This window comes from Caulobacter sp. GW822-FHT01G02 (assembly GCF_058802865.1).
The window spans coordinates 282,601-340,271 of the sequence record NZ_JBXAON010000001.1 but is presented as its reverse complement, the minus strand read 5'-3'; the positions used below and the strand labels follow the sequence as shown (position 1 = coordinate 340,271).

Here is a 57,671-nt window from a genome sequence, read left to right as displayed (position 1 = left end):
GAGCGCGCCAAGCTGGAGGCCGCCGCCGCCGAGGTCGGGTTCGACAATCTGGTCATCGACGGCGCGGTCGACGACGACACCCTGGACCGCCGCCTCGACGAGGCCGACATCATGGTCGCCCTGCGCAAGCCGGTGCTGGAAGGCGCCTCGGGCTCGGCCTGCGAGGGCATGCTCAGCGGCCGCCCGACCGTGGTCGCCCGCGCCGGCTTCTACGGCGAGCTACCCGACGACCTGGTCTTCAAGATCGACGGCGAGATCGTGGTCGAGGAGTTGCGCGACGTGCTCGAGCGTCTGGTCGCCGATGAGGCCCTGCGCCGCGAGACCGGCAAGGCCGCCCGCGCCTGGGCGCTGGCCAACCTCAACGCCGCCCGCTACGCCGAGGCCATCGAGGGCCTGGCCCAGGCCCAGGTCACCAGCCGCCCTCTGCTGGCCGTCGGCCGCCGCATCGGCGGCGAGCTGACCGCCATGGGCTTGACCGACACCGACCCGGCCGCCGCGCGGATCGGCGCGACGCTACAGAAGCTGTTCGCGCCGCTCCCGATCTAGGCGCTCTTGCTTACCGGAGGCGCGCAATAGCGGTCGAGGAAGGCCTGGTGCTGCGGCAGCCGGGCCACCATGCCGTCGATGTTGCGCTTGAGGTCCTCCAGCGCGCCCTTCAACTGCAGAGCCGGCATCAACCGACCCATGTGGTGATAGGTCTGAGGCTGGATCCGCTGGCCCAGCAGAACCTGTAGCCAGGAGTCGACCAGGAACAGCTCTCCAGGAGCCTGGTAGACCTGAGCGCTCTGGCGGAAGAGCTCGATGCGCTGGGCCAGGCTGTCGGGGATCTCCATCTCGCGCACGCGATCCCAGAACGGGCTGTCGGTCCGCTCGGTCGCCTTGTAGTGCAGGATGATGAAGTCGCGGATCTTCTCCAGCTCGTCGTTGGCCTGGCGGTTGTAGCGATCGACCGCCGCCTGGCTGATCCCGGCGAAGGGGAACAGCTGCATCAGCCGCGTCACGCCGATCATGATCAGGTGGATCGAGGTCGACTCCAGCGGCTCGACGAAGCCGCTGGCCAAGCCCAGGGCCACGACGTTCTTGTCCCAGGTCTTGCGGCGACGGCCCGTGCGATAGCGGATCAGTCGCGGCTCGATCAGGGTCTCGCCCTCGATCTCGCCCATCAACTTCGCGCGCGCATCGTCATCGGACATGAAGTCGCTGCAGTAGACGAGGCCATTGCCGACCCGGTGTTGGAGCGGGATCTTCCAGCGCCAACCCGCCTCGTGGGCGATCGCGCGGGTATAGGGGACGGCGGGCTCGGTCGAACGGGTCTGGACCGCCAGGGCGCTGTTGGTCGGCAGCCAATGGTCCCAGTCCTCGAAGCCGGCCTTCAGGGTCTGTTCGATCAGCAGGCCGCGGAAGCCGGTGCAGTCGACGAACAGGTCGCCCTCGACCACCTCGCCGCTCTGCATGACCAGGGCCTCGACGAAGCCGTCTTCCCCGCGCTGGCGGACGCTGGCGATCTTGCCCTCGACCCGGCGCACGCCGTCGGCCTCGGCCATGCCGCGCAGGAAACGGCCGTAGAGACCGGCGTCCAGGTGGTAGGCGTAGTTCAGCGGGCTCTCCTCGCCCGTATAGAACCTGTTCTGCTCGGCCGCCTTCAGCTCAAGGCAATAGTCGCCGAGATCACCGCCGAATCCCTGGTCGCGGGCCTGCATCCAGAAGTGATGGAAGCCGCCCATCCAGGTGGATTTGCCGACCTGACCGAACGAGTGGATGTAGCGGTCACCGATCTCGCCCCAATTCTCGAACGAGATGCCCAGTTTGAAGGTCGCCTGGGTGGCGCGCATGAACTCGGCCTCGTCGATGCCGAGCAGCGCGTTGAAGGTGCGGGCCGTGGGGATCGTCGATTCCCCCACCCCGACCGTGCCGATGTCTTCGGACTCGACCAGGGTGATGTCGAGCAGCGGGCCTAGCTGCTTGGCCAGGGCCGCGGCGGCCATCCAGCCGGCGGTGCCGCCGCCCGCGATCACCACCTTGCGGATCGTCTGCTGGGTCATGACGCCCCTCCCCTCGTTCTTGTTATCGGTTCAGGCGGTCGAGCAGATAAGCCCGCAGCCGCCTGGCCTTGATCTCGTCCATCGGTCCCAGCGGTCCGCGCGCGGCCTCGGGCAAATGCGCCCCGGCGCGATCGGCGGGGCCGAACAGGTAGTAGTCGAACAGGACCTTCCAGCCCTGCTTCTCGAAGTCGGGCCGATCGCGCAGGCTCAGCAGGCCGTGCAGCAGGGTGGTCATCGGCGTGTCGACGAAGCCCGGCGAGGCGTTCCACCAGTAGTTCACCAGCACGTTGAACGGCTCCAGCGCCTCGACCTGGTGCCACCACAGGGCCGGATAGACGAGGACATCGCCGGGCTCGAGCTCGGCCACCTGGGCGCTCGCGATCGCTTCGCGGAAAAGCGGATGCCGCTCGAAGTCGGGCGTTTCGAAATCGACCAGGCTGACCACCTGGCCGCCGGGCGTCGGCTCCAAGGGTCCGGGATACAGGTTGGCGACCTGGTCTGGCGGGAACAGGGTGAAGCGCCGCCGGCCCACGGCGCAGACGGCGATATTGTTGGACATGTCGTAGTGGGCGGCGGCCGTCGTGCGGTTGCCGATCCAGATCCCGGCCATCGGCGGCTGCGGGCCGAACACCTCGGGGCCCAGGCCCAGGTCGTTGGCGGCCTTCAGGCTGGGGAAATAGGCGTCGAGATCGGTCGAGCCGACATAGACCGACGGGGCGTCATTTCGGCCCTCGACCTCTTCGAGGCGGCGCAGAAAGGTCTCCAGCGGCGCGCGCTCGGCCTTGAAGTTCATGGCCGTCCGGGTCTCGTCGTAGAAGAACCGGCCCTTGATCGACGGCTCGCCGCTATAGCCCACCACCCGGCCGCCCTGGTCGTGAGCGCGGATGTAGTCGCGCGCCGCTTGGCTGGATTCGAGGCCTGCCAGCACAAGCGGCCAATCCCGCGCCAGGCCCTTGAAGATCATCGGCGTCTGGCCGGCCAGCACGGCGTCGAACGGGATCTGGGCCGGCGTCGCGACCGTGGTCTCCAGCGTCCGGCGGGCCGTCAGGGCGGTCACGTCAGGCCAATCCCGCGGAAGAGGCGCGCTTGCGGGTCTTACGGGCGATCAGGTCCTCGATATTGCCCATCGAGGCGATCAGGGCCCAGGCCGCGCGCAGCAGGCCCGACTGGTGCAGCCGCTCCAGGTCCGTCCCGGCGACGGCCGCCAGGCGATCGGGCGCCAGGGTGAAGACGTCCGGCACGTCATAGCTGGTCTGGTCGTCCAGCTTGATCTCGATGTCGATCGGCTCGATCAGGCCCAGTTCGTCGAAGGCCGCGAACATCGGGCCGGCCACCTCCAGACCTTCGTGGATGAGGCTCAGCGTGCGGTTGACGCTCTGCAGGTAGGGCGCGACGCCGCCGGCTGGCAGAAACAGGCGCTCGCCCGCGTCACGGCTGACACGCGGGTGGTCGAGGTCGACATGGATCATCGGCCGCGGCTCGGCGCCCAGCGCGTCGCGTTGCAGGGCGATCGAGAACGGGCCGCGCCGCTGGACGGCCGGGATGTAGCGGGCGTTCCAGCCGGTCTCGTCGAGGAACAGGTTCTCGTCGCGGTCCAGGCCCAGCAGCGCCACGGCTTGATAGGCGCCAGCGTCGTCCTTGCGGATCAGGATCGGATATTCGCGCTGAGCCGCTTCGAACTCGGTCGGCAGGAGCAGCGTCTGGTTCAGGCCGTCGCCGTACGCGACGCCGTGCTCGGCGATCACCCGCAGCTCGGCGTGATCGACGTTGTTGAGAAGCACTCGGTTCATGTCGGCCAACTCATGCTCGCGAATGGCTACTTCAAAGGAAGAAAGGGGCCGCCGCAAGCGGCGACCCCTTCATCCACTTCCAGGACTTCCGGTCTAGAAGCGGTAGCGAGCGCCGAGCAGGAAGCGGCGATCGATTTCCTGACCGAACCACAGCTCGTTTTCGTCACGAGCATAGGTGCGCAGGTGCTCCTTGGTCAGGTTGAGGCCTTCCAGCGAGATCGCCAGCTTCGGCGTCACGTCGTAGTTGACGCTGAAGTCCACTTGGCCGAACGGCGCGACATAAACCGGGTTGCGCGAACCACCGCGGTTGGTGGCTTGCAGGAACTTGTCACGCCAGTTGTAGATCAGACGGGCCGAGATCCCGTTCTTGTCGTAGATCAGCGTGGCGTTGGCCGTGTCCGACAGACCCAGCAGCGCGAACTGATCTTGCGACGGATCCACGCCGTTATCGAAGCCGACGTCGCCGCGCACCAGCGTGTAGGCCCCGGAGACGCCGAAGCCGGTGTCGCCGAAGAAGTGCTGGGCCGCGATTTCGAAGCCGTGGATCTTGCCGGTCTTGTTGTTGATCGGCTGCGAGATCTGGAAGTTGAACAGCGGGTCGCTGCTGTTGGCCGTGATGTCGGTGGCCGCCAGGATCTGATCGACGAAGGCCTGGTCCAGGTCGCCGCCGGAGATGCGGTTGGCCTGGAACTGCGTCGTCGCCGCCGCCACCGAGCCGGTCCGCTGGATCAGGGCCGTCATGGTGAACAGGTTCACGTCGGTCTGGTTGGCGCCGATGGCCGTCAGAGCGGTCTTGGCGTCGCCTGAACGGGTGCCCGCCGCGCCCGAACTCGGGTCACGCAGGCCGAACAGGTTGCCGTTCTTGGTGCCCGTACCGACAAAGTTGTTCACCCGCTTCTCGAAGAAGCCAGCCGATATGTAGCTGCTTGGCTTGTAGTACCACTCCACCGACACATCGAAGTTGTCCGAGATCAGCGGTTCCAAATCCGGGTTGCCCGAGGAGCCGAGCGGGATGGCCCCATTGGCGACCGGACGGTTCGGCGCGCCAGCCGACTGGGAGGCGAACAGGTTGCCGTATTCCGGACGCGCGACCGTGCGGCTGAACGAGAAGCGGGTGGTCAGGTTGTCCCGCAGGTCGACGCGGAAGTCCATCGAGGGCAGCAGGTTGTTGTATTTGCCCTTGCCGGAGATCGGTTGGTAGGTGCTCGAGGTCTGCACCGTGAAGTCGTTGTCGGCGGTCCACACGATGGCGCTGGGCGTGCGCACCAGCGACGTCGAGGTGACATCCGTCCGCTCGTAGCGAATGCCGGTAACCAACTCGGCCGGGAGACCGGCCAGTTCGGCCTTCCAGGTCACTTGGCCATAGACCGACGCTATGTTTTCCTTGACGCGGTTGTTGTCCTGGCCGGTGACCCCGACAGCGTTGCCCAGAGCCGCGTAGGGCTTGGACAAGGCGTTGTAGAGGTCGATCGCGTTGGCGCGGAAGGACACGAGGCCAGCGCCCGTCTGCTTCAGATCAAACGAGTTGAACTGGCAGGCCAGGCAGAATTGCTTCACCAGGCTGCCCGCGTACTGCTGGACGTCGCGGGGCGAGGAGATGCCCCAGCTGCCCAGGTCCTGCTGGGTGTTCAGGCTGGTCTGGATCATGGTCGAAGTGCGGTAGTCAGCCCCGAAGTCGAAGCGGCTGCCGTTGTCGTCCAAGTCCCAACGACCGTCGAGTCGGACTTCCTTGACCTTCTGCTGCTGGCGTTGGGCCGAGGTGCGGGCCACCTGGCTGCCCAGGTCACCGGCGTCCAGCACGCCGTTGCCATTGCCGCGCGGCGCCGCGTCGTTGATGCTGATGGTCTGCACCGGCACCGTGCCGCTGTAATCGACGCTGTGGGCGGAGACGACCGGCGCGCCGATCGAGACCGAGGTCATGCTGGTGCCGTTCGGGGCGTCCGGACGGCTGTCGGCCTTGGAGACGTGGCCGTCCAGGGTCAGGCTGAAGCGGTCATTGACCTTCCAGTCGCCGTTGAAGCCGACCGACTTCAGCGTGTCCTTGGTGGCGCGGTACTGCTGCTCGAAGCCCATGTCCTTGGTGCCCGAAAGCGTTTCGGACAGCAGGACGGCGGTGGCGACGACGGGGTTCTTGTCGAACGTCACCTTGTCGAACGGACGATTGAACCAGTTGGTGCTGTCGTTGCGGCGTTCGAACTGCTTGTTCTGGGCGTACAGCCCGTCCACGGTGAGGGTCAGGTTCTCGACGGGACGGTACTGGACCGACATCTGGCCGTTGATGCGCTCACGCTCGCCTTGCGAGAAGTGGTAACGGCTGTCGTTCGGGATCGCGACCAGGGTCGAGCCGCTGGCCGGCGCGTTGGTGATCTGGGTCGCGCCACCATTACGGACGAAACCGTTGGCGGGATTGATGAAATCCGAATAGGTCCGGATGTTCCAGTCGTTCGAGGTGGTGCTACGGCTGGTGAAGTCGCGCTTCTGATAGCTGCCGAACGCCGAGACGCCGAACTTCTCGCTGTCATCGGCCCAGTTCAGCAGGCCCGAGACTTCCGGCGTGAACTTGTGGCCGAAGTCGTCGACCTTCTTGTCCATGCTGGTGTCGTAGACGCCCTTGACGCCGATGCTGCCCGTCAAACCGGGCTTGCCATCCAGCGGACGACGGGTCTTGACGTTGATCGTGGCGCCGATGCCGCCCGTCGGAATGGCCGCGCGGCCGGTCTTGTAGACCTCCAGCGTGGTCACACCTTCCGAAGCCAGGTTCGAGAAGTCGAATGAGCGGCTGGTGCCCGACGCGAAGTCGGCCGACTGGTCGCCACCGACCGTGGCGACCTTGGCGGTGGGCATCGAGCGGCCGTTCAGAGTCACCAGGTTGAAGCTGGGACCAAAGCCGCGGACCGTGACCTGCGAGCCTTCGCCGTTGGTGCGGTCGATGGACACGCCGGTGATCCGCTGCAGGGATTCGGCGAGGTTGGTGTCCGGGAACTTGCCGATATCCTCGGCGGAGATGGCGTCGACGACGCCGCTGTTGTTGCGCTTGATCGCGATCGACCGTTCGAGCGAAGCGCGGATGCCGGTGACGACGATTTCGTCGACGGCGGTGTTTTCTTGGGTCTGCTGAGCCAGCGCTGAGCTGGCGAACATGGCCGCCGTGATGGCGACGCAAGAGGCAGACGCGTGCAAGCGACGAAGCCGCTTCATAGGCCGTTCCCCCTAATTAGCCCCTGTGGGGCGCTGTTTTTGTTACGCGCCGGAAGCATTTCCGACTGCTCTTCCCGTCCCGCGAGCCCTGGAGAAACAACCAACGCACGAGGTACTAGTTAGCGGTAACATCGGTCGCGGACCGTCGCAATGGCAAAATGACAGCGCTGGCAAGATTTTTTCAAGCCCGTTTGAGCCGGTTTTTATGACCACTGAATTGGACAATTCCCGCCGTTTCGGAAGGCTGGCGACACGACGGATCCTGGCCTTCGCGCCCTGGTTGCTCACTATTTCAGGATGGTAACCGGTGTCCCGCGGACAAATCGGCGGCTGGAGCGTGGCGGCAGAAAGTGTGAGCGGTTTCGGCGCCCGCCACGCTCTAAATGTTTGAGGCAGAGCCGGTTTTTCCGTTTCCGATGGTCCACCGGAGACGGACAGGCTCTACAGCCGCATGCGGATTCCGAAACCGAACGAGCGCCCCGAGCGGCCGATCTGCAGCGGACGGTCGCGCTGGCCCTCGTAGGCGGCCTCGACCGTGTCGGTCAGGTTGCTGGCCTCGACGTACAGCGAGACGCGGGGGCTCAGGTCGTAGGAACCGGCCGCGTCGAGATAGCCGGCGCTGGCGACCACGAAGCTGGACACCCCTCCCCCCTGCATGTCGGCCTCGGAGCCGAACGGCGAGCGCCAGGTCCAAGAGAGGTGGGCGTGCAAGGGGCCGCGCTCGACGAAGGGACTGATCGACCAGGACAGGCGCGAGACGCCGTTCAGCCGGCCGCGCCGGCCCTGGTCGTCGCGGCTGGCGGCGTCGACCCAGGTGGCGCTGGTCCAGACCCCGATCCCGTGGGCGAAGCGCCGGCTGAAGGCGGCCTCGAGGCCGGTCACCTTGGCCTTGCCCGCGTTGCGCGGCCTGGACATTGTCACCGTGGCCACGACCGGCGGCCCCGCGCGGGTGGCGAAGGTCAGGCGCTCGGGCCGGGCCGAGACGACGATGAAGTCGTCGATGGTCTTGTGGAACAGCGCCAGGCTGACACCGCCGAAGTCCTCGAACTCTCGCTCCAATGAGAGGTCGTAGTTGGTGGCCAGGTACGGCTTCAGCTCCGGATTGCCGCCGATGCCGGAGAACAGGGTCCCCGGCGAAGGATGGTCGATCTCCGCCTGGCCGCGCTGGTAGAGGATCGAGACGAGGCTGCTGGCGGGGACCGTGGCCGAGCGCAGGTCCGCCAGGGACGGCCGGGTGATGCTGCGCGAGGCCGCCAGACGCAGCCGCCAGTGCTCGTCGAGCGCGATCGCGAGGTTGGCGCTGGGCAGGGCAACGGCGTGGGCGCCCGTATAGCGGACCGGCTTGACGTCCATGGAGCCCGTCGTGGAGACGCCCAGCAGCGTGCCGGTCACCTCCGTTCGGGTCCGGGCGGTCCGCAAGCCGACATTGCCCGTGGCCGGGAGGCCCAGGACGCTCGTGGCGAAGTCCAGGCGACCGTAGGCGGCCTTGATGCGCTCGCCGACCTTGTAGGAACCCTGCAGATCCGCGCCGGTCGGGACCAGATCCTCGGCGTCGACGATCACCCGGTCGGCCTCGCCCGGCAGCACGAAGCCGGCGCGGAAGGCGGTGAAGTCGGCCGACGTCCAGGCCGGCGGTCGCGCGGCGATCAGCCGGTCGAAGGCCTCGCCGGGCGTGCCGATATCGAAGAAGCCGGCGTCGACGACCGTCCCGGCCCGCGGCGCGGCCTCGCGGTCGCGGCGCTGGAAGTCGCGCCCCCGATCGGTGATCTGCCCGCCCAGGCGCAGGCGCTCGAACCGCAGGGGTCCCAGCGTCCAGTCGACCGACCGCTCGGCGGCCACCAGTCCGGTGACGTCGTGGTCCTCCACGTGGGTGGCGCGGACGCCGTAGCGCGAGAAGGTCAGTTGGGCGGGATCGGTCAGGTCGAACGACGTCGACAACAGCGGCGTCTCGCGGCGCGCGATCAGGTCGGGCCCCAGGTCGAAGCCGTAGGAGACGCCCAACGGGCTGACCGCGCCGATCCTCTGCAGCGGCGTGTCGAGGTTGGAACGGGCGCTGGACAGGCTGAGGCGTGGCTCCAGGGTCCACCCGCCGGCGTCGGCCTTCATGGCCAGGCTCAAGGAGACGTTCTCGTGAACCTGGTCGGAGACTTCCAGGTTGTTGCCGATCTCGCCGGCGGCGATGCGGCCGCCGAGCAGGGTGCGGCCCTCGATCCGCGCGTCGCCCGCCGCCAGGGCCTGGGCCGCGTAGTCGCCGATCCCATAGACGATGCGGTCCTCGCGGATGCTGTTGTCGAAACGCGAGGCCAGGGTGTCGAGATAGAGCGTGACGCTCGGCGCGACCCGCCACTCGGCCCCGGCGAAGGCCGTGGTCCGCGCGCGCTGCTCCTGCTCGATCGTGGTTCGGATATCCTCGGGAACGGTCAGCGACGCGCCGTTGATTACAAGGTCGCGATAGCGCGAGATCTGAAAGCGGTCGTACTGGACCTCGCGCCGCTCGGTGGAGACGCCGGCGACCACGCCCAGCCGACCGTCGGCCCGCCGCCAGCGGCCGGAGATGGCGACGTCCGGCGACACGGCGTCCGAACGCAGCTCGGCGTGGGCGTCGGCGCGGATCGACAGGTACGACGCCCCCTCCAGCCCGCGCACCGTGCGGATGTCGATGTTCGAGCCGATGCCGCCGTCCACCAGATCCGCCGTCGCCGACTTGGCCACCACCGCACCCGCCAGCAGGTCGGCCGAGAGGGCGCGGAACCGGAACTGCCGGCCGCTCTGGGTGGAGTTGCGGATGTTCTCGTTGAACGCCACCGGCGCGCCGTTCAGGGTCACCGACTGGAACAGCGGCCCCAGGCCCCGGACGCTGACGAACTGGCCCTCGCCCACCTCGCGCTCGATGGCCACGCCGGGCACCCGCTGCAGGGCCTCGGCGAGGTTGGCTGCCGGCAGTTCGCCGATGCGGCCGGCCGAGACGGCGTCGACGATGGCGTCGGCGCGCCGCTTCTGGAGCAGGGAGTCCTCGATGCCGGCCACGAAGGCGGCGGTGATCGTGACCGCGTCCAGGTCCACCGGCGCTTCGGGAGCCGGCGCGACGCGAGGCGGCGCGGGCGTCGCCTCGGCCCAGACCCGCACCGAGGCGTGGTCGGCGATCTCATAGCGCAGGCCCGTGCCCGCCAGCAGGCGTTTCAGCGCCTCGCGCCATGACATGGTCCCGGAGACGGCGTTGGCGCGGTACGCGCGTCCCGGCTCGGTCGACAGAGCGAAGGCGCAGCCGGCCTTCAGGCACAGGGTCATCAGGGCGGCGCGGGCGTCCTGGGCGGGGATGTCGAAGCGCGGCGCGGGCCCTTGCGCGAACGCCGGCGCGGCCGCGGCCAGCGCCGCGATCGTCAGGGCGGGCACGCGACGGAAGGACATGCGGCGACTGGTGAAAACCCCCGGCGCTGCTGGGCGCCCAGGGTCTGGTACCGCCGCTTCGTGACAGACTTGCGAAGAGCCTGCCCTGATCGGCTTGTTCAAGCCGAGCAGGATAAGCAGGCTCGCCCAAAAGAACCGGCCTGCTCGCGAGAAGGCCCTATCTCGCGGTGGCGACAACCTCGTCCGGACCGGTGCGCTTCAGCATCACCGGCAGCACCTTGGCGGCGCGGTCGATCACCGTCCCGCGGCCGTCCAGCGGCAGCATGGCGGTGACACGCTGGCGACCCAGGGCCGGGTCGGCCAGGCGGATCCTGGCGTCGGTGTAGCGGTCCAGTTCGGCCAGCACCTCGGACAGCGCCGCGTCCTGGAACACCAGCCGGCGCTGGCGCCAGGCGACGGCGGTCGCCGGGTCGATCCGGGCCTCGCGCCGCACCGCGCCGCCGGCCTGGTAGGTGACCTGGTCGCCGGGGACGAGACGGACGGGCTCGGCCGAGAGTCGGGGCTGCGAAACCTCGACCGAGCCCTCCAGCAGCTCCACCCGGGCACGGCCGTCGCGGAGGCTCGTGGCGAAGTGGGTGCCGGTGACGATGACTTGCCGGTCGACCAGGGCCACCTGGAACGGGTGGACCTTGTCGTGGGCGACCGCGAAATAGGCCGCGCCCCTGTCCAGGGCGAGGCGACGGACCTTGCCGTCGACCTTGGCGCGCAGGGTGGTGGCGGTATCCAGCGTGACGACCGAGCCGTCGGCCAGGGTCACGTCGCGGATCTCGCCGACGGCGGTCGTGTAGGTCGCGGCGCCGGCCAGCGGATCCCGCAGGCGCGTGACCAGCGTCGGCGCGATCGCCACGGCCAGCACGGTGGCGACGAGACCGCCAGCCAGGGCGACGGGCGTCCAGCCGGGCTTTTTCGGACGACGCGCGACCATCGGCGCCGGTGGGATCAGGTTCAGCTCGCCGACGAGTTCGGCCCGCAGGTCGCGCGTGTCGCGCAGCAGACCCTTGGCGTCCTGATAGTCGGCGAGGTTCTTCGGATCGACCGCCAGCCAGCGCTCGAAGGCCGCCAAGGTCGAGCGCGGCGCATCGGGACGGCCCAGGCGCACGACCCAGTCCTCCGCGGTGCGCGGCTTGGCTTCGAACAGGCTGGCGAGACAATCGAGCATCTTGGCGGTTAGGCCTTCCCAATGAGCAGCGTGGACCGGTCTTGCCCGGGGCCCATCTTCACAACGATCCACAAGCGCGACACCTCAGGTCCCCCGCGCGGCTTTCAGCCGACGTAGCGCCTCGGCCAGGTGCTTTTCCACCATGCTGACCGAGACGCCGAGGCGGTCGGCGATCTGGCGGTAGCTGAGGTCCTCGAAGCGATGCAGCAGGAAGGCGTCGCGGCAGCGGGGCGGCAGCTCGCGGATGGCGGCGGCGACGCCGGCCAGGTCCTGGCGGGCGATCGAGCGGCGGTCGGCGGCCGGGTCCTCGCTGGGCGCGTTCTCCCAGGCCGCGGTCGTGTCGTCGGTATCGAGCCACAAGGTGCGGGCCCGCTCGCGGCCGGCCTGCTTCCAGTGGTCCTTCAGAAGGTTCTTGGCGATGGCGAACAGCAGCGGCCGGCTGTCGGCCTGGCCGATCGCGTGGCCGGCGCGATGGAAGCGGGCGAAGGTCTCCTGGACGATATCCTCGGCGTCTTCCAGCGACTGGCCGCGCCGCTGGAGAAACAGCACCAGTTCGGCGCGCAGCCCCGTCATGCCGCTTCCCCAATCACGCCCCTTGGGCGGACGCGCCGAAGCGCTCCCCCCGGCGAAGGGGGGAGCGCGCCCGGTGATGGCGTCCAGCGGGCTCAGAAGTTCATCCGCAGGCCGAGCGAGAAGCGCCGTCCCGACTTCTCGTACATGGTCGGGAACGACGGATCCATGGTGTAGCCCTTGGTGACCTCGTCGGTGACGTTGATCCCCTCCAGGCTCAGTTGGATGCGCTCGTTGACGTTGTAGCTGACCGAGATGTCGGTCTGGCCGTAGCCCGAACGCCAGATCGGATACATCTCGTAGCCGATGCCTTCGACGTACTTGCCCTTGTAGTTATAGGACACGCGGGCCTGGAACTTGTCGTTCTCGTAGTAGAGCGTGAGGTTGTAGGCCTTGTCGGCCAGGCCCACCGGCGGGGTCGGGACGCCGATGATCGACTGGCCGCTCAGCGAGCTGTCCAGGATCGTGTAGTTGGCGTTGACGCCGAAGCCCTTGGCCGGCTCCCACAGCAGGCCGAACGGCACGATGGCCACCAGTTCGACGCCGTCGACATTGTACGAGCCCGCGGCGTTGATCGGCTGGTAGACATCGAAGTCGTAGACGCCGTCGACCGTGCCGTTGGCGTTGTACTTGGTGACGCCCTTGACCGTGCCCGTCAGGGCCTGGCGGACGACACCCTCGATCTTCTTCTTGAAGTACGAGACGGCCAGCAGGCCGCCTTCCGGCAGGTACTTCTCGAGGCCGACTTCATATTGCTCGGCGAAGGTCGGTTTCAGGTTCGGGTTGCCGTCGGTGAAGCGGAACGAGTTCCAGCTGGCCGTGCGCTTGTAGGCCAGATCCGTCAGGGCCGGACGCATCAGGGTCTTCGACGCCGCGCCGCGCAGCACGATGCTGTCGGTGATGTCGGCGGTGAAGTTCACGCTGGGCAGCAGCTTGTTGTAGCTGCCGTCGCTGGACACCGGCGCGGGGGTATAGGTCGTGCCGCCGGTCGAGGTCTGAACCTGGTGGTAACCCGACGAGGTGATCGAGGTGTCGACGTAGCGAACGCCGCCGTTCACCGCCACCGGCACGGGGCCGACGTCGAAGCCCAGGTCGGCCATGGCGTACAGGCTCGTGACCTTCTCATCGACCTTGTAGTAGTCGCCCGGCGTGAACGGCGTGGTGAAGCCGGCGTAGCGGAAGGTCTTGCGCGCGTAGTCGTTGGAGATCTGGCTCCAGGTGATGTCGCGGACCGTGTAGTCGCCGCCCGGCACCAGATCGCCGATCGGGGTCAGCGTGCTGTCGGCCATGGTGCGGGTGTTGAGCCAGGCGGTGCTGCCCGGACCCGGTCCCTGGATGTTCAGCGCGCCGTAGCGGCGCTCCTTGGACTTGTCGGTGTAGCGGGCGCCGACCTGGATGGTCTTCAGCGCCGGGAAGAAGCCGATCGAGAACTCTTTCGTGTAGTCGGCCTGGGCCGCGTACTTGTCGTCGGTGATCTTCTCGAGAGACGTCTCATAGGCCTCGAACAGGTACTTCGACGGCGAATTGTACATGTCGATCGAGGCCGGATTGGCGCTCTTGATCGTCTCGCCGCCGGTGGCCGTCCAGCGGGTGCGCGACGGGGCGTAGGCCACGTGCTTCAGGTTCGAATAGTCGAGCGTCTTCTTGGCGCCCGAATAGCCGGCCAGGGCGTGCAGCTTCCAGGTCTCGCCGCGCCAGTTCAGGTCCGTGCCGAACTGGGCGTAGTCGGTCTTGTTGATCTGCTCCTTGCTGAGCATCTCGTGCTGGGTCGCGGTGTACGAGACGTCGCGCAGCACGACCATGTTGTAGTCGGCCAGGGTGGTCTTGTCGTAGCTGTGGATGGTCTCCAGCGTGCTCTTGCTCGAGGCCGAATAGGCGGCCGCGTCGTACTGGTCCTCGGTGGCGTCATAGCCGCCCAGCATCAGGTCGAAGGCGATGTCGAAATTCGCCGAGGGCTTGTACTGCAGCGAAGCGGTGCCGCCCCACTGGTCCTGGGTGTTCAGGTAGGCGCGGTCGCCGACCTTGTCCTGGAAGATGATGCGGCCGGTCTCGTTGCGATTGGTGTTGCTCTTGACGACGACGCCGGCGTCGCGGGCCAGGACGGCGGCGGCCTGCGAGGCGCGCGTGCCGCCGGCTTCCAGGAAGCGGAACATCGGGCGGAAGTTGATGCCCGAGTTGGAGTCGGTGCGGTTCGTGCGGCGCGCGGCCGAGAACGACACCAGGCCGCCCCAGTTCCCCCACGTATCGCTGGCCAGGAAGGCGACCTTCGGGTCGGTCTTCTTGGAGATCGAGTTGTAGGCGCCTTCGGTCGAGGCGATCAGCTTGCGGCCGCTGTAGTCGAACGGGCGGGCCGTCGAGATGTAGATCGAACCGGCGATGCCGCCTTCCTCGTCCGAGGCGCGCGGCGACTTCTGCACGGTCACCTGCTGGATGACTTCCGAGGCGAAGATGTCGAACTCGACGTCGCGGCCGCCGCTGCCCGAGGCCGTGGCCAGGTTGTTGATGGTGACGAAGGTGAACTCGCTGGGCAGGCCACGGACGCTGACCCGGCCGCCGAGGCCCTTGTTGCGCTCGATGGTCACGCCAGGCATGCGCTGCAGCGCCTCGGCCAGGTTCTGCTCGGGGAAGTTGGCGACATCGGTGGCCACGATCGAGTCCGAGAAGCCGATCGTCTCGCGCTTCATGTCCACGGCCTTTTCCAGGCTGCGGCGATAGCTGCCGGTGACGACGATCTCTTCGACCTGTGCGTTCTCGGCGGTCGCGGCGGCCACGGCCTGGGCTTGGGCGCCCGTCGCCGAGAACAGGCCGATGGCGGCGCAGCTGGTCATCAGCCAGGCCAGGTGGCGCGCACGGCCGCCGTTCGTGTTCAGTCCGATCATCCGCTCAATCCCCGAGGTGTTGTTGCGACGGCGGGAGGACCGAACACACTGGTTCGGCCCACGCCCCCGACGGCTTCAACGACGGCCCCGGACGCCCCCTCAGCGGCGAGATGTTGATTTCATCAAAACTTCACGGCCGGGCGGGTGAGGCGCTCTTCGCCCCGCCTTGGGAGAGGATCGCGTCCAGCTCGGCGCGGGCCGCTTCCATGTCGCGGCGGAAGTACGGCGAGACGTGTTCCGCGCCGTAGATCGTCGCCCCCGACTGCATGCCGGCCTCCGTGGCGCTGACGCTGTGCGAGCCACAGATCCAGCGGCTTTCGGCGTAGTCGCGGCCCCGGGCGTACAGCGCGTCGGCGCGGCTGGGGGCGAGTTCGGCCAGGATCATCGCCACGTGCATGCCGAACGCCGAGTGGCCCGACGGATAGTCCGGATTGCCGGCCAGGTGATCGCTCTTGGCCTCGCAGATCGGCGCGTCGGTCTTGCCGATGTAGGGACGCTTGGTCCCCCAGTGGGTCTTGGCGACGCCAACCACCGAGCGGTCTTCGCCGGCGCGTTCCAGCAGAGCGGCGAGGATTGGGGCCTGGGTCGGGTCGATCGTGACGCCCAACGCCTCGGAGAAGTGCTTCCAGGTCGTGCCGTCGACATCGTCGGTGGCCCGCTTCCAGCGCGCGGAGCCCTTCAGGCTTCGGCTCTGGTCGAAGATCGCCGCGTCGGCGATGGCGCGGGGCGAGCCGGCGGCCGGCGGGGCGGCCAGGATCTTGGTCAGGTCCGGGCGCTGGGCGGGGTCCAGATAGCCCTGGACCGGCGCGCCGGCCACGCTCTCGAACGGCGCGGCGCAGCCCTTGGCCATGCGAACGGGGTTGCAGGTCGCCGCCTCGCCGCCGGTCAGGCGCACGGTGTAGCCGCCGGCGAAGCGCGGGTCGGCCCACAGGTAGTCCGTCGAGACATATTGCGCGCCGCTGGAGAACGCGGCGCTGCGCATCGCGACGTCGTTCTTGCGGGCCTGGACGGTGTCGGCGTCGGCGCGGGTGCGGACGATGAAGCCGGCCTTCACGGCGGCGGCGATGCGGGCCCGGTCGCCGACCGGATCGTTGAGGGTCAGATAGGCGGCGGCCGGCGAGGCTTCGTCGGTGTTGACGAACATCGCCCGGCCTTCCAGCGACTTGCGGGCTCCGCGATAGGCCGCGACCTTCTCCGGGCCCTCGTCGAGGGCGAAGAACACCTTGCCGCGCGCCGCGCTCAGCGCCGGCCAGCCGTCGGCCAGCACCGCCTCGCGCAGGGTGGCGCGCTTGCCTTGGACCTGGTCTGGGGTGATCAGTTCGGCGTCGGCGAACACCGACCGGATCTCGGCGTCGAGGGCGTCGAAGGCTTTCTCGTCATACGGCAGGGCCGCGACGCCGCCGGGGAAGCTGGACGGGCCGTCCTTGGCGTTCAGCAGGATCAGGATCGGCGCGTGATCCGGGTGGGCCTTCGACCAGGCGCGGACCTCCGTCAGGCACACGACGAAGGTCGGACAGGTCGTGCGGAAATCGACGTCCTGCATGTGCAGGACCTTGTAGCCCGGCTTGGCCATGGCCGCCGCCCAGGCCGGAGCCGGGACGACGCCCTTGCCGAAGGCGGTAGCCGGCTTGGCGAAGCGACCGCCGTCGGGATCGCGCACCACGTCCAGCTCCAGCTGACGGGCGCCGGCGTCCAGTTCCTCCGCCAGCGGACGATGGCTGTAGTCGAGCCCCAAGGCCCCCTGCCCGGCCGCCGCCAGCATGGCCGTCATCTCGTCGGCCGGAATCGCGGCCTTGTAGGAATTGTGCGTGCCGACCGCGAGGATATCGTTCATCCGCGCCGCCTGGGCGCTGGGTTCGGCGGCCATCAGGGCCAGCAGCAGGCTCAGCATCGTCATCTCCCGGTACAGGTCGAAGCGGAGCCGTAATGCGGTTTTGTGACAGTCGTGCGCGAGCGGCCAGGTCCAGGCCCGATCTTCAGTCGCCGAGTTTCAGGCGGGTTCGTTCAAAAGGCGACACGACCCGCCGAGCCGTCGAACGCGTCGCTCCGTAGCCTGAGCACGCCTAATTCGTCGCGGCGGACGATAGCGTTTTTGGAAACGGTGACTTTCCACCATTTCCATTTATGCGGCGATGCGTCGCGGCCAGAGTGAGCTTGTCAGAACAACGGGGCGGCCGGGAACGGTCCTCCACCCAACGCAAAAGGACATCCATGACCCTCATCGCCACGCCCACCGCCGGCCCGCAACTGCTGACCCCGACCGACCACACCCTGATCATGATCGACTACCAGTCGCAGATGGCCTTCGCGACCCACTCGATCTCGGCCACCGAGCTGCGCACCAACGCCGCCCTGGTCGCCCGCGCCGCCGCCGGCTTCGGCGCCTCGACCATCCTGACCACGGTCGCCGAGAAGAGCTTCTCGGGTCCGATGTTCGACGAGATCAAGGACGCCTTCCCGGGCGTCGCCGCGCTCGACCGCACGTCGATGAACACCTGGGAAGACGCAGCCGTCATCGCCAAGGTCAATGAGATCGGCAAGCCGCGCATCGTGCTGGCCGGCCTGTGGACCAGCGTCTGCATCGTCGGCCCGGCTCTGTCGGCCATCGCCCAGGGCTTCGAGGTCTATGTCATCGCCGACGCCTGCGGCGACGTCTCGGCCGAGGCTCACGACCGCGCGATGGACCGCATGGTCCAGGCCGGCGCCCGCCCGATGACCTCGCTGCAGTACCTGCTGGAGCTGCAACGCGACTGGGCCCGCTCGGAAACCTACGACCTGACCACCGGCATCGCCCGCACCTACGGCGGCGCGTATGGCCTGGGCATCATCTACGCCAGGGCCATGTTCGGCGCGTCGGAAGGCCACGCCACCGCCGCCTGACGCCTCTCCTCGGGGCGGGATCCCAAGGTCCCGCCCCACTTCAGTTCACGGAGCGTCGGCGATGAAGCCCTACCTGCTGTCCCTCGGCGCCGGCTTGCTCGTCGGCGTGATCTACTCGCTGCTCGGGGTGCGCTCGCCGGCCCCGCCGGCCATCGCCCTGCTGGGCCTGATGGGCATGCTGCTGGGCGAACAGGCGGTCCCGATCGCCAAGCGCCTGATGACCAAGGCTCCCGTCGTGGCCTACCTGAAGACCCCCGAATGCGCCGGCCAGGTGCTGGGCCCTCAGGCCATCGCCAGTGATGGCCCCGATCCGCAAAAGGATCAGGCATGACCCTCGCCTCTCGCCCCCTCGATCGTCGTCAAGCCGTCGCCCTGGGCGCGGCCTTCCTGTCCAGTTCCGCTTTCGCCCAGCCTCGGAGGCCCGGCCCCATGACCGATCTGCTGCTCATCAACGGCAAGTTCACGACCCTGGATCGTAACAATCCGCGCGCTGACGCCGCCCTGGTCCGCGACGGCAAGTTCGCCGCCGTCGGCGAGGAGGGCGAGGTCCGCGCCGCCGCCGGTCCGAACCCGACGATCATCGACCTGAAAGGCCGTCGGGTGATCCCGGGCCTGATCGACAGCCACATGCACATCATCCGCGGCGGGCTGAACTACAACATGGAGCTGCGCTGGGACGGCGTGCCGACCCTGGCCGACGCCATGGCCATGCTGAAGAAGCAGGCCGCCAACACCCCGCCGCCGCAATGGGTGCGGGTGGTCGGCGGCTTCACCGAGCATCAGTTCGTCGAGAAGCGCCTGCCGACCCTGGACGAGATCAACGCCGCCGCGCCCGAGACGCCGGTGTTCATCCTGCACCTCTACGACCGCGCCCTGCTCAACCGCGCCGCCCTGCGCGCCGTCGGCTACACCAAGGACACGCCCAACCCGCCGGGCGGCGAGATCCAGCGCGACGCCTCGGGCGAGCCGACGGGCCTGCTGCTGGCCCAGCCCAACGCCACGATCCTCTACGCCACCCTGGCGAAAGGCCCGAAGCTGCCGCCCGAATACCAGCTGAACTCCACGCGCCACTTTATGCGCGAGATGAACCGCCTGGGCGTGACCGGGGTGATCGACGCCGGCGGCGGCTTCCAGAACTATCCCGACGACTATGAGATCATCGAGAAGCTGCACGCCGACGACCAGCTGACCCTGCGCATCAGCTACAACCTGTTCACCCAGAAGCCCAAGGCCGAGCTGTCGGACTTCCAGTCGTGGTCCAAGCAGGTCAGACCGGGCCAGGGCGACGACACGTACCGCCACAACGGCGCGGGCGAGATGCTGGTCTACAGCGCCGCCGACTTCGAGGACTTCCGCGTCGAGCGTCCCGAGATGCCGGCCAACATGGAGACCGACCTGGAGCCGGTGATCCGCCACCTGGTCGAGAACCGCTGGCCCTGGCGCCTGCACGCCACCTATGACGAGACCATCACGCGGGCGCTGGACGTCTACGAGAAGGTCAATCGGGACATGCCTTTTGGCGGCCTGCACTGGTTCTTCGACCACGCCGAGACGATCAGCGACCGCAACATCGACCGCATCGCGGCTCTGGGCGGCGGCATCGCCGTGCAGCACCGGATGGCGTTCCAGGGCGAGTACTTCATGGAGCGCTACGGAGCCAAGGCCGCCGAGGCCACGCCGCCGATCGGCAAGATGCTGAAGGCCGGCATCCCGGTCGGGGCCGGCACCGACGCCACCCGCGTCGCCAGCTACAATCCCTGGGTCTCGCTGAACTGGCTGGTGACCGGCAAGACGGTGGGCGGCACGCGGCTCTACCCGCCGGCCAACCGCGTCGACCGCGAGGAGGCGCTGCGCCTCTGGACCACCGCCAACACCTGGTTCTCGAACGAGGAAGGCAAGAAGGGCCAGATCGCCGTCGGTCAGCTGGCGGACCTCGCCGTGCTGGCCGACGACTACATGACGGTCCCGGAAGATGAGATCCCGCACCTGTCCTCGGTGCTGACCCTGCTGGGCGGCAAGGTCGTCCATGGCCAGGGCGAGTACGACAAGCTGGCGCCGGTGCTGCCGCCGCCGATGCCGGACTGGTCGCCGGTGCGGACCTTTGGCGGCTATCAGGACCGCTCGCGCGGCCACGCCCGAGCCCTGGCCAGCGCGTGCGGCTGCGCCAGCAGCTGCAACGTCCACGGCCACGACCACGCTTCGGCCTATACCCGCGAGGCGCCGACCAGCGATGCGCGCTCCTTCTGGGGCGCCATGGGCTGCGGCTGCTGGGCGGTATGACCATGGACACCCCCGCTCCCATCTCCGCGCTCCTACGCTCGACGGCGTTCGGAACCCTGGCGCGCGCGGTCCTGACCCTGCCCTACTGGTGGAGCGGGATCGCCAAGCTGACCGACCTGCACGGGGCCCTGGCCGAGGCCGCCCAACTCGGCCTCAAGCCGGCGTGGCTGGTCGTGGCCGCCACGGTGCTGGTCCAGCTGGGCGCCTCGATCGCCCTGATCCTGGGCCGCGCGGGCTGGCTGGCGGCCGGCGCCCTGGGCGTCTTCACCGCCTTCGCCACCCTGATCGCCCACCCCTACTGGACGGTCGCCGACCCGGTGGAGCGCTTCCACGCGCTGAACACCTTCCTGGAGCACATCGGCCTGATCGGCGGCTTCATGCTGGCGGCGATCCTGGTCGAACGGGAGAAGTGGGCATGAGCGCGCCATCCCCCCGCCTGGCCGCGGCTACCGGCGTCGGCATGGCCCTGGTCGGCGGCTATGTCGACGTGGTCGGCTTCGTCCTGCTGTTCGGCCTGTTCGTGAACCACGCCACCGGCAACCTGGTCATGCTGGGCGTCTCCCTGGCCGGCGGCGGCCAGGGCATCGCGACCAAGCTGCTGTCCCTGCCGGTGTTCATCGCCGCGGCGGCCGCGACCTATGTCCTGATCTGCCGCCGCCGGGCGCGCGGCCAGGCCAGCGAGGCGGCGGTGCTGCTGCTGCAGGCGGCGATGCTGCTGGTCTTCATGCTGCTGACCGTCGCGGCCCTGCCGGCCGACAACGCCGACCAGCCGGCGGTGATGCTGGCGGGCCTTGTCGGCGTCTGCGCCATGGCCGTGCAGAACGTCGGCGCGCGGGTGGTGTTCAGCCACATGGCCCCGACCACCATCATGACCGGCAACGTCACCCAGATCGCCATCGACCTCGTCGACCTGCTGACGTCGAGGAACGGCCTGGACGCGGCCTTGCGGGCGCGGATCGTCAAGACCTGGCCGCCGGTCATGGCCTTCGCGATCGGCGCGATCGGCGGCGCGCTCGGCGTGATCCTGGCGGGTCCCTGGAGCCTGCTGCCGGCCGCCGTCGTGGTCGCGATCCTCGGCGGCTTCTACGCTCGCGCTCCACGCCCGGTGGAAGCATGAGGGCGGCGGTTCTCGTGGCGGCCCTGCTCACGGCCAGCGCCGCCCAGGCCGCCGAGCCGCCGGCGTTCAAGCTGGTCCGGTCCGACGAGGACTACGGCTACCTGAAGTCCGCCCCGAACCTGACCGGTCTGGACGCGCTGCGCTACATCCCGCTGGGCCAGGACGCCTATCTCTCGCTCGGTGGCGAGGCGCGCGTCCGGCTCGACGCGATCGACGCCCCGCGCTTCGGGGTCGGCGGCGCCCAGGCCGACACCTTCGAACTCTTCCGGGGCCTGGTCAGCGCCGACCTGCACTTGAACTCGGGTGTTCGGGTGTATGGCGAGCTTGGCCTGCATCGCGACCTCGGCAAGGGCGAGGCGCCGGCGATCACCGACCGCGACGGCCTGGACGCCCAGGTGCTGTTCGTCGACGTCACGCCCGCCGAACACTGGCGCCTGCGCCTGGGCCGTCAGGAGCTGAGCTTCAACCCGACCCAGCGCTTCGTCTCGGTGCGCGAGGGGCCCAACATCCGCCAGAGCTTCGACGGCGCGCGGCTGACCTATACCGGCAAGCGCCTGAAGGTCGACGCCTTCTACACCCACCCGATCGCGCTCGAACCCGGCGGGTTCAACGACAGCCACAACTCCGGTCAGGCGTTCTGGGGCGTCTACGCCACCGCTCCCGTCGGCAAGGGCGCCAGTCTGGACGTCTACAGCCTGAACCTCGACCGCGACCGGGTCCGCTTCGGGGCGCTCACCGGCGACGAGCGACGCCGCGGCGTGGGCGCGCGTCTGGCCGGCAAGGCTGGGGCGATCGACTACGAGGTCGAGGGCATGGTCCAGCGCGGCCGCTTCGCGGGCCAGGATATCCGCGCCTGGGGCGGCTCGGCCGGGGCGGGCTACACCTTCGCCGCGCCGTGGAAGCCGCGCCTGTCGGTGCGCCGCGACATCGGCTCGGGCGACAACGATCCAACGGACGGCAAGCTGAAGACCTTCAACCCGCTGTTCCCCAAGGGGGCCTATTTCAGCGAGGCGGGTCTGGTCAGCTGGAGCAACCTCTCGGCCTGGCGGATCGCCCTGGGCGCCGCGCCGACCAAGACCCTCACGGCCGAGATCAGCCACACGGATCGCCGTCGCCAGGCCGGCCGCGACGCCCTCTACCTTCAGCCGCTGGCGGTGCTGGCGGGGGGCGGCGCGTCCACCGCCAAGGCGGTCAGCGAGGACTGGCAGGCCGATCTCGGCTGGCAGGTCAGCCGCAACGTCAAGGTTTCGCTGGAGGCCGTCCACGCCGAGGCCGGCGCGGCGGTGAAGGCCGCCGGCGGACACGACGTCGAGTTCGGCATGGCCATCGTCCAGTTCCGCTTCTGAGACCCATTTCCGAGACCCATTTCCAAGACAGGCGCGCGACGGACCGATACCCCATTTGGGGTAGTGAAATGTCACCCGTTGGCGGCTGACGCGAAACGCGGTCATCGACCATGGTCTCTTACGGACGAGACGCAGGCGCGCGTCGCGGCCGAACCCTGGGGGACGCGATGCTCAACGCGGTCGGAACCATCGAGACAGAACCGTTCGCCGTCGGCGACACGGGCATGATCTCCGAACTTCTGGACAAGGCCCTGCGCCTGTTCGAGGGCGACCGCATCGCGTCGCGCCGGCTGGTGGAGCAGGCCTTCACCCTGGCCGACCGTTCGACCCGCCCCGCCCCGCTGGCCCAAGGCGCCCTGGCCGCCTGGCAGGCCCGGCGGATCGAGAGCTTCGTCGAGCAGAACCTGTCACGCCCGATCCGCATCGACGCGGTCGCGGCCCTGGTGTCGCTGAGCCCGAACTACTTCTCGCGGGCTTTCAAGGCGACGTTCGGCGTGACCTTCTCGCACTACGTCATCCAGCAACGCATCACCCTGGCCAAGCAGATGCTGTTGACCTCCGACGCCTCGATCGCCGAGATCGCCCTGGATTGCGGCCTTGCCGACCAGTCGCACTTGACGCGCCTGTTCAAGCGCGCGGTCGGCTCACCGCCGAACGCCTGGCGCCGGGCCGCTCGCTGCGACGCCTGGACGCCCAGGGTTGCTTAGATGTCGATCAGCCCACGCCGCACCGCGACGGTGACGGCGTGGGTGCGGTCGCTGACGCCCAGCTTGCCGAAGATGCTCTTCACATGGACCTTCACCGTCTGATCCGAAATCGACAGCCGCCGGGCCACACCCTTGTTCGGCTCGCCGCGTGAGATCAGGCGCAGCACCGCCAGTTCGCGGTCGCTGAGCCTGTCCTCGTTCATGTGCGACAGGATCTGCTCGGCGACCGTCGGCGAGACGTAGCGGCGGCCAGCGCCGACCGTGCGGATCGCGTCGACCAGTTCGCGGTGCAGCGAGCTCTTCAGCAAAAAGCCCAGGGCCCCCAGGCGCAGGGCGCGCTCGGCATAGGCGTCGCCGCCATAGGTGGTCAGCACCGCGATCCGGGAGTCGGGCGCTTCCTTCAGGATCAACGGGATGGCGTCCAAACCGCCCAGGCGCGGCATCTGCAGGTCGATCAGGATGACGTCGGGCCGGAGGGTCCGCGACATCTCGATGGCCTCGGCGCCGTCCGACGCCTCGCCAACCGGCTCGAAGTCGGATTCGGCCAGCAGCGCGTTGGCGATCCCCTCCCGCATCAGGGGATGGTCATCGACGACGAGCACGCGTGTCTTCCGGCCCTCGGGCGTCATGGCGTTCATCGGATCCAACAGGCGCGGGATTCGGCCTGAGCAGTACGCGAACAGGTCGGACACTCTAAGCGGAACATGGCCTTGACCGGAATGGGTTGGGCGGTGTTTTCGGACGCCACGGTCAGTCTGCCTCGGGAGACGGCCGACCGCGCTTCCTGGCGAGGGTAGCGGGTGGCGTCCGCGCTCGACGCTCTTTCGCGACAGCGCTAACAATGCGCCGCGCGCCATGCCCGGCGAGGGCTCACGTTCTGGACTGAAAGCGATCGGCGATGCCCTGGGGACGGGTTTTCTTGCGCGCTCTACCCCTGGCCCTCGCCTTGATTTTCGGATCCTTGGCCCCCGCCCTCCCAGCCCGGGCCGACGAGCCCCAACAGCAGCTCCCGCGGCTTCTGCACACGGCTTGGCGACAGGAGACCGGCGCGCCGCCGAACATCTGGGTGATCGGCCAGGCGCCGCAGGGCGACCTGTGGCTGGGGACCGGCGCGGGCCTCTACCGCTTCGACGGCGTGCGTTTCAGCCAGTTCCGGTCGGACGGCCTCCGCACCCTGCCCAGCGAGATCGTCATGGCGATGCTGGTCACCCGCGCGGGCGAGGTCTGGGTCGGCTACCACGCCGGCGGCGTCTCGGTCATCCGCGACGGCAGGATCACCAACTACGCCAAGGGTCCGCCGGCCGGGACGGTGAAACAGTTCGTCGAAGGCCGCGACGGCGCGATCTGGATCGCCGCGTTCGGCGGCGTGACCGTGTTCCGCGAGGGTCGCTGGACCCCGATCCCCTGGCCCCCGGCCTATGGGCGCGCCTTCAACATGCTGGTCGCCCGCGACGGCGGCGTCTGGGTCGCGACGCAATACGCCCTGCTGCGCATCGATCCGGTCTCGCTGGCGGTCCGCAAGACCCACGAGCCCGTCGAGGGATCCTGGGCCCTGGCCGAGGCGCCCGACGGCCGTCTGTGGTTCGCCGACCAGGCCCTGGGACTGCGGGCGCTGGATCCTACGCGCCTGTTCGATCCGGTCGCGCCGACGCGAACGGCCCCCGCCAAGCCGGACCTGCTGGTCTCCCGGCGAGTGATGTTCGACAGCACGGGCGCGCTGTGGGGCGCGTTCGAGGACGGCAAGGGCATTTATCGTATCCTCCATCCGGGACGCGTTCCGACCGGGCGCATTCTTTCGAGGGCCGATGTCGACCAGACCTACGGCGCCGCCCAGGGCCTGACCGCCGACCTGGCCGCCGCCCTGTTCCAGGACCGCGAGCGCAACGTCTGGGTCGGGAGCCTGCTGGGCCTGGACCGTTTCAGCGCCGCCGACATCGTCGCCGAGCGCTCGATCCCCTCCAGCACGCGAGAGGGCTACCGCGCCGTGGTGACGCCGCGCGGCCGGCTTTACCTGACCGACGCGGACACGCTGTACCGGGTCGACGACGCCGGCCGCGCCCAGGCGCTGCATCGCGGCCTCGGCCATCCCAACGAGCTCTGCGCGGGCAAGGACGGCAAGGTCTGGATGGCCGCCGACAAGGGTTTCTCGCGGGTCGACGGCCCGCGCCTCGTCCCGGTCCCCTTGCCCGCCGCGGCCCAGCATCGCGTCGTCCTGGCCTGCGCGCAGGACGCTCTGGGCGACCTCTGGGTCTCGATCAGCGGCGCGGGCCTTTTCCGACAGGATGGCCAGGACTGGCGGCCGGTCACCGCCCACCTGCCCAAGGGCTTCCATCCGCGGATCCTGCAGGCCAGCCCCGATGGAACGATCTGGGCGGCCGACCCCGGCTTCGACCTCTATACGATCGGCGGCGGCGTGCGACGGTTCACGGAGGCGGACGGCCTGGCGATCGGTGAACTGAAGACGCTCACCATCGACCGCCAGGGCGTCGTCCTGGCCGGCGGCGAGCGCGGGATCGCGCGGCTGACGGGCGATCGCTTCCAGTCCCTGACCGTCGACCGCCACCCGGCGCTCAGCCTTGTCTCGGGTCTGGCGCCGGACGGCCTGGGCGGCGTCTGGCTGGGAACGATCCGCGGCGTCTCGCGGATTTCCGCCAAGTCGCTCGACAGGGCCTTCGCCGACCCCGCCGCGCCGGTGGAGCTGAAGCGCTTCGACTATCGCGACGGTCTGCCCGGCGCGCCGCAGCAACACTGCTGTCACCGCACGGTGGCGGCGGACGGCGCCCACCGCGTCTGGCTGCTGACCAACCGCGCGGTGGCCTGGTTCGATCCGGCCGACCTGTCGCACAACCCCGTGCCGCCGACGGTGACCATCACCGGCGTCACGGCCAACACCATGCCGCTGCCGGCCCGGCAGAACATGCGGCTGATGAGCGACATCCGCGACCTGCGCATCGACTTCGCCGCCCCCAGCCTGGTGGCGCCCGACCGGGTGCGGGTGCGCTATCGCCTCTGGGACGTCGACGCCGACTGGGTCGATCCGGGCGCGCGACACCAGGCCTTCTACACGCGCCTGCCACCCGGCCAGTATCGGTTCTCGGTCATCGCGGCCAATAACGACGGGGTCTGGAACCGCACCGGCGCGACGCTGGCGTTCGTCATTCCGCCGACCTTCGTCCAGTCCCGGACCTTCCTGGCCCTGCTGATCCTGGGTCTGGCCCTGCTGGGCGGCGGGGCCTTCTATCTGCGCCACCGCCTGACCGCCCGCCGCATCACCCAGCAGTACGAGGACCGGATGGCCGAACGCGAGCGCATCGCCCGCGAGCTGCACGACACCCTGCTGCAGAACGTCCAGGCCCTGGTCCTGAAGTTCCATAACCTGACCAACACCCTGCCCGACGACGCTTCGCGCGGCCAGGTCGCCGAAGCCATCGACCGCGCCGAGCAGGTGGTGGTCGAGAGCCGCGAGCGGATCATGGATCTGCGCACCGCACGCTCCAGCGAGGACCTGGCCCAACGCCTCAGCGTCGCCGGCGACTTCACCGGCGCGATGGCCAAGCCGGAGCTGCGCGTGACCACGCTGGGCGAGACCCGCCAGTTGACGCCCTCTGTACTGGACGAGATCACCCAGATCGGCTCAGAGGCCATCCGCAACGCGATGCGCCACTCCGGCGGCGGCCTGGTCACCGTCGAGCTCGCCTTCGAGCCCTCCGCCTTCCGCCTCGTGGTTCGGGACGACGGCGTCGGCATCCCGGCCGGCCGGCTGGCCCGCGCCGAGCAGGCCGGCCACTACGGCGTCGTCGGCATGCGCGAGCGCGCCCAACGCCTGGGCGGCGCGCTGAAGGTCGAGAACGACGGCGGCGCGCGGATCGAACTCACCGTCCCGTCGCGACAGGCCTATGGCGAGCGCAAGTGGCTGACCGAGTTTCTGACCAGGCTCCGCGCCCTAGCCGTTTGGAGGAAGCGGTAATCCGCAGCCGCGTTGACGGACGAGCTGGGGATGGGTCCGCGCCTAGGCTGGCGTCGTCGAGACGTCTTGGCCAAGCCGGCTGAATTTGCTCACGCCACCTTGGCCCCGGCCCGCGACGCGGGTTTCTTCGGGCGCCGGCGCTTGGGGGCGCCGCTCGGATTGCCCCAGAAGGTCACCACCGCCAGCGATCCCAGCAGCGCCAGGGTCAGACCCGAGACGGTCATCACCAGGCGGTAGGCCAGCCCGCCCACCTTGGCCGCGTGCAGCGGGAAGTCGGCGTTGGCGATGCGCGAGCCCAGCGGCAGAGCCTGGGCGTCGCGGCTGGCGACCATCGCGCCGGTGGCCGGATCGAACCAGGCCATAGAGCGGCCGTTAGGCAGCCACTCAGCCTGCTGGCGCAGGCGGATGGCGATCAGCCCGCCCTTCGTCCGCGGCAAGGCGATGGTCCGCACCTCCGCGCCGGGGAAGCGGGCCTGGGCGGCGCCGATGACCTTGGCCCAGTCGAGGTCCTTGGCCAGCTCACCCCCCTTGATCTTAGGCGCGACCGAGGCGTTTTCCATCACCGCCGGCGGCGTGAACGGCGCGCGCAGGGCGTTGGAGAACCACTTCAGGTTCATCGCCGCGCCCGTCGTCAGCGACAGGATCAGAAGCGGAGCGATCAAGGCTCCAAGGTCGCGGTGATGATGGACGATCGCCGCCCGCTTCATCATCCGCGGCCACGGGCGGACATGGAACATCCGCCGTGTCGGCCACCACAGAATCAGGCCGGTGACCACGAAGCCCAGACCCGCCAGGCCGGCGATCCCGCCGATGATCTCGCCCGTGTCGCCGTTGAACAGGTGGTGGTGAAAGTCGAAGATCCACACCTCCGGCCGGACCCAGTTGGAGGTCCAGGCCTGGACGATATCGCCGTCCTGGTCGGCGTAGGCGGCCTTCTCCTCGGTCTTGTAGGCCAGCTTGTGCAGGCCCATCCGCTGGGTCGCCAGCACGATCGAGCGTGGGCGGTCCTCGGCGGCGAAGACCTTGGTCGTCATCGCCGCCAGAGAGGCCGCGTCCTGCCGCTGGGCGTCGGCGGCGTGGGGCATGGTGGCGCGCAGGAAGGCGTCCTCGTGCACCAGCAACGCCCCGGTAAAGCCCAGAAGCGCCAGCAGGAGGCCGATCAGGCCGCCCGTCCAGCGGTGCAGCAGGCGCAGGGTTTTCATCAGAAGCGCGTTTCCCAGCCCAGCGTCGCGGTGCGGCCACGGCCGGCGTAGAACTTGTCCTTGGCCGGCAAGGTCGTGTCCGAATTGTACGAGATGTACTGCTTGTTGAAGAGGTTCTGGACGCCCAGCGACACGGCCCCGACCGGCAGCCGGTAGCGCACGAAGGCGTCCGCGACCGTGTAGCCTTCGAAGTCGTCCTTCACCAGCGCCGTCTGCATGTCGCGCTTGATGTACTTCTGGACCTGCAGGCGCAGGGCCCAGTCGCCCGTCTGATAGTCAGCCGCGACATTCAGGCGATCGGGCGAGATGTTGGCGCCGTCCAGGTCGGTGTCGACCTTGCCGTCGGCATTGGTGTCGGTCTGGCCGCGCAGGCGGGCATAGCCGGTCGAGACATCCAGGCCCTCGATCGGGGTGCGGGCCTTCACATTGACCTCCAGCCCCTCGATGGCCACGCCCTGGCGCTGAACGTCGAAGACGCCGCCGGCGTTCTTGACCAGCAGTTGACCCAGCTTCGACCTGGACCAGAAATAGGCGACGCTGGCGTCGAAAGGCCCGCGCTTCAGCTCGGCCCCGACCTCGCGGTTGTTGGACACGATCGGTTCGATCGAAAGGTAGGTGTCGACGTCGACATTGGCGACATTGATGCCGCGCAGGATGCGGCCGACGTCCGGCACGGTGTAGCCCTCGGCATAGCTGCCGTAGAGGCGCACGCCCTTCATGGGTTCGAACACGCCCCCGCCGTTCAGCAGGGTGGCGCTGAAGTCGGGATCGCCGCCGCCGACCTTGCGCGAACCGTAAAAGGCCAGGGTGGTGAAGTCGTCGACCTTCAGCTTGACGTTCTCGAAGCGCACGCCGCCGGCCAGGCGCAGCTTGCCGTCGAGCAGCGCGTAGTTGCCCTGAATGAACGGCGCCAGGCTCTGGAACTTGGTCGGCGGCACCCAGGCGCGGCCGGTGGCGATCAGCAGTTGCTCGGTGCGGTCGGTCAGGGCGTCGAGGCCGGCGGTGGCCGTCAGCCCTTCGATCCCCGGAACGGCGCGCTCGTAGCTGATCCGCGCGCCCAGCTTGCGCGAGCGGTTCGATGACTGGTCGAACAGGGTGTTGTTCGGGGCGATGCTGACGTCCTGGAACGTGGCGTTCTTGTCGCCGCCGAAGGTGTCGCGCGAGCGGTTGAAGAACAGCTGGGCGTTCAGCACGCCACCGTAGAGGTCATCATTGACCAGCGCCGCCGACAGGGTCTCGACACGGTTGGCGGCCGGCTTGCCGGGCTGGACGCCGCGATAGGCCGTGGTCGGCAGGCGAGTGAGACGATTGCCGTCGGTCGGCGCCACCGCCGTGCCGGTGACGGTCACGTAGTCGCCATCCCCCTTCAGATCGAAGCGGTTGCCAACGATGTCCAGGCGCGTGCTGGGCGAGATTTGCCAGCCCAGGCGGCCGAACAACGACAGGGTCTTGGAGTCCTGGACGTCGCCTTGCGTGTTGTCCATGCCGATACGGCGGCCGTTGGCGTCGTAGAAGGCGCCGCGGGTCTCGTAGGCGACGCCGGCGGTGGCGTCGAACGCCCCTCCGCGCCAGCCGACCAGGCCAGCGACCTTGCCGCCCAGCGTGTCGCCCAGGTCATGGCCGGCCGAGGCCTGGACCAGAGCCCGCCCCGAGACGCCATCCTGCTTGGGCGGACCGACGGTGACCTGGTTGACGACGCCGCCCGTGGCGCCGATGCCCTGAAGCGCGTTGGAGCCGTAGATCAGCTCCACGCGGTCGATGAAGAACGGATCGATGGTGTAGCCGTCGCGCGAGCCGTCGCGGATCGGCGTCGACTGCGGAATGCCGTTGATGGCGTACAGCGGGGAACGGCCGCGCAAGGTTTCCCCCGCCCCCGAAAGCTTCTGGCGGGTCGGCGAGAACGACGGCGACAGGGTCGATACGGCGTCGACGATCGAGCCGCTGATCGCGACCTGCTGGCTCAGCATCGCCTGGTCGATCACGTCGACGGTCAGCGGCAGGGCGCTGGCGGGCAGGATGGTGCGGGCGGCGGTGATCACCACCTGGTCCACGTCCGTATCGCGCGCCTTATCCTGGGCGTGAGCCGCCGTCATGGCCAGCAGGCTGAGCGTGGAAAGCAGCGCGCCACGCAGGCCGGCGCGCGAAAAGTGAAGTCGCATGGTCATCCCCGTCGAAGTGACGCGGCTATGACGCAAATGCGAGTGACTTGCAATATCTCAAGACAAGTGATTGATCAGCGGCTCAGGGCTTGGCGACCACGCTGAACATCACGGCCTGGGTCGGCGCGGCGGGGTCGAAATTGTCGTCGGACATCAGTACGAGGGTCCGCCGCCCATTCCGCGATGGCCCCCAGCCCATGGCCTCTAGGTTGCTGGCCGGCACACCGGCCAGGCGGTCGAAGTTGACCAGCAGACGCTTTGTCAGTGGACGGATCGTATCATCCAGGACCTCGCGGCCAGCCACGTCCCGCGCCCCGCTCATGTCCACGGCATAGAGCCGGCAGTGGTAGGCGAAGCGCCCGGCCGCGTCCTCGACGCCGGAACGCTCCAGCACCAGCAAGCGGTGATCGTCCAGCGCCAGGATCTCGCTGATCCCGTTGTCGCCGCGCCGAGCGGGGGCGGCCTGGATCGGGTCGAGGCGGTAGGCGTACTGGGCGGTGACCTTGCCCTGGCGATCCAGGCGAGTGATTCGCGTCAGCCCGCCCGCCGCGACGCTGCTGACCGGGCCGTCCTGGACGAGGGGCGCTTCCATCGAGAGCCACAGCCAACGACCCTCGGGCGAAAAGCTCAGCCCCTCGAAAGTCAGGTTCGGCCGCGCGCCCTGGCCGAAGCGGAACGGCGCCGGGACCGTCCCCTTGGCCGCCCCATCCCGATCCATCCGGCGCACCGCGGGATCGAAGCCGCGGGCGGCGTCGCCCTCGGTCGTCCACAGCAGGTCGCCGCTCAGCGGATCGATCCGCAGCGCCTCGGCGTCGACGCGTTCGCCGGCCGGGCTGGCGGTCGATGGGAAGGTCGAGCCGTCCACACGGCGCAGCGGGACCTGGCGCGTGACGGTCAGCCCCCTGGCGTCCAGCCGTCCGACGAAGACCCTCGCCGGGGCCTTGTCCGAGCGATCGTCGGAGATCATCAGCCACTCGCCGGTGCGCCGGTCGTAGTCGAGGCCAGAGATTCCGCCGAACGGCGCGCCATCGACGGCCAGGCCCTGAGGGACTTCGAAGCTCGCCAGCAGCTTCAGCGCCAAGGCGAGGCCGAGCAGCGCGCTCACGTCAGGACGCGCACGCTGTCGCGCGAGATCAGCTCGACATTGAACACCACCCGCCGGCGCGGCTCGCCCCGGGCGCTCATCCGGCGGATCAGGGCCTCGACGGCGGCGGCGGCCATGTCCTCGACCGGCATGTCGATCGTGGTCAGGGCCGGCGTGTGCAGCTGGGCCCAGGGGATGTCGTCGAAGCCGACCACCGAGACGTCGTCCGGCACGACCAGGCCCATGCTCCGGATGTGGCGCATGGCCCCGATGGCGATCAGGTCGGCCCCGGTGATCACCGCCGTGGCCGTGCGGCTCTCCAGCGCCTTCGTCACCTCGGGCTCCAGGTCCAGCGAATAGGCGTTGTGGACGTGCCAGACCAGATTGCCCCGCTCGCGCACCGTGCTGATCGCCGCCTCGGCCCGCTGGCGGGCGCTGGAGGCGGCGTGGGGACCGGAGATCACCCCGATGTTCACATGGCCCGCCGCCAGCAGGTGTTCGGCCGCGAGACGCCCGCCGTCGGCGTAGTCGGCCTGGATGACGTCGTAGCCCGGCAGGTTGCGGTCGAGCACCACGGTGGGCACGCCCTCGATCAGCTTGCCGACCGGGCCGTCGTCGGCGATCGGGAACCAGATCACCCCGTCGACCCCGTGGTCGATCATCAGGTTCACGGCCCGCTCCTCGGCCTCGGCCGAGCCCTCGGTGTCGGTCAGGAAGACGCTGTAGCCGTGAGCCCGCGCGGCCTGGATCACCACCTGGGCCAGGCTGGGGAAGAACGGGTTGGTCAGGTCGGGCAGGATCAGGCCGATCGCGCCGGTCTTGCCGGTCTTCATGGCTTTGGCGCTCTGGTTGGGGCGATAGCCCAGCTCGGCGGCCACTTTCAGGATGTGCTCGCGCGTGGCCTCGCCTACCGAGCCCGCGCCGTTGATCGCGTAGGAAGCGCTGGCCAGCGACACGCCGGCGGCCTTGGCGACCTCTTTCAAGGTGGCGCGGCGCGGTAGGTCTTCGCTCTTGGCCATTCGGGGATTCCGTCGGGAGATAGCCAGGACGTGAAACCTTTCATGGTCAGCGTCAAGAAATGGGTCAAGGATCGGGGCGGATCTGACGACCCGCCCCTTCCGGAAGCGCCTAACAAGGGGAGAAGACGCTCCCGAACCTGACCCTAGAACCGCGCCTTCACCGAGAAGGTGTAGGTGCGCGGCGCGCCGACGAAGTAGCGGTCCAAGGTGCGGCCGTTCGGGTTCGCGGCGCTGTAGCCGAACTCCGGCTGGGTGGCCGTCGAGCCGCTGACCGCGCCGATGTATTCCTTGTCGAACAGGTTATCGACGTTGAACTGGAAGCGCAGGTCCGGAACGCCTGCACGCTTCAGGTCGTAGGTCGCAGTCAGCCCGACCAGGGTGTAGGCGTCCAGCATCTCGACGCCCAGTTCCTGGAAGGTGGTCGGGGCGACGATGTGGCCGCCCACCCGTTCGCCCACATAACGGACATTGGCGTCGATCTTCAGCCCGGCCAGCGGCTTCCAGCCGACCTGGCCGTAGACGCTGTCCTTGGGAATGTCGCGCACCCCGGCCCCGCCGATCACCGCGACGGCGGCCAGGGCGGCGCGGGCGGCGCTGCCGACGGCCGGGTTGTCGTGCTTGGCGTCCTGGTGCGAATACGAGCCATAGAGGTCGACGACGCCGAAATCGTAGTAGCCGGTCAGCTCGACGCCCTTGGTCTTGATCCCGGCGATGTTGACGGCCTTGGTCGCGACATTGCCGCGCACGACCTCCTGCGGATCCAGCGTCGCGGTCGGGTCGCGCGGCACGATGCCGACATTGTTCTTCAACTCGACGTCATAGGCCTGGATCGAGAAGGCCATGTTCGGCTTCACATAGCGCAGGCCCAGGTCGACATTCTCGGTCGAGACCGGGGTGAGATCCTTGGGATTGATCACCGCCGTCGAACCCAGGAAGGCGTCTTCCGGGATGCCGGCGAAGTTCTTGGCGTAGCCGCCGAACAGCTCCCAGGCGTCGGCCAACTGGTAGGTCGCGCCGAGCTTCGGATTGAGGTCCGAGTGCTGCGAGAACTTGACGTTGGCCTTGTACTCCAGCGGCGACTTGGCGTCGTATTTCACGTTGTACCAGGTGACGCCGAGGTCGACCTTCAGCTTGTCGTCGAACGCCCGGAGCTCGTCCTGGGCGTACAGCATGGTGGTCTCGACCGAGGCGCTGCGCTCGTACTCGACATAGTTCAGCTTGCTGCGGTCATAGGCGATGCTCTGGGCCGAGTTGATGATCGGATAGAAGTTGCGCTTCTCCGTGGAGTCGCCGCCTTCCCACCAGCCGCCGAAGCGCAGGGCGTGGGCGCCGAACCTGGCCTTCAGCTCGCCGGTCACGCCGTAGCGATCGCGGTCGCGGGGCGTCACCCGCATGTCGGCCGGACCGCCGACGACATTGCTGTTGCGGATCGTGGTCAGGGTCGGACGCACCGCCCCGCCATTGGCGTTGTAGCCGGTCACCGCGCGCGGATCGCCGCCGGTCAGAACGCGCTGACGGTCCTGGTAGCGGAAGGATTCGCCCTTGAGATTCTGGTAGTAAGGATTGACGTCCAGGCTGATCGCGTCGCTCAGCACGAAGTGACTGTTGGCATAGGCCAGCCAATCCTTGCGCCAGCCGCCCAAAGCGCCGCCGAAGTCGATGTCCTTGGCCGGTATGCCGGTGATGGCGTCCAGCGCGCGGTCGCTGCGCGGCGCGGCCTCGAACTCGCCCTTGGTGACGATGTTGAAGTCGTTGTCGGTCTGGTCGTTGTAAGAGACACGGGCCTTCAGGAACGAGCCGTTGTCGAAGTCCTTCACGACCTTCAGCTCGTAGTGGTCGCGCTCGCTGCCGCGACTGTTGCGGCCGGCCCAGACGTCGTTCTCCTGGTGGGAGTAGGTGAAGTAGCCCGACAGACCCGGCGCGACCTCGCCGCTGTCGATGCGGCCATAGATGCGGCGAAAGTCGAACGAGCCAAGGCCAGCCTCGATCGCGCCGCCGAAGTCCTTGCGCGGGGCGTCGGTGACGAAGTCGATGAAGCCGCCCAGGGCGAAGCGCGACGGCGCGCCGATGTCGCCAGCGCTCTGCGAGACGGTGATCCGGCCGATGTTGCTGCTCTCGATGAAGCGCTGCGGCGGCGAGCCGCCATTGAACCGGCTGTCGCCCGTGGGGATGCCGTCCAGCGTCAGGCCGACCTGCTCGTCGGACAAGCCGCGCATATAGATCTCGAACGAGAAGCTGCCGCCGCGACTGTCGCCGGTCGAGACCTGCACGCCCGGCACCTTGACCAGGGCCTGGGTGATCTCCGCGCCCAGCGGACGCTCCTGGATATCCTCGGCGCCGATCGTGAACGTGGCGCGGGCCAGGCCCGAGCCGAAGCGCTCGGCGGTGACCACCACCTCGTCGACGGTCTCAGGCGCCGGAGCGGTCTGCTGAGCCATGGCGGGCGCGGCCATGACCAGGCACAGCGCGCTCGAAGCCAGCCAGATGGACGTCTTCATGTTCAAAGCCCCTTCAGGCGACCCGCCCTCGGCGGCGTCGATACGATTTAGTGAAACGTTTCATATTCAAGTTCAATGACAATTTCATCACAGGGGCCAGGCATTCGACGCGTGCCATATTTGATCGCTCACTTTGCAATTGCTGAGAATTTCCGGGCACATTTGCAGACTCGGGAGGATAGCGCGCCGAAACCGCTCAGTCGCGGATAGTGTCAATCCGACGCTATTTCCTTGAAACGTTTCACTCTATAGAGTCACCCTATCGCCGTCGGAGGGGACATGCCGGACAACGAAACCGCGCGGGCGCTGCTGGGCGTCGTGGCGTTCCTAGGGCTCGGCTGGCTGCTGTCGGAGAACAAGCGCGCCCTGCCCTGGCGGCCGGTGCTGGTGGGCCTGGCCTGCCAGATCTCCCTGGCCCTGTTGCTGACCAAGGTCCCGGCCATCACCGCCGGCTTCGCCGCCGCCACCCACGCGGTCGACGCCCTGCAGGCGGCCTCACGGGCGGGATCCAGCTTCATGTTCGGCTATCTGGGCGGCGGCCGCGCGCCGTTCAGCGTGGCCGACCCCAGCGCCGCCTTCATCTTCGCCTTCCAGGCCCTGCCGGCCATCCTGCTGGTCGGGGCCCTGTCGGCGCTGCTGTGGCACTGGAAGGTGCTGATCGTCATCGTCCGCTCGGCGGCCTGGGCGTTCGGCAAGCTGTTCGGGGTCAGCGGCCCGGTCGGGGTCTCGACCTCGGCCTGCGTGTTCCTCGGCATGGTCGAGGCGCCGCTGCTGGTGAAGCCGTTCCTGCCGCGCCTGACCCGCGCCGAACTGTTCATCATCATGGTCGACGGCCTGTCGGTGATCGGCGGCTCGATGATGATCGTGCTGGGCTCGCTGATCGCGGCCAAGGTGCCCAACGCCTTCAGCCACCTCTTGATCGCCTCGCTGATCAGCACCCCGATGGCGATCGGCATGGCGAGATTGATCATTCCAGGCGAAGCCAGCGCGACGAACGAACCGATCGTCCTGACCAGCCCTTATCGCAGCAGCCTGGAAGCCCTAACCTTCGGCACGCTGGACGCGGTGAAGATGGTGCTGAACATCGCCGGCCTGCTGATCGTCTTCGTCGGGCTGATCGCCCTGATCAACATGGGCCTCGCGGCGCTTTCTCCGCTTTTTGGCCCCCACGCCGGCGCGCCGCTGACGCTCGGCGGGATCCTGGGCTGGTTGCTGACCCCGATCGTCTGGCTGACCGGCGCGCCGCTGCCCGACCTGCAGGCCGTCGGCGCGATCCTGGGAACCAAGGTCGCCGCCAATGAAGTGGTGGCCTACAGCGACATGATGGCCCTGCCGCCCGGCGCGCTCAGCGAAAAGAGCCTGCTGATCCTGACCTACGCCCTGGGCAGCTTCGGCAATGTCGGCAGCGTGGCGATCCTGATCGGCAGCCTGTCCTCCATGGCTCCCGAGAAGGTCGGCGAAGTCGTCGAGCTGGGCTTCAAGGCCCTGGCGGCGGCGTTCCTGACCACATGCCTCACGGCGACGATCATGGGGCTGATCAGCGGCTAGAGGTCCTCGAGGTCGAAGCGGACCACCTTGCCATCGCGCAGGTGGAAGACGTGGCGGATGGTCTTGTCCTTCAGCCCGTGTGTCTGACCGGTCAGGGGCTTGCCCTCCAGGTCATGGACTGTCTGCAAGACCTCGGCGATGACCGTGCCGTCCGCGCGGCGGACGAAGGCCACCGGCTCGACGTGCGGACTGACCATGGCCCACTGGCGCGTCCAGTATGCACGCACCGCCTCGCGCCCCTGCTCGTATCCGCCGTCCATGCCGTTGGCCCAGGCCACGTCGTCGGTCAGCTCAACCAGCACGCCGTCGATGTCCCGCGCATTGAAGCGCTCATAGAGGCGCTTGAGCATCTCAACATCGTTATCCATCGTACACCTTCCCGCTTGGGCTCGAACAGGTTACATATGCACGTATGTATTTAAACACGGCCGGACGCAAGGGCGCGCGATGATGAAGCTGGATGTGCTGTCAACGCCGGGGCACCTGATCAGCCTCGCGGCGCGTGGCTTCACCCGCCTGAGCGAGGCGCGCCTGAAGCCGCTGGGGTTCGGCGTCGGCCAGCTGCCCGTGCTGGTGGCTTTGCGGAACGGGGAGGCCAGCACCCAGCGCGACCTAGCCCGCTTCGCCAAGACCGAACAGCCGCCGATGGCCCAGATGCTGGCGCGTATGGAGCGGGACGGACTGATCAGCCGGAGCACCGATCCCGCCGATCGCCGTAGCAGCCATATCGCCCTGACCGAGTCGGCGCGGGCCCGGATGCCAGACGCCGTCGACACCCTGCTGCGCGGCAATCAAGAAGCGCTCAACGGCTTCACTGACGGGGAGACCCAGCAGTTGGTCGCCCTGCTCACCCGCCTGATCGCCAACCTCGACGACCTAGCCGGCGCCGACGGTCACCCTGCCAGCCAATAAGGCGCCCGCCGCCGCGATCCCGGCCCGCGCCGCCGCGCGCGGCGAGCCTCCGGTGATCAGCGCCGCCAGCGCCGCGCCGGCGAAGGTGTCGCCGGCTCCCGTGGCGTCGTCGACGGCCAACGGCGAAACGGGCAGGTCGAAGACCTCGCCCGCCTCGACGCGGACGCCGTCCGCGCCGCGCGTCTCGAACAGGATCTGGCCGACCGGCGCGGGACTGGTCCGGCCAGCCTCCAGCCAGGCGCGTTCGCCGGCGTTGCAGAACACCACCTCGGCCCGCGCCGTGAGCCGCGCCACGAGCTCGGGCGGAAAACAGGCCGGGTCGTCCTTGGCGATCCAGGCCAGGCGCGGGCCTTCGACCTCGAGCAGGCGCGCGGTGATCGCTGGCGGCCCGGCGGCGACCACCAGCCATTCGGCCTGGGCGGCCAGGCGCAGCTGGCCCTCGGTGAGCGCGGCGGGTCCCGGCCGCAGCAGGCAGCCATAGCTTCCATCGGCGTTGTAGATCAGCAGGCACCGCGTCGACGGCGCGCCCGGCATGACCGCGACACCGTCCGGCGACCCGCAGGCCGCGCGATAGGCGTCACCGTCGGCGTCGTCGCCGATCCAGGTCAGGGGCGCGGCCATCACCCCCGCCTTGGCGAGCGCCGCGCTGGCGTACAGCGCCGCCCCGCCCGCGCGCGGCCAGACCGCCTCGCGCATCAGCCGCGTGCCCCGACCGGTGAAGTCGCCCTCGACCCGGACCACGTAGTCGATCGTCGCGAACCCCGCGACCGCCACCCGCACCATCTCGTCCCCTTCGTTTCAGCGGCTTGACTGAAACGTTTCACTAGATAGTTTGCAAGGACATTCTGACCTTCGGATCCCCCATGCAGCCGCCCAGTTTCATCGCGTTCACCGGCGTCGACCGCCTCGAGCTACTGCCGGGCCTCAAGGCGCTGTCGGCCCGCTATCCGATCGAGTGGGGGGTGCTGGTCGATCCGGCCCAGGAGGACACCGCCCTCTTCCCGCCCGCCGCGATCCGCGACGCCCTGCTGGCCGCGCGCGACCTGCGCTGGGCTGCTCACGTTTGTGGCGACGCGGCCAAGGCCATCGCGGCGGATCCGCTGAGCGCGCCCCTGCCCCCGGCCGGCGTCCAGCGGGTGCAGGTCAATCACAGCTTCAAGGGCAGCACCCCGGCCCAGGTCGCCGCCGCCCGCGACTATGGCCGCCGCTTGGGCGTGCGGACCGTGCTGCAATGCTCGGCCGCCTTCCCGCTGAACCAGACCGGCGTCGACTGGCTGTACGACGTCTCGTTCGGCACCGGCGCGCGGCCCGACCGTTGGCCCGCGCCGCCGCCGGCCGAGGGGCCGTTCTGCGGCTATTCCGGCGGCATAGGTCCCGACACCGTGACCGAGATCCTGGCTCGCATCGCCGCGCCCGAGGGCTCCCTCTACTGGATCGACATGGAGTCCGGCGTGCGCACCGACGGAGCCTTCGATCTGTCCAAATGCGAGGCCGTCTGCCGCGCGGTCTACGGATGACCACCGCGCCGAGGCTGGTGATCCTCGACACCGATCCGGGCGTCGACGACGCCCTGGCCCTGCTCTACATGCGCGCGCGGCCGGACCTGCGATTGCTGGCGATCACCACCGTGTTCGGCAACGCGGATATCGAGACCACGACCCGGAACGCCTTGTGGCTGCGTCAGCGCCTGGGCCTCGAAGCGCCGATCCACAAGGGCGCGGCGAAACCCCTGAACCGTCCGCGCGGCCCCTCCCCCGTCCACGTCCACGGCGAGAACGGCCTGGGCGACATCGACCTGTCCGGCCCCGTCCCGCCGCCAGCCGATCCTGGCGCGGCGCATCAGAAGATCGTCGACCTCGTCCGCGCCCTTCCCGGCCAGGTGACGATCGTCGCCATCGGTCCGCTGACCAACCTGGCCCTGGCCCTGCGCGCCGCGCCCGACATCGCCGGCCTGGTCGCCGAGGTCGTGATCATGGGCGGCGCCTTTGCGCGGGGAAACGTCACCCCGTTCGCCGAGGCCAACATCCACAACGACCCGGAGGCCGCCGCCGAGGTGCTGGCCGCGCCGTGGTCCGTCACCCTGGTTCCGCTGGATGCGACCCTGCCCTGCGTGCTGACCGACGCCGCCGCCCGGGACATGGCCAAGACCGCCGAGACGGGCCGCTTCGTCCACGACCTCACGCGAGGCTACGCGGCCGCCTACGCCCGCCACGAAGGTCTGGACGGCTGCGTGCTGCACGACGTCGCGGCCCTGGTCCGCCTGACCGACCCTGAACTGTTCAACGTCCGTTCGGCGCCGGTCTCGGTGATCCTGGACGGCGAACGTCTGGGCCAGACGGTCTGGTCCGAGCGAGGCCCGAGCCGCCAGGTCTGCCTGGACGCCGACGGCCCGGAGCTCGCGCGGCGTTTCCAACAGACGCTAGCCTAGATCCGAGGATCCGGTTTAGCTGGCGGACACGTCCCTATCGGAGCCGCCGATGCCGCTGCTTGCCCTGCTCGCCGCCCTGGCCCTGTCGCCCGCCGTCGAGGTCCCCGCTCAGCCGGCCTTGACCCAGGCGATCGCGGCGCGGGACACCGCCCTGTTCGACGTGATGTTCGCCGGGTGCGATCCGGCCGCCCTGACGGCCTTGGTCACGGACGACATGGAATTCTACCACGACAAGGGCGGGCTGATGGCCCACGACGCCTTCATCGCCGACTACGCCAAGAGCTGCGCGGCCAAGCGCGCGCCGGACGCCTGGCGATCGCGCCGCGAACTGGTGGCCGGAACGATGAAGGTCTACGCCATTCCTGGCTTCGGGGCGGTCGAGGAAGGCGCGCACGTCTTCTACGAGCGCAAGGGCGATGGCCCCGAGCGGCTGGCCGGCAAGGCGCGGTTCTCGATCCTGTGGAAGCTGGGGGCCGACGGCCAATGGCGCATGGCGCGGACCTTCAGCATCGACCACGCGGCCGTTCCATAAAAAAGGCCGGCGCTTTCGCACCGGCCACGAGGGGAGGCAGTTCGAGCCTGGCGACAGGGGTAAGGACCCGCCGCCAAGCCTTAAGTCCGACTAGAACCGCGCGGTCACGCTGGCGTAGACCACCCGGCCCTCGACGTCATAGGTCGCCGAGAACGTGTTGTTGGAGGGGGCCGACGAGCCGACGATCGGCGGGTTCTTGTCGAACAGGTTGCGGACGCCCGCGGTCACCGAGAGGTCCTTGGTCACGTCATAGGCGCCGGTCAGGTCGAAGTAGCTCTGCGCCTTGATCACCGGAGTGGTCAGCGTCGCCTTGTCCGGGAACGCCGCGCCGAGGCGCTTGGGCAGCAGGTAGGTGTCGACCGTCACCTCGCCGATATAGCGATGGCGCAGGCTGAGCGTCGCCGGGCCCGAACGCCAGCTGATGCGCGAAGCGCCCTTCCAGCGCGGGATCGGCTGGCCGCAGGTCGGGCCGAACGAACCGACGCAGTAGTTCTTGGTCGCCGGCAGCGCCTGGACCGGCGTGGCGGTGAACTCGTCGGTGTAGGTCAGGTTGGTGCCAATATCGAACCGGCTGTCGCCGAACGGGCCCCAGGCCAGGTTGAAGCGGTAGTTGGCGTTGATGTCGACGCCCGAGGTCTTCAGCCCGCCGGTGTTGCCGTTGGTGGTGGTGACGTAGCCCGGCGCGGCGATCTGGCCGGTCAGGGGATCGCGGGTGATCGCCTTGCAGAACGCGCTGCTGGCGTCCTGGATCGTGTTGTAGCAAAGGCTCAGCGTGTTCGCGATGCCGCCGCCCAGGGGCGCGATGGCGCCGTCCAGGTTGATCTTGAAGTAGTCGACGCTGAGCGCCAGGCCGGGCGCGAAGCGCGGCTGCAGCACGATGCCGAAGGTCGTGGTGTCCGACTTTTCAGGACCGACATTGGGATTGCCGCCCGAGACCTGGCTGATGAAGGTGTTGGGCTGCACCGCCAGGCTGAAGACCGAGGCGGCCGGCACGCCGGTGGCGACGCAGATGGCGCGCACCGCGGCGGTCTGCTGGGCCGTCGGCTGACGGCTCGAGCAGGGGTCGACCGCCGAGGGGCCGCTGGTGGTGTTGCCGCCGAACAGCTCGCCCACGTTCGGCGCGCGGATGGCGTGCTGGAACTGGCCGCGGAGGGTGACGTCGGAGATCGGCGCGTACTCGCCGCCCACCGAATAGGTCCAGACGCCGCCGACGCCGGCCAGGTCGTAGTCGGAATAGCGGAAGGCGCCGTTGACGCTGGCGCGTTCGCCCAGCGGCGAATCCTTCAGCAGCGGCACGCGGACTTCGCCATAGACTTCCTTCACCGACTCCGAGCCTTGGGTCGGCTGCGCGGCGTTGAAGCCGGAGACGTCGCCGGAGGCCAGGAAGCTGTCGGGCACGAACCGCGCCGAGGCCTTGCGGTATTCGGCGCCGGTGCTGAAGTCGATCGGACCGGCCCAGGTGTCGAACAGCTCGCCGGCCAGGCTGGCGGCCAGGACCTGCTGCGAGGATTCGGTGTAGTTGGTCGACGCCACCGCGATCGAGCTAATGCCCTGCGGCGACAGGTTGGCGCCGAAGATGTTGAGCAGCGGCGCGGCGCCGTTGACCGACAGCAGGCCGGCCTGGACCTTGCTCAGCGAGATGGCCCCGCCGGAGGTGCTGGTGTCGGTGGTGCGCGTGTAGGTGTAGTAGGCGTCGTACTTCAGGTTTCTCAGATAGCTGTCCGAGACGCTGCCGAGGTCGCCGCGCAGGCCGATCGCCGACCGGAAGGCCGAGCGGTCGGAGGTATTGGTGCGATTGCCGATCTCCGGGACGCGCCGGTTGATGTTCAGGATCGCCAGGCCGTCGCCCGCCGTCGTGGTCAGGGACGACGTGCCGTTGGTCGCCCGAACTGTGCCGACCTCAAGCTGGTCGAGCTGGCGCAGAACGTCCTGAAGCTGCGGCGTCAGATAGGGGTTGTTGACGTTCAGCAGGAAATTGCCGCCAAAGCCGCTGGGCGCCAACTGCATCGAGACGCGGTTGTTGCTGTAGTTGGCCTCGGCATAGCCGGTGACGTGCGCGTTGAACTCGTAGTGGCCGGACATGTTGGCCAGCCAGCGGCGCTGCGGGATGACGATGTAGTTGGCCGGGGCCAGATCGTAGTCATCGCCCGGCGTCGTGGCCGGTCGGGCCACCTTGCCGGCGTTGTCGAAGGTGAAGCCCCGCGAACCCAGGCCGCTCAGGCCCGCGGCCGCCAGGGCAGCGGTCAGCGAAGAGCTCGAAGGCGAGCCGACCGTGACGAAGCGACCGTTCGGAATGGTGCCGCTGCCGCCGAAGATCAGGCCCGGACGGCCACCGGCCGTCAGACAGGTCTGACCGGCCGGAATGGCCATGGGCGTCCCAGGCCGCGTGTCGCTGTAGCTGGCGGCGGTGACGCAGCCGTCGGCCATGGTGGGCATGGCCCAGCCGCCGCGATCGGCGCGCGAATAGCCCCCACGATCCAGGTAGTTCAGCGCCACGACGACATTGCCGCGATCGTCGGCGAAGTTCGTGCCGAACGTCAGGTCGGCCGTGTAGGTCTTGGTCTTGGTGTGGGTGTCCTGGCGGGCCTCGGCGGTCATCTCCACGCCCTGGAAGTCGTCCTTCATGATGAAGTTGACGACGCCGGTGATCGCGTCCGAACCGTAGACGGCCGACGAACCGCCGGTGACCGTCTCGACGCGCTTGATCAGCGCGGCCGGGATCGTGTTGATGTCGGTGGTCTGGTCAGGCCCGGTGATCGTGAAGCGGCGGCCGTTGACCAGCACGAGGTTCCGCTGCGCGCCGAAGCCGCGAAGGTTCAGCGTCGCCGTGCCGCCCGGCACGGTGTTGGCCGTCGGGCCGTTGTTTTGCGAGCCCAGGAACTGCGGCGTGTCGTTCAGCAGCGTCTCGACGTTCTGCGTGCCCGACAGGCCGATCTCCTCCGAACCGATCACCGTGACCGGGGTCGGGGCCTTGAACCCGCGCGCCGACAGGCGCGAGCCCGTGACGACCACTTCGGTGACGGTTTGGTCTTCGGCCGGAGCCGGCGTCTGCGTCTGCGCGATTGCCAGCGCTGGCACAAAAAGGGCGGCGGCCAGCGCCAGCGCGGTTTCGCAGCCCATGAATAGACGTTGTTTGTGGTTGGCGCTCATCGTCCCCTCCCGAAGGTACCGCTATCATCTGCGGCCGTTTTCAAGACGCTAAAGAGAAATTCCGATATGTGCAATAGCTGTCCACAAAATGATACGACTGCGATAGTCGAAGCGGCGAGGCGCTGAAGCGTCCGCATGGTGGCTTAGGAGGCGGTTTTGACGGTTCTGGATCTATCCCGACGCGCTGTGCTGATGGCGGCCCTGGCCGCGCCCGGCCTCGCCGAAGCGGCCGACGACTGGGCCAAGGCCCGCGCCATCCAGCGATCCGTCCACTTACCGGTATTCCCCTCGCGAGTCTGGAACATCGTGGCGGCCGGCGCGATCGAGGACGATGTCGAGGCGACCAGCGCGGCGATCGCCAAGGCCATCGCGGCCTGTGCCGCGGCCGGCGGCGGACGCGTGCTCGTGCCGGCGGGCCGCTGGCCGACCGGCGCCGTCCGCCTGCGCAGCCGCGTCGAGCTGCATCTCGCCAAGGGCGCGACCCTGGTCTTCAGCACCGACCCGGCCCGCTATCCCATCGTCGCCACGCGCTGGGAGGGGGTAGAGCTGATGAACTACTCGCCCCTCGTCTTCGCCGACGGCGAGCACGACGTGGCGATCACCGGGCGCGGCGTGCTGGACGGCCAGGGGCCGGCCTGGTGGCCGTGGAGCAGCGGGCCGCAATTCGGCTGGCGCGCCGGCATGCCCAACCAGCGCAAGGCCCGCGAAGCCCTCTTCGACATGGCCGAGCGCGGCGTGCCGGTGGCCCAGCGCGTCTTCGGCGAGGGCTCGTACCTGCGGCCGATGATGGTGCAGTTCCAGAACTGCGCGAACGTGCTGGTCGAGGGCGTGACCCTGCGCGATGCGCCGTGCTGGACGCTGCATCCGGTGCTGTGTCGCAATGTGACCGTCCGCGACGTCACGGTGATCGGCCACGGCCCCAACACCGACGGCTGCGACCCGGAGTCCGTCGACGGCATGGTGATCGAGCGCAGCACCTTCGACTGCGGCGACGACTGCATCGCCATCAAGTCGGGCCGCAACGCCGACGGCCGTCGCCTGGCCAAGCCGACCCGCAACATCCTGATCCAGGACTGCGTGATGAAGGATGGTCACGGCGGGGTGGTGATCGGCAGCGAGGTGTCAGGCGGGGTCGAGAACATCTTCGTCCAGCGCTGCCACATGGACAGCGAGGGCCTGTGGTACGCCCTGCGCTTCAAGAACAACGCCATGCGCGGCGGCGTCATCCAGGATATCTACGCCCGCGACATCACCGTCGGCCGCGTGGCCCGGGCGGCGATCATCTGCGACTTCAACTACGAAGAAGGCGCGCGCGGCGGCTTCACGCCCGTGCTGCGCAAGGTCCGGATCGAGCGGATGCGAGCCAGCGCCGCCGCCCAGGTCGTCGACCTGCAGGGCCTGCCCGGCGCGCCGCTGGGCGACATCGTGCTCAGCGACTGCCGCTTCGACGGGGTCACCAAGGCCAGCGTCGTGACGCACACCCACGGGCTTAGGCTGGAACGCGTCACGGTCAACGGCCGGCGCGTCCCCTCGCCCGCCCTGCTCAGCGCGCCACCGACCTGACGTCGACCCAGTCAAAGTCGGCCACGCCCGGCTCTACCTGGGCCGGATCGCCATAGCTGAACAGCGCCGGCCGCGCGCCTTTCCACCAGCTGAAGCGCGGCAGGATCCCACCGCCCATGTCGACGAAGGTCCGCCCGCCGTCGCGGCTGTAGCTGTAGTGCGCCGCCTGATCGGCCAGGGCCACGCGCAGGTCGACCGGACCGGCCGGCAGCGCCGGCCCCAGGGTGTCGATACCTCGCAACGAGAAGACGATGCGGTTCCGGCCGTCCTTGCGGATCACGCCGATGGCGCCGATCCCCGCGCCGAACATGGCCAGGCCCGCCCGCTGTCCCTCGACCAGCCCCCTGGCGTCGAGGCGCGCGGTGATGATCGCCGAACGGCTCTGCAGTGACTGGGTCAGGGTGTTGCGGGCGCTGACCAGATTGACCGCCGGCCCGCCCGTCAGGCGCAGGAAGCCGGGCCGCGCCGTCAGGCTCCAGCGCCGGTCGTCGGGATTGTGGTTCCACTCCCACTGCGGTCCCAGCCTGGCGGTGGAGAAGCCATCCGACGTTTGCGGCGAGACAACCGGGAAGCGTCGGCCGACATCGGGCATGGCGTGCGTGGCGACGGGTTGGCCGCCGTGCGCATCGGGTCCGGCGCCGGGGATCGGCTCGCCGATGAACGGCCAGTCGTCCTTCCAGACCAGCGGCTGCAGGTGGACGATGCGGCCATAGGCGCCAGCGCTGTTGAAGTGGATGAACCAGCCCTGGCCGGAGGGCGTCTCGACCCAGCCGCCCTGGTGCGGGCCCCTCAGGCCGCTCTTGCCCGGGACCAGCACTTCGCGGTGCTCGTAGGGCCCCCAGATCGACCTGGACCGCATCACGGCCTGCGGCCCGGTCTCGACCCCGCCGATCGGCGCGAAGATGTAGTACCAGCCGTTGCGCTTGTAGAGCTTCGGCCCCTCCAGCACCGGCAGGGCCTTGGCGTCCTCGACGATGACCTTGCCCTCGTCGAGCACCGACTGGCCGTCCGGGGCCATGCGATGCAGCACCAGGGGCCCCGCGCCGACCTTGCCGTGGACGAGATAGGCCTGGCCGTCGTCGTCCCAGAAGGGGCACGGATCCTCGAGGCCCGGCCCCGCGACCACCGCCACGGGTTCGGTCCATGGGCCGTCGACCTTGGTCGCCGTCGACATGAAGATCCCCTCATAGGGGGTGGCGAAATAGACGTAGAACTTGCCGTCGTGGTGGCGAATCGACGGCGCCCAGACCCCGCCGGCATAGCGCTGGCCAGAGGTGCGCAGGTCGCGCGGCATCCGCGCGCCGGCGTCGTTGGTCGGCACGGGTCCCGGCAGATCGTATTCCGGCGCGAACGGCAGCTTGGGCAGGACGTGGCCGGCGATCGTCCAGTGGACCAGGTCCTTGGACGTCAGGATCGGCACGCCCGGCGAGAAGTGGAAGCTGGACGCCACGAGGTAGTAGGTGTCGCCCACGCGGATCACGTCGGGGTCGGAATAGTCGGCCGGCAGGATCGGGTTGCGATAGACCGCCGCCGCCGATGGCTTCGGCGCGGCGAGCGCCGGCCCGGCCAGGACCAGAGCCGTCGCCGCCAATAGTCCCAGCCGTTTCAAGCGCATCACAAAGTCCTCAGAACGATTGGGTCGTCGTCTCGTCGATCCGGCGATCGGGCAGCCAGCGACTGCCGAACGACCGGAAGCCGGTCACCTGGTCGAGCAGGAAGCTGGGCCCCTTGGGCAGGCGCAGCCGGAAGAGGTCGATCTCCTCGACATCGTTCAGCCAGAAGGCCGGACGCGCGTCCGCCGCCTCGGTGACGATCTCGACATTGCTCATCTCGATATTGCGGGCGTGGCGGATGAAGAAGCCGCTGGCCGGCAGGTCGCCGAACATGTCCGGGTCGGGATAGGCCTTGTCGGCCTCGGGCGGACGCCGCTTGGCCAGCTCTGCCGAACCGCCGCCCATGGAGTGGAAGTAGACGTCGCTGATCTTGACGTCCTCGACCGGGTGACCGGCCACGCCGGCGATGATCGACGGCTGCGGCGTGGCGCCATGGCTGACGATGTTCTGGATGGTGATCCGCCGCAGCTTGCCCACCGGAACGCCGGCCGGACCGCGCATCCGGCTGCCCAGGCGCAGGAACAGCGGCGGGAAGCCCAGGCCGCGCATGGTGATGTTGCTGATGGCGATGTCTTCGGTCAGCGCCCCGTCCATCGTCTCCAACGCGATGCCGTAGCAGTGGTCGAACACACAGTTGGTGATGGTGACGTTCTTGAAGCCGCCGTTCGACTCCGTGCCCAGCTTGATGCGGCCATAGCCGTGGAAGCCGGGCGGCATCTTCTTCCAGGTCCCGTCGATCACCGAGCCCATCTCGTAATTGCCGGTCAGGAGGCAGTCGGAGATCGTCAGGTTCTCGGTGGGACGGGCATAGCCCAGGGCGAACGAGCTCTTGGGACAGATGCCGTCGTCCCACGGCGAGTTGATCGTGCAGTTGGTGACGCGGACATTGCGGCAGCAGTCGATGTCCAGACCGTCGCGGTTGGTGTCGACGATCAGATTGTCGATCGTCATGTTGTCGACGCCGGTGGCCAGCAGCGCGAACCAGCCGCCCTGCAGGATCTTGAAGTCGCGCAGCAGCACGTTGCGGCAGTTCTTGAGAGCGATGGCCTTGTCGCCGACGCCGGGGCCGGAGATGTCCGGCGGATCGTCGGGGAAACGGTGGCCGCGGGTCAGGCCCTTGCCCCAGATCAGGCCCGTCCCGACGATGGACACGTCGTGCAGCCCCTCGCCGAAGATCAGGCTGTTGTTCCAGTGGCTGTGGCCATAGTCCTGAAAGGCGTTGCCCGCCCCGGGACCAGGATCATCATAGCCGTTGGGCGCGACGCCATTGGGCGCGGCGGCCAGGATCACGGCGCCCTCGCCCAGGTGCAGGGTGATGTTGCTCTTCAGGCGCAGGGTGTAGCAGGCGTAGGTCCCGGGCGGGAAATGCACCACGCCGCCGCCCAGCGACGCCACGTGATCGATGGCCTTGTTGATGGCCCGCGAATCGATCGTCGCCCCGTCGCCGACGGCGCCGAAATCGCGGACGCTGAACAGATGCGGCGCGGGTCCTCGCGCGGGGCCGGCCGGCGTCGCGGCGCTGGCGGCATGGGGTGGAACCAGTGCGGCGCCGCCGAGCATGGCCCCCAGCATCAGCCCTCGTCGATCCATCGTCATCACGCCCTCCCACTTGCCCGTTCGTCGGGTCTGGCGGGAGACAAGCAAGCCGATCGCGATGGTGTCAACGACATTTTGTTACCGGTAGCATCGACAATGCCAGCGTTGGCGCCCTATCGTGCCAGCGCTAGCCATGGCAGTTCGCGATCCATAATCGCGGCGCCGAAAGGCCGTGGGGGAAACTGATGAGGATCGATCCGGCCGCGAGCATGGCTGTGACCATCGACGACGTCGCCAGAGCGGCGGGCGTCTCGATCCGGACCGTATCGCGCGTGCTCAACGACTCGCCCAAGGTCGGCGACGAGACCCGCCTGGCCGTGCAGGCGATCATCAAGGATCTCGGCTACAGCCCCAGCTCACGGGCCCGCGCCCTGGCCTCGGGCCGCTCGTACCTGATCGCCGTGGTGCAGGACGATCCCAACGCCCACGTGATCGGCGTCCTGCAGCGCGGCATCGTCGAGGTCTGCTCGCAGCACGGCTATGAGCTGGTCGTCCACCCGGTGCGCTTCAGCGACCCGGACGTGGCCCTGGACATCGAGCGTTTTGTGCATAGCTCGCGGGTCGATGGCCTGATCGTTCTGCCACCCACGTCCGAGATCGCGGCTATTCCCGAACGGCTGTCGGCGCTGGGCGTGCCCGCGGTCGGCATCGCCTCGATCGAGACGCCGCACTATCCCAGCATGCTGATCAGCCAGGAGCGCGCGGCCACCGGCGAAATGGCCCGCCACCTTCTCGACCTGGGCCACCGGCGTATCGCCATGATCGAAGGCCCGCCGCATTTCCGCTCGGCGCAGGAGCGCAAGGCCGGCTTCCTCGCGGCCCTGACCGCCTCGGGCCTGCCGCTGGAGGTGGAGCTGCGTCCGGGCGACTACGGCTTCGAGAGCGGCCTGGCCGCCGCCGAGTCGCTGCTCGCGCTGGAGCGCCCGCCCACCGCGATCTTCGCCTGCAACGACACCATGGCCGCGGCGGTCGTCAAGACTGCGCGCGAGGCTGGCGTATCGATGCCCGACCAGCTCTCGGTCGCGGGCTTCGACGACGCGGACCTGGCCTCGATGATCTCGCCCAGCCTGACGACGATACGCCGTCCGCTGCGTGACATGGCCAAGACCGCGACCGAGCACCTCCTGATGATGATCAACGAGCGTAGAGCGACCATGCCGCCCAAGTCCGTGGGTCTGAGCCTGATCGTTCGACGATCGACCGCGCCTGTCCGCGCCGTTTGAAAGTTCGGCCGACCCGGTCGCTTCCGCGACGGCCATGCTCTCCGCCCCTTCGCATCAAAAGGCCTGCGTCGCACCGCGAGGGCCTTGCGTACGTCGTCGGCTCGAGGCAAGTTACTTGCATAACAATACGAACATGACCTGAGAGGCGGCGACGGCTCCAGGGCTGAAAGACCCGTCGCGCCAGGAGGAAGCCGTGCGTCCAAGCCCCCCCGAGCGTGTCGCGGAATATCGCCGCCTGGGCTGGTGGAGCGGACGCACCATCGACCAGCTGTTCTCCGAAGCCGTCCACGCCCGCCCAGACGCGGTCGCGCTGGTCGACGCCCCCAACCGCATGGCGCTCACCGGCTCCGAGCCCCAGAGCTTGACCTTCCGCGAGGCCAACGCCCGCGTCGACACACTGTGCCATGTGCTGGCGGGCCTGGGCGTGGGGCGTGGCGACATCGTCTCCACCCAGTTGCCCAACATCGTCGAGGGCGTGCTCTGCTTCCTGGCCTGCGCGCGGATCGGCGCGATCCTCAGCCCGCTGGCCATGACCTATCGCGCCCACGAGCTGCGCCAGATCCTGCCCAGCATCGATCCCAAGGTCGTGATCACACTCGACCGCTTCCACGGCTTCGACCATGGGGCGATGATCGCCGGCCTGCGGGCGGAAGGCGTGACGTCCGCCCAGCTCGTCACCCTGTCGGAAGGCTCGACCAGCGGCGCGCATAGCCTGACGGACCTTTCCGCCAAGGCTTCTCCGGAGCCTTTCGCTTCGCCCGCCGACCTCGACGCGGCCGAGGCCCTGACCATCTGCTGGACCTCGGGCACCGAGGCCATGCCCAAGGGCGTGCCGCGCCACCACGACCACTGGGTGGTCAATGGCGAGGCGCTGGTCGAGGCCGCCGGACTGCGGACGGGCGACGCCATCCTCAACCCCTTCCCGCTGATCAACATCGCCGCGATCGGCGGCATGGTGATGACCTGGCTGCTGTGTCAGGGCCGCCTGGTCCAGCACCACCCCTTCGACCTGCCGCTGTTCCTGCGACAGATGCAGGACGAGAAGATCGCCTACACCGTCGCGCCGCCGGCGGTGCTGACCATGCTGCTGCAGAACGAGGCGCTGCTGGCGAACCTGGACCTCTCCAACCTGCGCTGCATGGGCTCAGGCTCCGCGCCCCTGCCGCCATGGATGGTGCGCCGCTGGCAGGAACAGTACGGCGTGACGATCATGAACGTCTTCGGCTCGAACGAGGGCGCGTCCCTGTTCTCGACGGCGGCCGCCATTCCCGATCCCGAGCAGCGGGCCATGTACTTCCCCCGCTTCGGCGCGCCGGGCGTCGACTGGCCGGCCGAGTTCCCCGCCAAGATCCGCACCCGCCTGGTCGACCTGGCCACCGGCGAGGACATCGTCAAGCCCGGCCGCGAGGGCGAACTGCGGATCTCCGGCGCCATGACCTTCGACGGCTACTGGAACGCGCCGGACCTCACCAAGGCCGCCTTCGACGAGCAGGGCTTCTTCCGCACGGGCGACCTGTTCGAGATCGCGCCCGACACGGACGATCGCTTCTATCGCTTCGTCGGACGCAGCAAGGAGATCATCATCCGCGGCGGGCTGAATATCTCGCCGGCCGAACTGGATGGGCTGATCGAGAGCCACCCCGCCGTCCGTGAGGCCTGCTGCGCCGCCTATCCCGACGAGCGCCTGGGCGAACGCGTCTGCGCGGTCGTCGCCCTGCGGCCGGATCAGGCGCTGACGCTGGACGACCTCACCGCGCACCTGAAGTCGCGCGAGCTGGCCACCTTCAAGCTGCCGGAGAAGCTGCGCATCGTCGACGCCCTGCCCCGCAACGCCTTGGGCAAGGTGGTCCGGCGCGATCTCGCGGGCGTGGCGGCTACTTAAGCCCATTGGAGACTTGCATAACCGCACCTGTTCCGCGACGCTGATCAGCGATTAGTCACGGTCAGGACGCGGAGTAATGGGCGCGCCGAAATTCATCAGGACTTGCTCGATCTGGCGCGCGTTGGAGGTGGTCGGTGACACGGCGGTGCTGCTGATCCTCGAGGCCAACTGGATCGGCGCGCGACGCTTCGACGATCTGCGCGACCGCACCGGCCTGCTGCAATCCAAGCTCAGCGACCGCCTCAAGAAGCTGGTGGCCGCCGAGGTGCTGGAGAAGAGCGCCTATTCGACCCATCCGCCGCGCTACGAATACCGGATGACCCGCAAGGGCCTGGACCTCTACTGGCCGGCGCTGATGATGCTGCGCTGGGAGCGGCGCTGGTCGACCAACCCCGCCAAGCTGCGGCTGAACCTGCGCCACCGGACGTGCGGCCACCTGTTCGAGCCGGTCCCGACCTGCCTGAAATGCGGCGACGAGATCAATCCGCGCGAGGTCGACTGGGCCGAGGGGCCCGGCGTGGGCTGGATGGTCCCGCTCTACAGCCGCCGCCGCCAGCAGCGCGGCGCGGCCGAGGAGTCGTCCAGCCTGATGGTCGACGTCGCCCAGATCACCGGCGACCGCTGGGCCAGCCTGGTCCTGCGCTCGATCTTCACGGGGCTAAGGCGCTTCGACGAGATCCATCGCGACACCGCCATGGCGACCAACATCCTGTCCGAGCGCCTGGCCTGGCTGACCGCCCAGGGCGTGATCCGCGCCCACGAGCGGGCCGGCAAACGCTTCGAATACCGCCTGACCGAGAAGGGCCTCGACTACTACCCCGTCCTGCTGATGCTGCTGCAGTGGGGCGACAAGTACTACGTCTCACCCGAGGGGCCGCCGCTGATCCTGCGCCACAAGGTCGGCGGACATCTGCTGGAGCCGGCCGTGACCTGCTCGTGCTGCGGCCAGCCGGTCGAGCCGCACGACGTGTCGTTCGAGATCATCGAGGCCGAGCAGCGAGCGCCAGAAATCGCGCACTAAAGGCGTAGCCCTCGTGGATTTCATACTTTCATAACGAGACTTACCGGGTTAGGGTTCTCCTCGATAGGGAGGAGACATGACGTATCGCGTGATCCAGTGGGCGACGGGCGCCATGGGCAAGAGCTGCCTGCGGACGGTGATCGACCACCCGTCGACGGATCTCGTAGGCCTCTATGTCTATGGCGAGGCCAAGGCGGGCCGGGACGCCGGCGACATCGCCCAGCGCGGCGCGACGGGCGTGCTGGCCACCCGCGACATCGATGAGATCCTGGCGCTGGACGCCGACGTGGTGATCCACGCCGCCCGCCTGGCCCCGCCCTACGGCTCGCACGACGCCGAGATCCTGGCCCTGCTGGCCAGCGGCAAGAACGTCATCAGCATTAACGGCTACAGCGATCCCAGCCACTGGGGCGACGCACGCCTCGCGGCCCTGGAAGCGGCCTGCGCCAAGGGCGGCTCGACCCTGATGGGCGCGGGGCTGAACCCCGGCTTCGCGGCCGAACAGCTGGCGGCGGTCGCCAGCGGCGTCTGCTCCGAACTGGACACGATCGAGGTGATCGAGAGCGTCGACTGCCGCGCGGTGCGCAGTCCGGACTACGTCTTCGGCGTGCTGGGCTTCGGCCTGGATCCGGCGTCGATCAATCCGAACGATCCCGACTGGGGCCCCGCCTCGTCGCTGAACGGCATGTACGCCGAGGCGCTGTCGGCCCTGGCCAAGCGGCTGAACCTGACGCTGGAGCGGGTCGACACCGACCACCGCGTGTTCGGCGCTTCCCAGGACCTCTCGATCGCGGTGGGTACGATTGCGCAAGGAAGGATCAGCCATGTCAATTGGCGCTGGATCGGCCGTGCCGAAGGCGGCCGCGACCTGATCATCTCGATCCACTGGTTCATGGAGACGGCGCACCTGGAAGCGCAGCCCCTCCCCCTGTGGAGCGTGCGCCTGACCGGTCAGCCCAGCGTGCGCATGACCCTCGACATGGACAAGCGTCCCGGCGACCAGACCCCCACCTCGGCCGAGCAGTGGGCCGTCGCCGGCAGCGTGATCAACGCCATCCCCCACGTCGTGGCGGCCCCGCCGGGTGTCATGACCCGCCCCCTGGCCACCCCGTTCGACGGGAGCCTGGCGCGAAGAGCCTGAGACTGAACGAGAACCCACGTCGGCGGCACGATCGACGGGAAAACGAAGGAGGAAACGATGAGCCATCAGGACGGTCCGCACGCCGGTCGCGTCGTCATCGTCACCGGGGCCGGCAAGGGTCTCGGGCGCGCCTATGCGTTGGATCTGGCGCGCCAGGGCGCGGCGGTCGTCATCAACAATCGTTGGGCTCTGCGCGACGAGCCTTCCAGCGCCCAGCAGGTGGTCGAGGAGATCCAGACGCTCGGCGGCCGAGCGGTCGCCGACTTTGGCGAGGCCGAGAACCCCGAGACCGGGCGAGCCCTGGTCGACAAGGCGTTGGACGCCTTCGGTCGCCTCGACGCCGTCGTCTCGAACGCCGGCGTGCCCCAGACCTGCCGCCTGCACCGCCAGAGCCCCGAGGCCTTCCAGTCGATCTTCGACATCAACTTCCAGGGGGCGCTGAGCCTTGTGCAGGCCGCGTGGTCGGTGCTGTCGGAGACCGGCTCGGGCCGCATCGTGCTGAGCGCCTCGTCGGCGGGGCTCTATGGCGGCGACGGCATGGCGGCCTACGCGTCGTCGAAAGCGGCGCTGATCGGACTGGTCCGGGGCCTGGCGGTCGAGGGCCGTCCGCGCGGCCTGCGGATCAACGCCATCGCCCCCTACGCGGCCACCGCCATGACCACGCCGCACCTGAGCAGCGCCCTGACGCGGCGCATGGATCCCGCCGACGTGGCGCCGCTGGTGTCCTGGCTGGTCAGCGAGGCGTGCGACGTCTCGGGCCAGACCCTGGTCTCCGGCGGCGGACGCCTGCGCGCCGCCTATTCGGTGGAAGGCCCGCCGGTGGCGCTCGACGACGATATCGGCGCGGCGGTGGCGCGCGCCCTCACGGCCGAGCCGCGAGAAACCTACGGCGACGCCCACGCGGCGTTCGCCGCCTTCATGGACGAGCGGCCGACGGCCTGAACCAACGACAATCGGCGGCCCGCGAGCCGCCCCGGCGAGGAGACGAACATGGTCTACATACTTGGCGGCTGGCAGACCGATTTCGCCAGCAACTGGGCCCGGCGGGACATGGACCTGGCCGACGCCTTCAGCGAGGTCGTGGGCAACGGCCTCGATAGCGTCGGGCTGGATCCGAAGGACATCGAGACCGGACACGTCGGCAACTTCGTCGGCGAGCTGTTCGCCCGGCAGGGCCTGCTGGGCGGCTTCTTCGGCCTGGTGCATCCCGACTTCGACGGCCTGCCGACCGCGCGGCACGAGGCCGCCTGTGCTTCGGGCAGCGTCGCCATCCTGGCGGCCAGCGCCGAGATCGAGGCCGGCCGCTACGACCTGGCCTGCGTGGTCGGACTGGAGCAGATGCGCAATGTCGGCGGCCAGACGGCGGCCGAATATCTGGGCGCGGCCGCCTGGACCGGTCACGAGTTCGCCGACGCCACCTATGTCTGGCCCCGCGCCTTCTCGGACCTCGCCGAGGAATACGAGCGCCGCTACGGCCTGAAGTACGAGCACCTGATGCGGATCGCGGAGATCAACTTCGCCAACGCCAAGCGCAATCCCAACGCCCAGACCCGGCAGTGGGCCTTCAGCGACAAGAGCTTCACGGCCGACGACGAGGCCAATCCGGTGGTCGAGGGCCGCACGCGCAAGCAGGACTGCGGCCAGGTCACCGACGGCTCGGCCGTGATCTTCCTGGCCTCGGAGAAGCGCGCCGCCGAATACGCGGCCAAGCGCGGCGTCCCGCTGGAGAGCCTGCCCCGGATCAAGGGCTGGGGTCACCGCTCGGCGCCGATCTCCTACTCCGCCAAGGTCCGGGCCAGCGCCGACCAGCCGTATGTGTTCCCGCAGGTGCGCCGCGCCATCGAGGACGCCCGCCGCCGCGCCGGCGTCTCGGACCTCAGCCAGATCGACGTGGTCGAGACCCACGACTGCTTCACCACCACCGAATATATGGCCATCGACCATCTGGGCCTGACCGCGCCGGGCGAGGCCTGGAAGGCGATCGAGGCCGGCGACATCGAGATCGGCGGCCGCCTGCCGATCAACCCCTCGGGCGGGCTGATCGGCCTGGGCCACCCCGTCGGCGCTACCGGCGTGCGCATGGCGCTCGACGCCTTCAAGCAGGTGACGGGCCGCGCCGGCGACTACCAGGTCGAGGGCGCCAAGACCTGCCAGACCCTCAACATCGGCGGCTCGACCACCACGACCGTCAGCCTGGTCGTCGGAGTCTGACCATGGACCAAGCCGTGCTCGACAAGACGCTGGCGCCGTTCCGTCCGGCCGAACTGATGCCGGTCGACCTGGACGTGACGCACCGCGACGACGGCGCGATCCTGATCGCCTCGCGCATCCCGCTGGCGGCCTACAACGCCAACCTGCCCGCCGCCTTCGCCGAGCGCGCGGCGACGAGCGGCGACAAGGCCGCCCTGGCCTTCCGCGAGGGCGAGGCCTGGCGGTACGTCTCCTATGCCGACCTCAAGCGCGACATGGACGCGGCGACGCAGTGGCTGCTGGGCGCGCCTCCCGGGCCGGTGCTGATCCTGGCGCCGAACAGCGCCGCCTTCGCGGTGATGACCTTCGCCGCCCAGGCGGCGGGCCGGGCCGTCTGTCCGGTCAGCGTCACCTACGCCGCGCTGGGCGGGGACTTCGGCCGGCTGGCCCACGTCATCGCCAAGGTTCGCCCGGCCGTGATCTTCGCCGAGGACACCCGCGCCTGCGCGGCGGCGCTGGAGCATCTGGACCTGGGCGAGGCGGTGATCGTCACCACCAACCCTGACCAGCTCTCCAAGCCCTCGATCGCCTATGCCGACCTGCTGGCCGCGACGCCGACGCCGGCGGTGGCGGCCAGCATCGCGGCGCTGAAGCCCGACGACCGCGCCGCCCTGATGCTGACCTCCGGCTCGACCGGCCTGCCCAAGGTGGTGCCGATCACCTTCCGGAACCTGGCCGCCAACAGCATCCAATGCATGCAAACCATCGGCAAGGCGGCCGGCTGGGACAATGTCATGCTGGACTGGCTGCCCTGGCACCACGCCGCCGGCGCCTTCGTCCTGCGCGCAACCCTGCTGGAAGGCGGGACGCTGCATGTCGACGAGGGCAAGCCCGTGCCGGGCCTGTTCGACGCCTCGGTGCGGAACCTGCGCGACGTGTCGGTCCGCTACTTCAACAACGTGCCCCTGGGCTACGCCATGCTGGCCGACGCCCTGGAGCAGGACGCCGTGCTGCGGAAGACCTTCTTCAAGGACATGCGCCTGATGCTCTACGGCGGCGCCGGCCTGTCCCAGACGGTCTATGACCGCATCCAGGCCATGGCCGTGCGCGAGACCGGCCATCGGATCATGATGACCAGCGGCTACGGCATGACCGAAACCGTCTCGGCCTTCATGGTCATCCACTTCGAGACCGACAAGGTGGGCCTGGGCCTGCCCGCGCCGGGCTCGCTGGTGAAGCTGCAGCCCGTCGGCGACCGTTACGAGGTCCGGGTCAAGGGCCCCCAGGTCACGGCCGGCTATCTGGACGAGCCGGAGAAGACGGCGGCGGCCTTCGACGAGGAGGGCTTCTACCGCACCGGGGATCTGGCGCTGTTCCACGACCCCAGCGACCCCGCCCAAGGCCTGGTGTTCGCCGGCCGCGCGGCCGAGGAGTTCAAGCTGTCGAGCGGGACCTGGGTCTATGGCGGCGCCCTGCGCGACGGCCTGCTCAAGGCGCTGTCACCACATGTCACCGATCTGGTCCTGTGCGACGACGGTCGGCCTTATCTGGGCGTGATGCTGTGGGC

The 57,671-nt window shown here is 68.8% G+C and carries 42 protein-coding genes (2 of these 42 only partly in view); 22 read left to right on the top strand and 20 right to left on the bottom strand.

Features of this window, described 5'->3' with window-relative positions; translation table 11 throughout:
* On the top strand, nucleotides 1-546 hold the end of the coding sequence (locus tag AC1RNC_RS01495; protein WP_492883127.1) for a glycosyltransferase family 4 protein. Its footprint begins 759 nt before the window's first position; the window shows 546 of its 1,305 coding nt (coding positions 760-1,305); its start codon lies off the left edge, out of view; its stop codon occupies nucleotides 544-546.
* Here AC1RNC_RS01495 and AC1RNC_RS01490 read toward each other — a convergent pair.
* The 9 genes from AC1RNC_RS01490 to AC1RNC_RS01450 form a co-directional block, all read right to left on the bottom strand.
* Entirely contained in the window at nucleotides 543-2,042 is a 1,500-nt protein-coding gene (locus AC1RNC_RS01490) for a tryptophan halogenase family protein (protein WP_492883125.1), read from the bottom strand. The two genes, AC1RNC_RS01495 and AC1RNC_RS01490, sit on opposite strands and share 4 nt — an antisense overlap.
* Before the next feature lie 22 nt (nucleotides 2,043-2,064).
* Entirely contained in the window at nucleotides 2,065-3,099 is a 1,035-nt protein-coding gene (locus AC1RNC_RS01485) for a cupin-like domain-containing protein (protein ID WP_492883123.1), read from the bottom strand.
* A 1-nt stretch (nucleotide 3,100) separates the two neighbouring features.
* Nucleotides 3,101-3,832, bottom strand: coding sequence for a SapC family protein (locus tag AC1RNC_RS01480; RefSeq protein ID WP_492883121.1), 732 nt, complete (start codon nucleotides 3,830-3,832; stop codon nucleotides 3,101-3,103).
* 93 nt (nucleotides 3,833-3,925) lie between these two features.
* On the bottom strand, nucleotides 3,926-7,030 hold the full coding sequence (locus tag AC1RNC_RS01475; protein WP_492883119.1) for a TonB-dependent receptor: 3,105 nt from the start codon (nucleotides 7,028-7,030) through the stop codon (nucleotides 3,926-3,928).
* Between the two features lie 441 nt (nucleotides 7,031-7,471).
* Nucleotides 7,472-10,438: a TonB-dependent receptor gene (locus tag AC1RNC_RS01470; RefSeq protein ID WP_492883117.1), complete on the bottom strand. Its 2,967-nt coding sequence runs from the start codon at nucleotides 10,436-10,438 to the stop codon at nucleotides 7,472-7,474.
* Between the two features lie 157 nt (nucleotides 10,439-10,595).
* The gene (locus AC1RNC_RS01465) at nucleotides 10,596-11,597 is read right to left on the bottom strand and encodes a FecR family protein (RefSeq protein WP_492883115.1); all 1,002 of its coding nucleotides are present in this window, start codon (nucleotides 11,595-11,597) and stop codon (nucleotides 10,596-10,598) included.
* A gap of 84 nt (nucleotides 11,598-11,681) precedes the next feature.
* The gene (locus AC1RNC_RS01460) at nucleotides 11,682-12,170 is read right to left on the bottom strand and encodes an RNA polymerase sigma factor (RefSeq protein ID WP_492835254.1); all 489 of its coding nucleotides are present in this window, start codon (nucleotides 12,168-12,170) and stop codon (nucleotides 11,682-11,684) included.
* A gap of 92 nt (nucleotides 12,171-12,262) precedes the next feature.
* Nucleotides 12,263-15,046, bottom strand: coding sequence for a TonB-dependent receptor (locus AC1RNC_RS01455; RefSeq protein WP_492883113.1), 2,784 nt, complete (start codon nucleotides 15,044-15,046; stop codon nucleotides 12,263-12,265).
* A 130-nt stretch (nucleotides 15,047-15,176) separates the two neighbouring features.
* Nucleotides 15,177-16,937, bottom strand: a complete 1,761-nt coding sequence (locus AC1RNC_RS01450) for a Ca2+-dependent phosphoinositide-specific phospholipase C (RefSeq protein ID WP_492883111.1) — start codon at nucleotides 16,935-16,937, stop codon at nucleotides 15,177-15,179.
* Between the two features lie 320 nt (nucleotides 16,938-17,257).
* Between AC1RNC_RS01450 and AC1RNC_RS01445 the strand changes: the two genes are divergently transcribed.
* From AC1RNC_RS01445 to AC1RNC_RS01415, 7 genes are all read left to right on the top strand, one after another.
* The gene (locus tag AC1RNC_RS01445; RefSeq protein WP_492883109.1) at nucleotides 17,258-17,926 is read left to right on the top strand and encodes a hydrolase; all 669 of its coding nucleotides are present in this window, start codon (nucleotides 17,258-17,260) and stop codon (nucleotides 17,924-17,926) included.
* Between the two features lie 61 nt (nucleotides 17,927-17,987).
* A complete protein-coding gene (locus AC1RNC_RS01440) occupies nucleotides 17,988-18,257 on the top strand; it encodes a DUF1427 family protein (protein WP_492883107.1) in 270 nt (89 codons plus the stop codon).
* The gene (locus AC1RNC_RS01435) at nucleotides 18,254-20,206 is read left to right on the top strand and encodes an amidohydrolase (protein WP_492883105.1); all 1,953 of its coding nucleotides are present in this window, start codon (nucleotides 18,254-18,256) and stop codon (nucleotides 20,204-20,206) included. The genes AC1RNC_RS01440 and AC1RNC_RS01435 overlap by 4 nt, the downstream gene beginning before the upstream one ends.
* 2 nt (nucleotides 20,207-20,208) lie before the next feature.
* Nucleotides 20,209-20,625, top strand: coding sequence for a DoxX family protein (locus tag AC1RNC_RS01430; RefSeq protein WP_492883103.1), 417 nt, complete (start codon nucleotides 20,209-20,211; stop codon nucleotides 20,623-20,625).
* Nucleotides 20,622-21,323, top strand: a complete 702-nt coding sequence (locus AC1RNC_RS01425) for a YoaK family protein (protein WP_492883101.1) — start codon at nucleotides 20,622-20,624, stop codon at nucleotides 21,321-21,323. The genes AC1RNC_RS01430 and AC1RNC_RS01425 overlap by 4 nt, the downstream gene beginning before the upstream one ends.
* 14 nt (nucleotides 21,324-21,337) lie before the next feature.
* Complete coding sequence (locus AC1RNC_RS01420) at nucleotides 21,338-22,669, top strand: alginate export family protein (RefSeq protein ID WP_492883099.1); 1,332 nt, start codon at nucleotides 21,338-21,340, stop codon at nucleotides 22,667-22,669.
* A gap of 167 nt (nucleotides 22,670-22,836) precedes the next feature.
* On the top strand, nucleotides 22,837-23,376 hold the full coding sequence (locus tag AC1RNC_RS01415) for a helix-turn-helix domain-containing protein (RefSeq protein ID WP_492835272.1): 540 nt from the start codon (nucleotides 22,837-22,839) through the stop codon (nucleotides 23,374-23,376).
* On the opposite strand, the gene AC1RNC_RS01410 is transcribed toward AC1RNC_RS01415, so the two are convergent.
* A complete protein-coding gene (locus AC1RNC_RS01410) occupies nucleotides 23,373-23,978 on the bottom strand; it encodes a response regulator (protein WP_492883097.1) in 606 nt (201 codons plus the stop codon). The genes AC1RNC_RS01415 and AC1RNC_RS01410 overlap by 4 nt on opposite strands.
* A 359-nt stretch (nucleotides 23,979-24,337) precedes the next feature.
* Between AC1RNC_RS01410 and AC1RNC_RS01405 the strand changes: the two genes are divergently transcribed.
* Nucleotides 24,338-27,343, top strand: coding sequence for a sensor histidine kinase (locus tag AC1RNC_RS01405; protein WP_492883095.1), 3,006 nt, complete (start codon nucleotides 24,338-24,340; stop codon nucleotides 27,341-27,343).
* A gap of 89 nt (nucleotides 27,344-27,432) precedes the next feature.
* Here the strand turns inward: AC1RNC_RS01405 and AC1RNC_RS01400 are convergent, their stop codons facing one another.
* The 5 genes from AC1RNC_RS01400 to AC1RNC_RS01380 all read right to left on the bottom strand — a co-directional run bounded on the left by AC1RNC_RS01400 (nucleotide 27,433) and on the right by AC1RNC_RS01380 (nucleotide 35,305).
* Nucleotides 27,433-28,545 (bottom strand): PepSY-associated TM helix domain-containing protein, encoded by a 1,113-nt coding sequence (locus AC1RNC_RS01400; protein WP_492883093.1) that lies wholly within the window; start codon nucleotides 28,543-28,545, stop codon nucleotides 27,433-27,435.
* On the bottom strand, nucleotides 28,545-30,704 hold the full coding sequence (locus tag AC1RNC_RS01395; RefSeq protein WP_492883092.1) for a TonB-dependent receptor: 2,160 nt from the start codon (nucleotides 30,702-30,704) through the stop codon (nucleotides 28,545-28,547). Before AC1RNC_RS01395 ends, AC1RNC_RS01400 begins: the two co-directional genes overlap by 1 nt.
* An 82-nt stretch (nucleotides 30,705-30,786) precedes the next feature.
* Entirely contained in the window at nucleotides 30,787-31,809 is a 1,023-nt protein-coding gene (locus AC1RNC_RS01390) for an esterase-like activity of phytase family protein (protein WP_492883090.1), read from the bottom strand.
* Nucleotides 31,806-32,807: a LacI family DNA-binding transcriptional regulator gene (locus AC1RNC_RS01385; protein WP_492883088.1), complete on the bottom strand. Its 1,002-nt coding sequence runs from the start codon at nucleotides 32,805-32,807 to the stop codon at nucleotides 31,806-31,808. The genes AC1RNC_RS01390 and AC1RNC_RS01385 overlap by 4 nt, the downstream gene beginning before the upstream one ends.
* 143 nt (nucleotides 32,808-32,950) lie before the next feature.
* Nucleotides 32,951-35,305, bottom strand: a complete 2,355-nt coding sequence (locus tag AC1RNC_RS01380) for a TonB-dependent receptor (RefSeq protein ID WP_492883086.1) — start codon at nucleotides 35,303-35,305, stop codon at nucleotides 32,951-32,953.
* Between the two features lie 279 nt (nucleotides 35,306-35,584).
* On the opposite strand from AC1RNC_RS01380, the gene AC1RNC_RS01375 reads away from it, so the two are divergent.
* Complete coding sequence (locus tag AC1RNC_RS01375) at nucleotides 35,585-36,853, top strand: NupC/NupG family nucleoside CNT transporter (RefSeq protein ID WP_492883084.1); 1,269 nt, start codon at nucleotides 35,585-35,587, stop codon at nucleotides 36,851-36,853.
* Here the strand turns inward: AC1RNC_RS01375 and AC1RNC_RS01370 are convergent.
* On the bottom strand, nucleotides 36,850-37,221 hold the full coding sequence (locus AC1RNC_RS01370) for a nuclear transport factor 2 family protein (RefSeq protein ID WP_492883082.1): 372 nt from the start codon (nucleotides 37,219-37,221) through the stop codon (nucleotides 36,850-36,852). The genes AC1RNC_RS01375 and AC1RNC_RS01370 overlap by 4 nt on opposite strands.
* Nucleotides 37,222-37,300: 79 nt before the next feature.
* On the opposite strand from AC1RNC_RS01370, the gene AC1RNC_RS01365 reads away from it, so the two are divergent.
* Nucleotides 37,301-37,765, top strand: a complete 465-nt coding sequence (locus tag AC1RNC_RS01365; protein WP_492883080.1) for a MarR family winged helix-turn-helix transcriptional regulator — start codon at nucleotides 37,301-37,303, stop codon at nucleotides 37,763-37,765.
* Here AC1RNC_RS01365 and AC1RNC_RS01360 read toward each other — a convergent pair.
* Nucleotides 37,730-38,548, bottom strand: a complete 819-nt coding sequence (locus tag AC1RNC_RS01360; RefSeq protein WP_492883078.1) for a carbohydrate kinase family protein — start codon at nucleotides 38,546-38,548, stop codon at nucleotides 37,730-37,732. The genes AC1RNC_RS01365 and AC1RNC_RS01360 overlap by 36 nt on opposite strands.
* 80 nt (nucleotides 38,549-38,628) lie before the next feature.
* On the opposite strand from AC1RNC_RS01360, the gene AC1RNC_RS01355 reads away from it, so the two are divergent.
* The 3 genes from AC1RNC_RS01355 to AC1RNC_RS01345 are packed head-to-tail and all read left to right on the top strand — an operon-like array spanning nucleotide 38,629 to nucleotide 40,725.
* Nucleotides 38,629-39,282, top strand: a complete 654-nt coding sequence (locus AC1RNC_RS01355; RefSeq protein WP_492883076.1) for a phosphoribosylanthranilate isomerase — start codon at nucleotides 38,629-38,631, stop codon at nucleotides 39,280-39,282.
* A complete protein-coding gene (locus tag AC1RNC_RS01350) occupies nucleotides 39,279-40,193 on the top strand; it encodes a nucleoside hydrolase (RefSeq protein ID WP_492883074.1) in 915 nt (304 codons plus the stop codon). Before AC1RNC_RS01355 ends, AC1RNC_RS01350 begins: the two co-directional genes overlap by 4 nt.
* A gap of 49 nt (nucleotides 40,194-40,242) precedes the next feature.
* A complete protein-coding gene (locus tag AC1RNC_RS01345) occupies nucleotides 40,243-40,725 on the top strand; it encodes a nuclear transport factor 2 family protein (protein ID WP_492883072.1) in 483 nt (160 codons plus the stop codon).
* Nucleotides 40,726-40,815: 90 nt separating this feature from the next.
* Here the strand turns inward: AC1RNC_RS01345 and AC1RNC_RS01340 are convergent, their stop codons facing one another.
* On the bottom strand, nucleotides 40,816-43,875 hold the full coding sequence (locus AC1RNC_RS01340) for a TonB-dependent receptor domain-containing protein (protein WP_492883070.1): 3,060 nt from the start codon (nucleotides 43,873-43,875) through the stop codon (nucleotides 40,816-40,818).
* A gap of 156 nt (nucleotides 43,876-44,031) precedes the next feature.
* Here AC1RNC_RS01340 and AC1RNC_RS01335 point away from each other — a divergent pair, with 156 nt between their 5' ends.
* On the top strand, nucleotides 44,032-45,438 hold the full coding sequence (locus tag AC1RNC_RS01335) for a glycoside hydrolase family 28 protein (RefSeq protein ID WP_492883068.1): 1,407 nt from the start codon (nucleotides 44,032-44,034) through the stop codon (nucleotides 45,436-45,438).
* Here AC1RNC_RS01335 and AC1RNC_RS01330 read toward each other — a convergent pair.
* Nucleotides 45,419-47,053: a glycoside hydrolase family 43 protein gene (locus AC1RNC_RS01330; protein ID WP_492883066.1), complete on the bottom strand. Its 1,635-nt coding sequence runs from the start codon at nucleotides 47,051-47,053 to the stop codon at nucleotides 45,419-45,421. The genes AC1RNC_RS01335 and AC1RNC_RS01330 overlap by 20 nt on opposite strands.
* Nucleotides 47,054-47,063: 10 nt before the next feature.
* Nucleotides 47,064-48,647, bottom strand: a complete 1,584-nt coding sequence (locus AC1RNC_RS01325; RefSeq protein WP_492883065.1) for a rhamnogalacturonidase — start codon at nucleotides 48,645-48,647, stop codon at nucleotides 47,064-47,066.
* 185 nt (nucleotides 48,648-48,832) lie between these two features.
* Between AC1RNC_RS01325 and AC1RNC_RS01320 the strand changes: the two genes are divergently transcribed.
* From AC1RNC_RS01320 to AC1RNC_RS01290, 7 genes are all read left to right on the top strand, one after another.
* Nucleotides 48,833-49,870 (top strand): LacI family DNA-binding transcriptional regulator, encoded by a 1,038-nt coding sequence (locus AC1RNC_RS01320; protein WP_492883064.1) that lies wholly within the window; start codon nucleotides 48,833-48,835, stop codon nucleotides 49,868-49,870.
* A gap of 193 nt (nucleotides 49,871-50,063) precedes the next feature.
* On the top strand, nucleotides 50,064-51,752 hold the full coding sequence (locus AC1RNC_RS01315; protein WP_492883062.1) for a class I adenylate-forming enzyme family protein: 1,689 nt from the start codon (nucleotides 50,064-50,066) through the stop codon (nucleotides 51,750-51,752).
* Nucleotides 51,753-51,828: 76 nt separating this feature from the next.
* The gene (locus AC1RNC_RS01310) at nucleotides 51,829-52,773 is read left to right on the top strand and encodes a winged helix-turn-helix transcriptional regulator (protein WP_492883060.1); all 945 of its coding nucleotides are present in this window, start codon (nucleotides 51,829-51,831) and stop codon (nucleotides 52,771-52,773) included.
* A 76-nt stretch (nucleotides 52,774-52,849) separates the two neighbouring features.
* Nucleotides 52,850-53,914, top strand: coding sequence for an NAD(P)H-dependent amine dehydrogenase family protein (locus AC1RNC_RS01305; protein ID WP_492883058.1), 1,065 nt, complete (start codon nucleotides 52,850-52,852; stop codon nucleotides 53,912-53,914).
* A 57-nt stretch (nucleotides 53,915-53,971) separates the two neighbouring features.
* Nucleotides 53,972-54,856 carry an SDR family NAD(P)-dependent oxidoreductase gene (locus AC1RNC_RS01300; RefSeq protein WP_492883056.1) on the top strand — a complete coding sequence of 295 codons (885 nt, stop codon included), beginning with the start codon at nucleotides 53,972-53,974 and terminating at the stop codon, nucleotides 54,854-54,856.
* Between the two features lie 48 nt (nucleotides 54,857-54,904).
* The gene (locus AC1RNC_RS01295; RefSeq protein ID WP_492883054.1) at nucleotides 54,905-56,125 is read left to right on the top strand and encodes an acetyl-CoA acetyltransferase; all 1,221 of its coding nucleotides are present in this window, start codon (nucleotides 54,905-54,907) and stop codon (nucleotides 56,123-56,125) included.
* Between the two features lie 2 nt (nucleotides 56,126-56,127).
* Nucleotides 56,128-57,671, top strand: the 5' portion of a protein-coding gene (locus tag AC1RNC_RS01290; RefSeq protein WP_492883052.1) for an AMP-binding protein. 241 nt of this gene lie beyond the right edge of the window; 1,544 of the gene's 1,785 nt are visible here — the first part of the coding sequence; the start codon lies at nucleotides 56,128-56,130; the stop codon falls past the right edge of the window.

Coding starts and splice junctions, on each gene's coding strand:
- AC1RNC_RS01425 (WP_492883101.1), top strand. CDS start 20,622: ATGAGCGCGCCATCCCCCCGCCTGGCCGCGGCTACCGGCGTCGGCATG.
- AC1RNC_RS01340 (WP_492883070.1), bottom strand. CDS start 43,875: ATGAGCGCCAACCACAAACAACGTCTATTCATGGGCTGCGAAACCGCG.
- AC1RNC_RS01490 (WP_492883125.1), bottom strand. CDS start 2,042: ATGACCCAGCAGACGATCCGCAAGGTGGTGATCGCGGGCGGCGGCACC.
- AC1RNC_RS01320 (WP_492883064.1), top strand. CDS start 48,833: ATGAGGATCGATCCGGCCGCGAGCATGGCTGTGACCATCGACGACGTC.
- AC1RNC_RS01455 (WP_492883113.1), bottom strand. CDS start 15,046: ATGATCGGACTGAACACGAACGGCGGCCGTGCGCGCCACCTGGCCTGG.
- AC1RNC_RS01445 (WP_492883109.1), top strand. CDS start 17,258: ATGACCCTCATCGCCACGCCCACCGCCGGCCCGCAACTGCTGACCCCG.
- AC1RNC_RS01355 (WP_492883076.1), top strand. CDS start 38,629: ATGCAGCCGCCCAGTTTCATCGCGTTCACCGGCGTCGACCGCCTCGAG.
- AC1RNC_RS01375 (WP_492883084.1), top strand. CDS start 35,585: ATGCCGGACAACGAAACCGCGCGGGCGCTGCTGGGCGTCGTGGCGTTC.
- AC1RNC_RS01440 (WP_492883107.1), top strand. CDS start 17,988: ATGAAGCCCTACCTGCTGTCCCTCGGCGCCGGCTTGCTCGTCGGCGTG.
- AC1RNC_RS01385 (WP_492883088.1), bottom strand. CDS start 32,807: ATGGCCAAGAGCGAAGACCTACCGCGCCGCGCCACCTTGAAAGAGGTC.
- AC1RNC_RS01400 (WP_492883093.1), bottom strand. CDS start 28,545: ATGAAAACCCTGCGCCTGCTGCACCGCTGGACGGGCGGCCTGATCGGC.
- AC1RNC_RS01430 (WP_492883103.1), top strand. CDS start 20,209: ATGGACACCCCCGCTCCCATCTCCGCGCTCCTACGCTCGACGGCGTTC.
- AC1RNC_RS01370 (WP_492883082.1), bottom strand. CDS start 37,221: ATGGATAACGATGTTGAGATGCTCAAGCGCCTCTATGAGCGCTTCAAT.
- AC1RNC_RS01305 (WP_492883058.1), top strand. CDS start 52,850: ATGACGTATCGCGTGATCCAGTGGGCGACGGGCGCCATGGGCAAGAGC.
- AC1RNC_RS01330 (WP_492883066.1), bottom strand. CDS start 47,053: ATGCGCTTGAAACGGCTGGGACTATTGGCGGCGACGGCTCTGGTCCTG.
- AC1RNC_RS01325 (WP_492883065.1), bottom strand. CDS start 48,647: ATGACGATGGATCGACGAGGGCTGATGCTGGGGGCCATGCTCGGCGGC.
- AC1RNC_RS01475 (WP_492883119.1), bottom strand. CDS start 7,030: ATGAAGCGGCTTCGTCGCTTGCACGCGTCTGCCTCTTGCGTCGCCATC.
- AC1RNC_RS01310 (WP_492883060.1), top strand. CDS start 51,829: ATGGGCGCGCCGAAATTCATCAGGACTTGCTCGATCTGGCGCGCGTTG.
- AC1RNC_RS01435 (WP_492883105.1), top strand. CDS start 18,254: ATGACCCTCGCCTCTCGCCCCCTCGATCGTCGTCAAGCCGTCGCCCTG.
- AC1RNC_RS01295 (WP_492883054.1), top strand. CDS start 54,905: ATGGTCTACATACTTGGCGGCTGGCAGACCGATTTCGCCAGCAACTGG.
- AC1RNC_RS01450 (WP_492883111.1), bottom strand. CDS start 16,937: ATGCTGAGCCTGCTGCTGGCCCTGATGGCCGCCGAACCCAGCGCCCAG.
- AC1RNC_RS01300 (WP_492883056.1), top strand. CDS start 53,972: ATGAGCCATCAGGACGGTCCGCACGCCGGTCGCGTCGTCATCGTCACC.
- AC1RNC_RS01360 (WP_492883078.1), bottom strand. CDS start 38,548: ATGGTGCGGGTGGCGGTCGCGGGGTTCGCGACGATCGACTACGTGGTC.
- AC1RNC_RS01480 (WP_492883121.1), bottom strand. CDS start 3,832: ATGAACCGAGTGCTTCTCAACAACGTCGATCACGCCGAGCTGCGGGTG.
- AC1RNC_RS01460 (WP_492835254.1), bottom strand. CDS start 12,170: ATGACGGGGCTGCGCGCCGAACTGGTGCTGTTTCTCCAGCGGCGCGGC.
- AC1RNC_RS01345 (WP_492883072.1), top strand. CDS start 40,243: ATGCCGCTGCTTGCCCTGCTCGCCGCCCTGGCCCTGTCGCCCGCCGTC.
- AC1RNC_RS01380 (WP_492883086.1), bottom strand. CDS start 35,305: ATGAAGACGTCCATCTGGCTGGCTTCGAGCGCGCTGTGCCTGGTCATG.
- AC1RNC_RS01470 (WP_492883117.1), bottom strand. CDS start 10,438: ATGTCCTTCCGTCGCGTGCCCGCCCTGACGATCGCGGCGCTGGCCGCG.
- AC1RNC_RS01415 (WP_492835272.1), top strand. CDS start 22,837: ATGCTCAACGCGGTCGGAACCATCGAGACAGAACCGTTCGCCGTCGGC.
- AC1RNC_RS01395 (WP_492883092.1), bottom strand. CDS start 30,704: ATGCGACTTCACTTTTCGCGCGCCGGCCTGCGTGGCGCGCTGCTTTCC.
- AC1RNC_RS01350 (WP_492883074.1), top strand. CDS start 39,279: ATGACCACCGCGCCGAGGCTGGTGATCCTCGACACCGATCCGGGCGTC.
- AC1RNC_RS01365 (WP_492883080.1), top strand. CDS start 37,301: ATGATGAAGCTGGATGTGCTGTCAACGCCGGGGCACCTGATCAGCCTC.
- AC1RNC_RS01465 (WP_492883115.1), bottom strand. CDS start 11,597: ATGCTCGATTGTCTCGCCAGCCTGTTCGAAGCCAAGCCGCGCACCGCG.